The sequence below is a fragment of the Citrobacter tructae genome (assembly GCF_004684345.1).
Taxonomy (GTDB): domain Bacteria; phylum Pseudomonadota; class Gammaproteobacteria; order Enterobacterales; family Enterobacteriaceae; genus Citrobacter; species Citrobacter tructae.
The window spans coordinates 4,369,686-4,426,292 of sequence record NZ_CP038469.1; the positions used below are offsets into that span (position 1 = coordinate 4,369,686).

Here is a 56,607-nt window from a genome sequence, read left to right on the forward strand (position 1 = left end):
ATTAGGGTCACACTGTTAAATAGAGAAATATCTCGTCGATGGCGCAATTCTACTCTGCAAAACGACGCGTGACGACGCGTCAGATCATAACCGTTACCGTCAATGACCTCGATCCTTTTGGTCAGGGCGTTGCTCGGCATAACGGGAAGGCCCTGTTTATACCGGAATTGCTGCCCCAGGAAAGCGCAGAGGTGACGATCACCGAAGATAAAAAACAGTATGCCCGCGCGCAAGTCAAACGTCGTTTAAACGACAGCCCGGAACGTGAAGTGCCACGTTGCCCACATTTTGGCAGGTGTGGCGGCTGCCAGCAGCAGCATGCCAGTATTCCTTTGCAGCAGCGTAGCAAAAGCGCAGCGCTGTCACGCTTAATGAAATGCGAAGTGTCAGAGGTTATCGCCGATACGCCGTGGGGTTATCGCCGTCGCGCGCGTTTAAGCCTGAATTACCGGGCGAAAGAAAAGCAACTGCAGATGGGATTTCGTCAATCCGGTTCCAGCGACATCATCGACGTGAAGCAATGCCCTATTTTGGTGCCCCAGCTTGAGGCGCTGTTGCCTCACATCAGGGCATGTCTGGAAAGTCTGCAAGGACTTCGCCATCTTGGGCACATCGAGCTGGTGCAGGCCGGTAACGGCACATTGATGATTTTGCGCCATACGGCGCCATTAAGTATGGTCGATAGAGAAAAACTGGAACGCTTTTCGCATTCTCAGGGACTGTCTTTGTTTCTGGCTCCGCAAAGCGAGATACTTGAACCTGTTTCAGGAGAATCGCCCTGGTATGACTCAAATGGGCTACGTTTAACCTTCAGCCCACGTGATTTTATCCAGGTTAATGCCGGGGTAAACCAACAAATGGTCGCCCGTGCGCTGGAATGGCTGGATGTTCAGCCTGAAGATCGCGTACTCGATCTGTTCTGCGGCATGGGGAATTTCACGCTGCCGTTGGCAACTCGTGCGGCAAGCGTGGTGGGCGTTGAAGGTGTGCCCGCGTTGGTCGAAAAAGGCCGGGAAAACGCGCTGAATAACGGATTACACAATGTGACATTCTTTCATGAGAATCTTGAGGAGGATGTTACCAGGCAGCCGTGGGCAAAGAACGGATTTGACAAAGTATTGCTCGATCCCGCGCGTGCGGGTGCTGCAGGCGTGATGCAACATATTATAAAATTAAAACCTGGTCGCGTTGTTTATGTATCCTGTAATCCTGCTACGCTGGCTCGTGACAGCGAAGCGTTACTCAAAGCGGGATACACCATTCAGCGATTGGCGATGCTCGATATGTTCCCGCACACCGGACACCTGGAGTCAATGGTCCTGTTTGAGCATATGTAATGAATCTTATACCCACTGGATTTCGGGTTGTACTACAGCTTGAAAGACAATGGGTACGGCTTGTCGACTTCGACAGGCCAGGCCCCTTAAGGAGAGGACGATGGTTGCGGTAAGAAGTGCACATATTAATAAAGCTGGCGAGTTTGATCCCAAAAAATGGATCGCGAGTCTGGGGATCACCAGCCAGCAGTCGTGTGAACGCTTAGCCGAAACCTGGGCGTATTGCCTGCAGCAGACACAGGGGCATCCGGATGCGGAACTGCTGCTGTGGCGCGGTGTGGAAATGGTGGAAATTCTCTCCATGCTGAGTATGGATATCGACACGCTGCGGGCAGCCATGCTTTTCCCTCTGGCAGATGCCAATGTGGTCAGCGAAGAGATCTTGAGCGAGAACGTGGGGACGTCAATCGTCACTCTTATCCACGGCGTGCGCGATATGGCGGCGATACGCCAGCTTAAGGCCACGCACACCGACTCGGTCTCCTCAGAGCAGGTTGATAACGTCCGTCGCATGTTGCTGGCGATGGTCGACGACTTCCGTTGTGTGGTCATTAAACTGGCGGAGCGTATCGCGCACCTGCGCGAAGTTAAGGACGCACCGGAAGATGAACGCGTGCTGGCGGCAAAAGAGTGCACCAATATCTACGCGCCGCTGGCTAACCGTTTAGGCATCGGGCAGTTAAAATGGGAGCTGGAAGATTACTGCTTCCGCTACCTGCACCCGGAAGAATACAAGCGAATCGCCAAGCTGTTGCATGAGCGTCGTATCGATCGCGAACATTACATTGATGAGTTTGTCGGCCACCTGCGTTCAGAGATGAAAATCGAGGGCGTTAAAGCCGAAGTGTACGGTCGCCCGAAACACATCTACAGCATCTGGCGCAAAATGCAGAAAAAGCAGCTGGCCTTTGATGAGTTGTTTGATGTGCGCGCCGTGCGTATCGTGGCCGAGCGGCTGCAGGATTGTTATGCCGCGTTAGGGATAGTACATACTCACTATCGCCATCTGCCGGACGAGTTTGATGATTACGTAGCGAATCCAAAACCCAATGGTTATCAGTCAATCCACACGGTTGTGCTGGGGCCGGGCGGTAAAACCATTGAAATCCAGATCCGCACCAAACAGATGCACGAAGATGCCGAACTGGGCGTCGCGGCGCACTGGAAGTACAAAGAAGGTACCGCGTCCGGTGCTGCGCGTTCCGGTCATGAGGACCGCATAGCCTGGCTGCGTAAGCTGATCGCCTGGCAGGAAGAGATGGCAGACTCCGGTGAAATGCTCGATGAAGTACGTAGCCAGGTTTTTGACGATAGAGTTTACGTCTTTACGCCAAAAGGCGATGTCGTGGATTTACCGGCGGGTTCGACGCCGCTCGATTTTGCTTACCATATTCATAGCGATGTGGGGCATCGTTGTATTGGCGCCAAAATTGGTGGGCGTATCGTGCCGTTTACCTACCAGTTACAGATGGGTGATCAAATTGAAATCATCACCCAGAAGCAGCCAAACCCTAGTCGGGACTGGTTGAACCCTAACCTGGGGTATGTGACGACCAGCCGTGGGCGCTCGAAGATTCACGCCTGGTTCCGCAAGCAGGATCGCGACAAAAATATCCTCGCGGGCAGACAGATCCTTGATGATGAACTGGCGCATTTAGGCATTAGTCTGAAAGAAGCAGAAAAACATCTGCTGCCACGTTACAACTTCAATGAGCTGGAAGAGTTGCTGGCGGCGATTGGTGGGGGAGATATCCGCCTCAACCAGATGGTGAACTTCCTGCAATCACAGTTTAATAAGCCGAGCGCTGCCGAGCAGGATGCTGCCGCGCTGAAGCAACTGCAACAGAAAACGCATGCGCCGCAAAACCGCCGTAAAGATGACGGTCGCGTGGTGGTTGAAGGGGTAGGTAACCTGATGCACCATATCGCTCGCTGCTGCCAGCCGATCCCAGGCGATGAGATCGTTGGGTTTATTACCCAGGGGCGCGGTATTTCCGTGCACCGAGCGGATTGCGAACAGCTGGTAGAACTGCGTTCACATGCGCCGGAGCGTATTGTCGATGCGGTTTGGGGCGAGAGTTATTCGGCTGGGTATTCGCTGGTTGTCCGCGTCCAGGCGAACGATCGCAGCGGTTTATTGCGTGATATCACCACTATTCTTGCCAACGAGAAAGTGAACGTGCTGGGTGTTGCCAGCCGTAGCGATACCAAACAGCAACTTGCCACCATCGATATGACTATCGAAATCTATAACTTACAGGTGCTTGGGCGCGTACTCGGAAAACTGAACCAGGTGCCGGATGTGATAGACGCGCGGCGGTTGCACGGGAATTAATCATTTTGTAGTCCGGGTAAGGTGAAGCTGCCACCCGGCAAGATTTTAGCCCGATGGCATCCCGCTCATCGGGCCTGTTTTTTCAGGACAATTCAATGAATCAAATCGACCGACTGCTCGGTATTATGCAGCGCCTGCGCGACCCGGAAAACGGTTGTCCGTGGGACAAAGAGCAGACATTCGCCACTATTGCCCCCCACACCCTCGAAGAAACCTATGAAGTGCTGGACGCGATTGCACGTGAAGACTTCGACGACCTGCGCGGAGAGTTGGGTGATCTACTGTTTCAGGTGGTGTTTTACGCGCAGATGGCGCAGGAAGAGGGGCGCTTTAATTTTAATGATATCTGCGCTGCTATCAGCGATAAACTCGAGCGCCGTCATCCGCATGTTTTTGCCGATGCTTCCGCCAGCAACAGCACCGAGGTGTTAACCCGCTGGGAGCAAATTAAAATCGAAGAACGTGCGCAGAAAGCACAGCATTCAGCACTGGACGATATTCCTCGCAGTTTACCGGCACTCATGCGCGCCCAAAAAATCCAGAAACGCTGCTCAAATGTCGGATTTGACTGGAAGACGCTAGGACCGGTGGTCGATAAGGTTTACGAAGAGATCGACGAAGTGATGTTCGAAGCGAAGCAGGCCGTTGTCGATCAGGCTAAACTGGAGGAGGAAATGGGCGATCTGCTGTTTGCCACGGTCAATATGGCCCGTCATTTAGGCACAAAAGCAGAGACCGCATTACAAAAAGCGAACGAGAAATTTGAGCGACGTTTTCGTGAAGTTGAACGAATTGTGGCTGCACGCAGTCTGGAAATGACTGGTGTTGATCTGGAAACCATGGAAGAAGTCTGGCAACAGGTAAAACGCCAGGAAATTGATCTCTAAGGGATTTCGTCGGTCAAGGGCGATTTGTGTGATTTTTTAAATAACAAGCGCTTGATTTACGTCAAAAACATTTACCCCAAAGGGACTATTTTCTCACTCCCGATGTTAATGTGAGCCTGGTGAAGAGGAGGAATAATGAAAGTTTGTGGCGCTCGTCATGTTCGGGTATACTACTTTCCCGTCTTGGTAATTCCATCGTTTCACCCTAACTTCTCAGGTCCAGCATGACAACGAACTATATTTTTGTGACCGGCGGGGTCGTATCCTCTCTGGGAAAAGGCATTGCCGCAGCCTCCCTGGCAGCCATTCTTGAAGCCCGTGGCCTCAACGTAACCATGATGAAACTGGATCCGTACATCAACGTCGATCCAGGTACTATGAGCCCAATCCAACACGGGGAAGTGTTCGTTACCGAAGACGGCGCTGAAACCGATCTGGACCTGGGTCACTATGAGCGTTTCATCCGCACCAAAATGAGTCGTCGTAACAACTTCACGACTGGCCGCATCTACTCAGACGTCCTGCGCAAAGAGCGCCGTGGCGACTATCTGGGCGCGACTGTTCAGGTTATCCCGCACATCACTAACGCCATCAAAGAGCGTGTTCTTGCAGGCGGTGAAGGCCACGATGTGGTTCTGGTTGAAATCGGCGGTACGGTTGGTGATATCGAATCCCTGCCGTTCCTTGAAGCGATTCGCCAACTGGCGGTGGATATTGGCCGTGAACACGCGCTGTTCATGCATCTGACGCTGGTGCCTTACCTGGCGGCTGCCGGTGAAGTCAAAACCAAACCGACTCAGCATTCTGTAAAAGAGTTGCTGTCCATCGGTATTCAGCCTGATATCTTGGTTTGCCGTTCCGATCGTGCGATTCCGGCCAATGAACGTGCAAAAATTGCATTGTTCTGTAACGTGCCAGAAAAAGCCGTTATTTCAATGAAAGATGTCGATTCCATTTATAAAATTCCAGGCCTGTTGAAATCTCAGGGGTTGGACGATTATATTTGTAAACGATTCAGCTTGAACTGTCCGGAAGCAAATCTGTCAGAATGGGAACAGGTTATCTACGAAGAAGCCAATCCGGCAGGCGAAGTGACTATCGGTATGGTCGGCAAGTATATTGAACTGCCGGATGCCTATAAGTCAGTTATCGAAGCGCTGAAGCACGGTGGTCTGAAAAATCGTGTTACCGTCAACATCAAGCTGATCGATTCGCAAGATGTTGAAACACGTGGCGTCGAAATTCTGAAAGATTTGGATGCTATCCTGATTCCTGGTGGCTTCGGTTACCGTGGTGTTGAAGGTAAAATCGCGACAGCACGCTTTGCGCGTGAGAACAATATTCCTTATCTGGGCATTTGCCTGGGTATGCAGGTTGCGTTGATTGAGTTTGCTCGTAACGTCGTGGGTATGGACAACGCCAACTCCACGGAATTTGTGCCAGACTGTAAGTACCCGGTGGTGGCCCTGATTACCGAATGGCGTGATGAAGACGGCAACGTTGAAGTCCGTACCGAGAAGAGCGATCTGGGCGGCACAATGCGCCTTGGCGCGCAGCAGTGTCAGTTGGACGATGAGAGTCTGGTGCGTAAGCTGTACGGCACGCCGACAATTGTTGAACGCCATCGCCATCGCTACGAAGTCAACAATATGCTGTTGAAACAAATTGAAGCTGCGGGTCTGCGTGTTGCAGGCCGCTCCGGTGATGATCAGTTGGTCGAGATCATTGAGGTACCGAATCATCCGTGGTTCGTGGCCTGTCAGTTCCACCCGGAATTTACTTCCACGCCACGTGATGGGCACCCGCTGTTTGCCGGCTTCGTGAAAGCCGCCAGTGAACATCAGAAGCGTCAGGCGAAGTAAGAAGTAAAAAGTTAGAACGGCAATGCACCCATCCGGGTGCATTGTTTGTCTGGAGTTTTAGTTTAACTTGTACTGAGGAAAATCTAATGTCCAAAATCGTTAAAATCATCGGTCGTGAAATCATCGACTCCCGTGGTAACCCGACTGTTGAAGCCGAAGTACACCTGGAAGGTGGTTTCGTTGGTATGGCAGCAGCTCCGTCAGGTGCTTCTACTGGTTCCCGCGAAGCACTGGAACTGCGCGATGGCGACAAATCCCGTTTCATGGGTAAAGGCGTACTGAAAGCGGTTGGCGCGGTAAACGGCCCAATTGCTCAGGCTCTGCTGGGTAAAGATGCTAAAGATCAGGCTGGCATCGACAAGATCATGATCGATCTGGACGGTACTGAAAACAAATCCAACTTCGGTGCAAACGCCATCCTGGCTGTGTCCCTGGCGAATGCCAAAGCAGCAGCTGCTGCTAAAGGCCTGCCGCTGTATGCGCACATCGCTGAGCTGAACGGTACTCCGGGCAAATTCTCTATGCCGGTTCCGATGATGAACATCATCAACGGTGGTGAGCACGCTGACAACAACGTCGACATCCAGGAATTTATGATTCAGCCAGTTGGCGCTAAATCCCTGAAAGAAGCCGTACGTATGGGTTCTGAAGTGTTCCATAACCTGGCTAAAGTTCTGAAAGCTAAAGGTATGAACACTGCAGTAGGTGACGAAGGTGGCTACGCGCCGAACCTGGGTTCCAACGCAGAAGCACTGGCTGTTATTGCTGAAGCGGTTAAAGCAGCAGGCTACGAGCTGGGCAAAGACATCACCCTGGCGATGGACTGTGCAGCATCTGAATTCTACAAAGACGGTAAATACGTTCTGGCTGGCGAAGGCAACAAAGCATTCACCTCCGAAGAATTCACTCACTTCCTGGAAGAACTGACCAAACAGTATCCGATCGTGTCTATCGAAGACGGTCTGGACGAATCTGACTGGGACGGTTTCGCATACCAGACTAAAGTACTGGGCGACAAAATCCAGCTGGTTGGTGACGATCTGTTTGTAACCAACACCAAGATCCTGAAAGAAGGTATCGACAAAGGCATCGTTAACTCCATCCTGATCAAATTCAACCAGATCGGTTCTCTGACCGAAACTCTGGCTGCGATCAAAATGGCGAAAGACGCTGGCTACACCGCTGTCATCTCTCACCGTTCAGGCGAAACTGAAGACGCTACCATCGCTGACCTGGCTGTTGGTACCGCTGCAGGCCAGATCAAAACCGGTTCTATGAGCCGTTCTGACCGCGTTGCTAAATACAACCAGCTGATTCGTATCGAAGAAGCTCTGGGTGAACAAGCGCCGTACAACGGTCGTAAAGAGATCAAAGGCCAGGCATAATCCTGTTCTTTAGTTCTTAACGTAAAAACCCGCCTCGGCGGGTTTTTTTATGCCTTTAAAGCAGTAGCGGTAAGGTCGCGCTGGCGGTTTGCTGACTTACATCGCTGTACTTTTCATCCAGCGTAATCAGCGACGTGGTGAGCAGTTCTACCAACAGCATCACACCCACCTTTGCATTTAGCGCTCCAGCGCTCAGCGGGCCTTCGGGTTTGGCTGCAACCAGTTGGATATCACTCAACGAAGCCAGCGGGCTGCGTGGCGTATTACTCAGCGCCAGTACGCGTACGCCTTGCTTACGCGCAAGTTTAACCACATGTAGCAGGTCGCGAGTAGAGCCTGAACTGGAAATCGCTACCACCAGTGAGTCTTTGGAAAGCGTTGTGGCATTCATGGCGGCACGGTGCATGTCGCTGAACAGTTGTACAGGTTTGCCAAGGCGCAAAAGTTTGTAATGTAGATATTCCCCCAGAATCGCACTGGCCGCCACGCCATAAATTTGTACCGATTGCGCCTGGTGCAACGCGAGGGTTGCCGCTTCCAGTAATGTCCTGTCGAGTAATTTTGCTGTGTCTTGTAACGCCTGAATGGATTCATTGACTACATTGTCAATCTCATCACCGCTGTGTTCCACCGGCTGTCCGTGCTGGAGATCAAGTGCCAGCGCCATCTTAAATTCGTTATAACCCTTACACCCCAGCGTGCGGCACAGACGTGTGACGCTAGCCTCGCTGGTGTCGCTTTCACGAGCCAGTTCGGTAATCGTCAGGTAGACAACTCTCGCCGGATCGCTCAGCACGTATTCACCTAGCTTCTGTTGTGTTCGGCTATATCCGTCTAAACCCTGGCGCAATCTCAGCAGCAGGTTTTCATTTTCTGACATGCAAAATCCTTAATACGTTTCTCTGTCGATAGTGTGGCGGAAAGCTGGGGAGAGATGCCAGTCATTTTAAAAAAGTATGATCGGCTTCCAGAGTTTTGATGGTAATTTTCACTTTTATAATTAATTGTGGTAAAAATTTTCATCATTACTCAGGGGAAATGAAAAAATGATGCAAATGTTTAGCGGTGCCTCGTCAGGTGCATGGTTTGAAAAGGCGCAGCGGTTCGGTAAATCGTTCATGCTGCCGATTGCGGTATTACCCGCTGCTGGGCTGCTGTTGGGCATTGGTGGTGCACTATCGAACCCCAACACACTGACGGCCTATCCGTTTTTAGATGTCGGCTGGTTGCAGGCTATCTTCACTATCATGACCAGCGCGGGCTCCATTGTGTTTGCCAACCTGTCGGTGCTCTTTGCTGTTGGAGTGGCGGTGGGCCTGGCGAAAACAGATAAAGGCACGGCAGGTCTTGCCGCGTTGCTGGCGTTTTTGGTGATGAATGCCACTATCAACGCCTTGCTGATCCTGAATGGGACGCTGGCGCATGAAAACCCGGGTGCTGTTGGGCAGGGGATGACGCTTGGTATCCAGACGCTGGAAACGGGGGTATTTGGTGGGGTGGTGATTGGTCTTGTCACCTGCGCGCTGCACAGTCGCTTTAATAAAGTCTCGCTGCCGCAGTTTCTTGGCTTCTTTAGCGGCTCGCGCTTTGTACCGATTATTAGCTCGCTTGCGGCGATTGCAGTAGGCGCCGCTATGACGGTGGTCTGGCCCCATTTCCAGAAACTCATTTTTGGACTGGGTGGCCTTGTTGATGCAACGGGTTACCTGGGGACGCTACTGTACGGTTTTATCCTGCGCATGCTTGGCCCACTGGGCTTACACCATATCTTTTATCTGCCGTTCTGGACGACGGCGCTCGGCGGCAGTGAAATCGTTAACGGCCAACTGGTTGAAGGCACGCAGCGTATTTTCTTTGCTCAGCTTGCCGATCCGAACACCCAGCAGTTCTATGTCGGTACTTCACGCTTTATGTCCGGGCGCTTCATTACCATGATGTTCGGCCTGCTCGGGGCATGTCTGGCGATGTACCACACGGCTAAGTCAGAGAACAAAAAGGCGTTTGCCGGTCTGCTGCTGTCAGCTGCCTTGACCTCTTTCCTGACCGGCATCACTGAGCCGATTGAGTTCTCCTTCCTGTTTGTGGCACCCGTCTTGTATGTCATTCACGCCTTCTTCGATGGTCTGGCGTTTATGATTGCCCATATTTTACATATCACTATTGGGCAAACCTTCTCGGGTGGACTCATCGATTTCATTCTCTTTGGTGTGTTGCAAGGCGAAGCGAAAACCAACTGGATGTACGTGCCTATGGTGGGCGTGCCATGGTTCTTCCTGTACTACTTCACCTTCCGCTATTTGATAAATCGCTTTGGCTGGCTGACGCCGGGCCGTGAGAACGTAACATCGGTAGAGACCGCGATGCCTCAAAGCGAACGAGCCGCGGCTGTGGTCTCTGGACTTGGTGGCAAAGAGAATCTGGAAGAGGTGGATTGCTGTGCCACGCGTTTACGCGTGACGGTGAAGGATGGCAGCAAAGTTAATGAATCGGCGCTGAAAGCAACCGGAGCGCGTGGCGTGATTATTCGTGGCAATGGTGTTCAGGTGATCTATGGCCCGCACGTCACCATTATCAAAAATGAAGTTGAAGAGATCTTATCGTAATGAAAACTGTACTGAATTCGCTGAAAGGTAAGTTAATTGTCTCCTGCCAGGCGCTGGAAAATGAGCCTCTACACAGCCCGTTTATTATGTCACGTATGGCGCTGGCGGCAGCGCAGGGCGGTGCTGCAGGTATCCGTGCGAACAGTGTAGCGGACATACGCGCCATTAAAGAGAGCGTGGCTCTGCCGATCATTGGGATCATCAAACGTGATTACCCGGGTAGCGAAGTGTTTATCACCGCCACCATGCAGGAAGTAGATGAGTTGATGGCCGTTGAGCCGGAGATTATTGCTCTTGATGCCACTTCGCGCCCGCGTCCCGGCGGGCAAACGCTGGAAGGACTGGTCACGCAAATCCGCGCTCGCTACCCATCCGTGCTGTTGATGGCGGATATCTCCAGCGTAGACGAAGCCGTTACCGCCGAACGACTAGGCTTTGACTGCGTGGGAACGACGCTTTATGGTTACACGTCAGAGACAGCCGGGCATGTGCTTGCGGATAACGACTGTGGTTTTTTACGTGAGGTGTTAGCTGCGGTCAGCGTACCGGTGGTGGCGGAGGGGAACGTCGACACCCCTGAACGGGCCGCCCACTGCCTGGCATTGGGCGCATACACCGTGGTGGTGGGAGGCGCTATCACCCGTCCACAACAAATAACGGCACGCTTTGTCACGGCTATCGCATCGTAAAGCAACGATGGGGCATGATACTTTGGCGGGGATCTGCGATAATTATCGTTTATCCCCACATTGAGAAGACTATGCAGTACCCGATTAACGAGATGTTCCAGACCCTGCAAGGTGAGGGTTACTTTACCGGTGTCCCCGCCATTTTTATTCGTTTACAGGGATGCCCGGTTGGCTGTGCCTGGTGCGATACCAAACACACCTGGGATAAGCTTGAGGATCGGGAAGTCTCCCTGTACAGCATCCTGGCTAAGACCAAAGAGAGTGATAAATGGGGGGCGGCGAGCAGCGAAGATCTGCTGGCCGTTATTCAGCGTCAGGGCTATACCGCCCGTCATGTGGTGATCACCGGTGGTGAACCCTGCATTCATGACCTGATGCCACTGACTGAACTGCTGGAAAAAAACGGCTTTAGCTGCCAGATTGAAACCAGCGGCACGCACGAAGTTCGCTGTACGCCGAATACCTGGGTGACCGTATCACCGAAGGTAAATATGCGCGGTGGCTATGACGTGTTGTCACAGGCGCTGGAGCGCGCCAATGAAATCAAGCACCCGGTGGGGCGTGTTCGCGACATCGAAGCGCTGGATGAACTGCTGGCGACGTTGACCGATGATAAACCGCGTATCATCGCTTTACAGCCAATCAGCCAGAAAGAAGATGCTACGCGTCTGTGTATTGATACCTGTATTGCACGCAACTGGCGTCTGTCGATGCAAACGCATAAATATCTGAATATTGCCTGATATTTTGCCGGGTGGACATTCTCCTCCCGGCATGCATGTTATGCGTTTGACCAGCTTTGAATGGATTCGACGCTATCCAGATTCCCATGCAGCACTTCATACGATTTTTTCAAAATTACATCGGTATGTTGAGTTAAATCCCGGAAAATCCCTCTATTCAATGCTTCATAGCGTCTGGCATTACTCTCAATCGGCATAAACACATCTTTCACCCGCACCATTTTTTCAATTGCGGTCTCATAGTTCGGATACAGGCCAAGCCCTACTGCCGTGTTGATTGCCGCGCCCAGGCTTGCGCAACCGTTAATGGCATTACGTTTTGCTGGAAGGTTGAATACGTCAGCGAAGATTTGCATAAACAGATCGCTGTTTGAACCACCGCCGGTGATGATCACCTGTTTAGCAAAGTGGTTCATTTCATTGCACATATTGTCGTAGTTGTTTTTCAACGTCAGCGCAACGCTCTCCAGAATAGAACGGTAAATCCAGGCGTAGTCCATGCTGGAATCAAAGCCTATCATGATCCCTCGTTTAAACGGTTCCCAGGGATTTGTCAGCCAGTCGAGTACGGTCATCAGGCCATTACAACCTGGGGGGACGTTGGCCGCTTTCTTGTTCAGCAAATCCTCCGGCGACAGATCCTGCGCTTTCGCATCCTGGATAAGCGACTCCCCCAACATATCCCGCAGCCAACTGACCGTCCACATGCCTTTGCGAATGCCGTAGCCTTCATAAAGCAGGGTTTCAGGGATAGAGGACATAATCGGCCAGTAAGCGAGTGGATCGTTTGGCAACGCTTTACCATTCATCATCAGGGCGATATAGGTCCCCAATGAGATCACCGCAGTTTCGTCATCCAGTAATCCTGCGCCCAGGGCTTCTACCGGTTTATCGCTGGTGGTACAAACCACTGGCAATCCGGCTGGGAAGTTTGTTGCCTGTGCGGCTTCTTGGGTGAGGTGTCCGAGAACTGTTCCTGGCATCTGGATATCAAACAGCATCTTGCGTGGGATATTGAATTTCTTCATCACCTCGGCATCATCGCTCCACGCCCAAGTTTTGTAATCCACCGGCCACTGACCAAAGTAGTTAGCAATATTGTCTTTAAATTCACCGGTTAAGCGATGTGACAGATAACCCGAAAATGAGGTGACGTAAGCTACGTCAGCGTTGGTGTGTTCGTAGGGACGGGTAACGCGTGCATCCTGCCAGCTAATCAGCGGGGCGGCGGGTGTACCGTCAGCTTTGAGCAATGCGCGACAACAGCGAATAGAACCTAGCCCAATGCCGACAATATCTTTTTTGTCGCCGGCGAACTGGCTCATTAGGTCTTTTCCTGCAAAGCATAATGAGGTCCACAAATCATCATCAGGATGCTCTGCCGTATCGGCATCGGGAGTTCGCATTGGTCGCAGAAGTCCTTTGCCTTCACACACCACATTACCTTCCAGATCGTACATCACGACTTTTGTACTCTGGCTTCCACCATCAATTCCAATGATGTATTTCTTCGACATTGTGATTCTCCTTTAATTATCTATCTTCACTCGCCGGAGGTTTCTGCGGCCTGTGATGTCATCTTTTCCGGTGTAACGTTGGCGGTACGAATTTTGCGAGACAGCAAAAAGGTAAACAAAACAACCATGCATAGTGCCGCCAGTCCCATCAGCCACATGTTGCGGTAAGCTTCCGCAGGCGGAAGTGTGTCCTGCCAGTGACCGACGATTGGGTAGACAAAAACATCGGGCAAAAAACCAATAACCGAGCAGATACCCACGGTGGTTCCCATGATGTAAGACGGCGTTCTGGCTTCGCCTGGGCATGCCCAATACAACCCGCGTGAGGCATAGCAGGTGAACCCTAGTAGCAGAATCAAGCCAATACCCATAACGACAGATTGCGGATTTGAGTTGGTTATCAGCAACGCTACCAGCGTTATGGCTCCAACAATTGAGAGCAACTGAACCACGCGAGTTGGCGATTTTATTTTGCTATAGGTCGTGATGATGCCGCCCAAAGGGCCGCAGATGGCGCGGAAAATCTTGTTAATCACAATGCCCATATAGCTCGCGGCTACCAGAGACATACCGTACATTTCGGTCAGATAGTTAGTGGAGTAGCTCAAGATGGCGTAAATCGTAAAGACGCCAAAAATAACCATGCTGCAATACCAAGTGGTACTGATGCGTAAAACGGCCAGGATATCGCTAAACTGGAATGTCTGCTTTTCTTCTTTTGTTGCAGTGCTGGAGCGATTACTGTCGCTAACAAAAAACCAGCATAAAATTCCCAGCAGGATATAAACTACGCTGTAAATCAGGATCACGGCTTTCAGGCTGTTGCTGTCGTCCGGTGTGAAGCGAGAAAATACCCACATGGTAAATACAGCCAACGACATAACGCCGACACCGCGCAGTCCTTCCATCCAGCCCATGATTTTCCCTTGTTCGCTGTGGTCGCCAAGTAGCGATGCGGCTTTAATTGATACCGACCACAGCATCAGGATCGTGGTAATAGCGAACGCGACCTGAATACAAAGCATGACCCATAATGGGGGATAGGTCATCATCAGTAGACCAAGCAGTCCGGTAATAACCATTGCTGATGTAATCATTATTCGATGGGAAAATTTATCGGCAATAACTCCGCTGGGAGCATAAAGAACAATAGCGGCAATACCGAACGTACTCATTATTAGTCCTATTTCGGTATTGCTAAATCCCATGAATTTTGCCATGGGGATTTGATAGATATAGCGCAAATAGGCGAGATCAAAACTAACGCCACCGCTAAAACTAATAATAGCGAGGGTTATCCAACGGCGATATGATTGGTTTTGCATATCTAATTTCCATTTATATAGACGAAAAAAAGAGAAAAGTAACCCGCCTTTTCAGGAGGATTACTTTTCTCTGGTCTCTAGTAATTACAGTTAGGAATATCATGGAAGAGGTGTTTAGAGTGTGAGAATAATCACGATTTTTGTTTTTCCCTATAATTAATAAATGAACAAGATATCTGTGATATTGATCACGTAAGATAATCTACCGCTGTGCTAAAAATTTACTCCAGTTACCAGAGATAATGAGAAAGGTGACTTCCCTCTTGCGGGGGAAGTTGCCTTTCTTTTTTTTTGCCTAAAGGAATTTGGAGTTAACTATGTCGATCGAATCTCTCAACGCATTCTCAATGAACTTTTTCTCCCTGAAAGGGAAAACGGCAATTGTGACGGGTGGCAACAGTGGTCTGGGGCAGGCTTTCGCTATGGCGTTGGCAAAAGCCGGTGCCAATCTGTTCATACCTAGCTTTGTAAAAGATAATGGTGAAACAAGGGAAATTATTGAAAAACAAGGTGTTGAAGTTGAATTTATGCAGGTGGATATAACAGAGAAAGGCGCGCCGCAGAAAATTATCGCCGCATGCTGTGAGCGCTTTGGCACGGTGGATATTCTGGTGAACAATGCCGGAATTTGTAAGCTGAATAAGGTTCTGGACTTTGGTCGCGCGGACTGGGATCCGATGATTGATGTCAATCTAACGGCGGCGTTTGAACTGAGTTACGAAACTGCAAAAATTATGATTCCGCAGAATAGCGGTAAAATTATTAATATCTGTTCCTTGTTTTCTTATCTTGGTGGACAGTGGTCTCCTGCCTACTCAGCAACCAAACATGCGCTGGCTGGTTTTACTAAAGCATATTGCGATGAACTTGGGCAATATAATATTCAGGTTAACGGTATTGCACCGGGGTATTATGCAACAGATATTACGCTGGCCACGCGCAGCAATCCAGAAACAAACCAGCGGGTACTGGATCATATTCCTGCCAATCGTTGGGGGGATACCCAGGACTTAATGGGGGCAGTGATATTCCTTGCCAGCCAGGCATCTAATTATGTCAATGGTCATTTACTGGTCGTCGATGGTGGTTATTTAGTTCGCTAACACTTGGCGGTGGTTTCTGTTTTTATTAATTATTCTGTATTAATTATCAGAAAGGAATAACTATGTCTTTATCTCGTGAAGAAATTGTTGACCAGTTAAAAGAAATTGTTGGGTCCGAGCGCGTAATTACCGATGAAACCGTATTAAAGAAAAACAGTATTGACCGTTTTCGTAAATATGCTGATATTCACGGCGTTTACACGCTGCCCATCCCGGCGGCGGTGGTTAAACTCGGATCGACAGAACAAGTTTCCCGCGTTCTGACATTCATGAATCAGCATAAAATCAATGGAGTACCGCGTACCGGCGCATCCGCGACGGAGGGCGGCCTGGAAACCGTCGTCAAAGATTCCGTGGTGCTGGATGGTGCCGGGATGAACCAGATCTTGAGTATTGATATTGAGAATATGCAGGCGACGGCACAGTGCGGAGTTCCGCTTGAACTTCTGGAAAATGCGTTGCGTGAAAAGGGCTATACCACCGGGCATTCTCCTCAGTCTAAGCCGTTGGCGCAAATGGGCGGTTTGGTTGCGACTCGTAGTATTGGGCAGTTCTCCACGCTGTATGGTGCAATCGAAGATATGGTTGTTGGCCTGGAGGCGGTGCTGGCAGATGGTACGGTGACTCGTATTAAGAACGTGCCACGTCGAGCTGCCGGGCCAGATATTCGCCATATCATCATTGGTAACGAAGGCGCACTGTGCTATGTCACTGAAGTCACGGTGAAAATCTTCAAATTCACGCCGGAGAATAACCTTTTTTACGGCTACATTCTGGATGACATGAAAATCGGTTTCGACATCCTGCGTGAAGTGATGGTGGAAGGCTACCGTCCCTCTATTGCGCGTCTGTACGACGCGGAGGATGGCACCCAGCATTTCACCCATTTTGCCGATGGTAAATGTGTGTTGATCTTTATGGCTGAAGGCAATCCACGGCTGGCACATGCGACTGGCGAAGGTATTGCGGAGATCGTGGCGCGTTATCCTCAATGTCAGCGTGTGGACAGCAAGCTTATCGAGAACTGGTTTAACCATTTGAACTGGGGCCCGGAAAAAGTGGCTGCAGAACGCGTGCAGATCCTGAAAACCGGCAATATGGGCTTTACGACGGAAGTCTCCGGTTGCTGGAGTTGCATTCATCAAATCTACGAAAACGTGATCAATCGTATCCGTACCGAATTTCCACATGCGGATGACATCACCATGCTGGGCGGTCACTCTTCCCACAGTTATATTAACGGTACCAACATGTACTTTGTGTATGACTACAACGTGGTGGACTGCAAGCCGGAAGAGGAGATTGATAAGTACCATAATCCGCTCAACAAGATCATCTGCGAAGAGACGATCCGTCTTGGCGGCTCCATGGTGCATCACCACGGCATCGGTAAGCACCGCGTTCACTGGAGCAAACTGGAGCACGGTAGCGCATGGCCGCTGCTGGAGGGGCTCAAACGCCAATTTGATCCAAACGGTATCATGAACGCGGGGACGATCTACCCGATTGAGAAATAAAGAATCAAGCGGCTTCTCAGCCGGGAAGTCGCTTCTTTACCGGACAATGAAGGGGTAGACATGAACACTTCACCGGTGCGAATGGACGATTTACCGCTAAATACTTTCCACTGTCGTATTGCTGCGTTGACATTTGGTGCGCACCTAACCGATGGCTATGTTCTTGGCGTGATTGGCTACGCCATTATCCAGTTAACGCCTGCAATGCAGTTAACGCCTTTTATGGCGGGGATGATTGGTGGCTCAGCGCTGCTGGGGCTTTTTCTTGGTAGCCTGGTGTTGGGATGGGTGTCCGATCACATCGGTCGGCAGAAGATTTTTACTTTCAGTTTTCTACTGATCACCGTGGCCTCTTTTTTACAGTTTTTTGTGACAACGCCAGAGCAACTTATTGGTTTACGCATCCTGGTAGGTATCGGGCTGGGAGGCGATTATTCTGTGGGACATACATTGCTGGCCGAGTTCTCGCCGCGCCGCCATCGAGGCGTTTTGCTGGGGGCATTTAGCGTGGTATGGACCATCGGCTATGTGCTGGCAAGCCTGATGGGGCATCATTTTATTCTGGAAAACCCAGATGCCTGGCGCTGGCTGCTGGCCTCGGCAGCGCTTCCCGCACTGCTGATTACGTTGTTACGCTGGGGGACGCCGGAGTCACCGCGCTGGCTGATGCGCCAGGGACGCTTTGCTGAAGCCCATGCCGTTGTGCATCGTTGTTTTGGCCCGCAAGTTTTGCTTGGCGATGAGGTGGCTGTGGCCTCGCGTAAACATATAAGAATGCTTTTCTCAGCCCACTACTGGCGAAGAACCGTGTTTAACAGCGTTTTCTTTGTCTGCCTGGTGATCCCATGGTTTGTGATCTACACCTGGCTGCCGACAATTGCGCAGACCATCGGTCTGGAGGACGCGCTCACTGCCAGCCTGCTGTTGAATGCGCTGTTAATTGTTGGCGCGCTGCTGGGGCTGGTATTGACGCATCTGCTGGCCCATCGCCAGTTTTTGCTTGGAAGTTTTCTGCTGCTTGCTGCAACGCTTTTCGTGATGGCTTTTTTACCGTCCGGCAATCCTCTGATGCTTCTACTTTTTGTCCTGTTCAGCACTACGATTTCTGCCGTCAGCAATCTGGTTGGGATCTTGCCTGCCGAAAGTTTCCCGACGGATATTCGCTCGCTGGGCGTTGGATTTGCGACGGCGATGAGCCGACTTGGTGCAGCAATCAGCACCGGTTTGATGCCTTGGGCACTGGCGCAATGGGGAATGCAGGTCACGTTGCTACTGTTGACGGGCGTATTACTGATTGGATTGGTGGTGACCTGGCTATGGGCACCGGAAACGAAGGCATTGCCGTTGGTGGCAGCCGGGAGCGTGGACAAAAGACAGGGAGGTGTAAATGAACATTCTATTAGCGTTTAAGGCGGAACCGGATCCCGGCATGCTGGCCGAAAAAGACTGGCAGGCTGCGAGAGAGGATACCTGTGGCCCAGATACCGCGCTGCTGCGCTGTTCTCCCGGAGCAGATGAGCAGGCGGCTGCCGCATTGCTACTGGCCCAACGCCGTGGCGGCTGCGATATGACATTGACGGCTTTAAGCATTAGCGACGAGCGAGCGCTTCACTGGCTGCGCTATTTTGTCGCGCTGGGTTTTGATAAGTCGGTATTGCTACAAACGACAGCTGATCTGCGTTTTGCTTCGGACTTCATCGCCCAGCAGATTGCTGACTGGCAACGCAATTACGGTGCTGATTTGATTGTCACTGGCTGTCAGAGCAGTGAAGGACAGAACGGGCAGACGCCGTTTCTGCTGGCAGAAATGTTGGCCTGGCCCTGTTTTACCCAAGTGGAGCGCTTTACGCTTGAGCCGCCTTTTATCGTAGTTGAACAGAAAATGACAACCGGGCTACGCCGCAGCCGGGTAAGGCTTCCGGCGGTGATTGCCGTCAGACAGTGTGGGGAGGTTGCGCTTTCGGTTCCTGGAATGCGCCAGCGTTTGGCGGCGGCAAAGGCTGAGATTGTGTGCCAACCTGTTTCCCTTGAGAACCCGCCCGACAGGCAATGTCAGAAGTTGACACGACCAGAGCAGCGGCGCAGCGCCATAATTATCGACGGGGAAACGGTGCAAGAAAAAGCCCGGATATTGTGGCAAGACTATTTATGCCAGAGGATGCAGCCATGAAGATAGCGATTATCACAGAATCTCGCGAGTGTAATGCTATAGCAGGCTGGCTTGCACAGAATGATCTGAATATGGCTGAGCTGGAGCGCTGGGTTATCGACCCCGTCCCAGATGTCGCGGAACAGGTACTGGATGCGTTGGCGGTGCAGTGGTCGCTGATGCCAGTCGATATACTGATTTTTCCTGCCGGACCACTTGGCGATGAGCTTGCGACACGGTTGGCATGGCGACTGCAAGGTGGCAGTGTATGTCAGGTACAGGGTCTGGATGCACAACACGGTCTGGTGACGAAATCTCACTGGGGGAATGCGTTGACGGCAACGTTGCAAATCGCCGCACGACCGCTGTGCTTGTCGCTGGCGAGACAACCTGATATCAGCGCTGTGGATCATATTCTGCCCACGATGATGGAACACCTGATTGTACCAACGTTCTCCCCGGACTGGCTGGATAGCGTGGAAAGCGTAAGCAGCATCAGTACACATCCTCTGTTGCAGGCTAACCGTGTACTGGTTGTCGGACAGGGGGGGCGTGAAGCTGATGCGGATAAAATTATCGCGCTTGGTCAGGCGCTTGACGTCGAAGTGGGATACAGTCGTGCGCGGGTGATGAATGGTGGTTTTGACGCCGAACGCGTGATTGGTATCTCCGGTCATTTACTTTCGCCAGATCTCTGCATTGTTGCGGGGGCCTCTGGTGCAGCGGCGTTAATGGCTGGGGTTCGCCAGAGTCGGTTTATCGTGGCGATAAACAGTGACGCCAGCGCGCCTGTTTTCTCACAGGCAGATGTGGGTATTGTGGATGACTGGCTGCCGGTGCTTGAGGTGTTGGCAGCCAGCGTAGAAACTTAATTCAGTTTTTTGGCTAACGTCCAGACGTCGGTGTTAGTGGTCGAAAGCGCAATCACTCCCGCTTTCATCGCATTACGGGCATCTTCTTCATCACACACCAAACCGCCAGCAATCAGTGGCTGGCGTATTTTTTCCGTTACCCATCCCAGCACTTTCGGCATACAACCCGGCAGGATCTCAATGCAGTCCGGGTTTGACTGGGCCACCTGTTTATCAATGTTGTGGAAAGAGATGGAGTCGACGATAAACAAGCGATGGATGCAGAAAAAGCCTTCTGCCCGCGCAGCTTTCAGCATTGGCGCTTTGGTACTAATGATGCCATCTGCCTCGGTGACCAGTTTCAGAAACTGAATCACCACCTCTTTATTAGACGCACCTTCCAGCAGATCTACGTGGATAAACGCGTATTTCCCGGCGTTCTTTATTTTTTTTACGATGTTGCTGATGGTGCAGATATTACCGTACAAAACAGAGATGAACTGGCATTCAGAATCGATGGCTAATTGCAGACTAGCGTTGTCTTTCACGGCAGCAATCACCGGGTTCTGGCGAAGCAGGTGTAACAGGGGCATAAATTATCCTTATAAATTAGCCAAATCGATAGGTGATGCCAAATCCTGACGCTGGATAGCGCCACTGTTGCAGCGTTTTTTCATCACATAGCAGTCGGCAGGTACCACATTCCAGACAGCCGTGAAAGTCGATCTGCAATTCGCCTTGCTGCGTGCGGGAAAACAGCCCTGCGGGACAGGCTTTGATCAACAGTTCCTCCGTTTTGCTGTCGACAACGGCAGCAGGAACAATATGTGAAATGTCGTCGGGACGCCAGACATTGCGGGCTACAGACATCGTAAGCTCCTGATAATATCGCCTGCCAGATGACGCAGGCCGTGACGACGAAACTGACGCCAGACGACCTGGCGCAACGGAGCTACCGGGTGACCACCCTGATGCCAGATTTCGCGGGAAATATCATCCATCAGCGCGGGCCACTGATGATACCATCCAGGGCGCTGGAGCAATGCCGGAACATGCTGGTAGCGTTGCAGAACCTCCCACAGCAGGCTGCGCTGAATGTCATGATGGTAAGTCGGAAACAGGTTTTGCGGCTCGCTTTTCTGGCTGGCGTTAATCAATGTCTGGGCCGCCGCCTGAGCGCCAATAAGTGCCATATCCATACCGCGCACGGAGAAACCGGTATTAACACAACTACGTAACGCATCGCCCACCAGTAGCCAACCTTCTCCGGCGTATTGCACGGGCAGACTGTGCAAACCGCCTTCGGGGACCAGATGTGCGCCATATTCCAGCGTTTCGCTGCCTCTGAGCAGCGGGTGTAGCACCGGGTGCGCCTTGAGCCGTTCCAGTAAAATGCCTGCCGGAAGGTCGCTTTGCGCAATAGAAGAGAGCGGGCAAACGATACCTAAAGAGAGCGTTTCCTGGTTAGTATAAAGAAATGCTCCACCGGGCAGTTTGCCGCAAATCTCTCCGCTGAACAGTATTGCGGCACCTTCGTCTTTGGATAAGCGGAAACGCTCTTCAAGCAGCGATTTATCCAGCGCCAGTGTTTCTTTAATTCCCAATGCCATGGCGTTTGCTGAAGGGCGAGGCAGAAAACCATAACGTTCCGCCAGCACGCTGTTCGCCCCCTCAGCCAGCACCACATAGCGGGCGCGTAGCGTCTCGTTATCGGCAATGACGCCGCATATTCTTCCCTCTTCAATATGGAGAGCTTCAACCGTAACACCGCAGATAAACTGTACGCCTTCGGCTTCGGCCTGCGCGACAAACCACGGATCGAAGCGGGCGCGCAGCAGGCTCCATGAGTCTCCATCCGGTCGCAGGCTGGAGTATGTGGTGGCACCATCATGGGTTAATAGCGTGAGATTTTCTTGGGTAATGCGGCGTTCAAGTGGCGCAGTTTGTTGGAAGTGGGGAAGGAGTTCACCGAGTGCGTGACAGTACAGACGCCCGCCGGAAAGATTTTTACTGCCGGGAAGTTCACCGCGCTCAAGCAGCAGAACCGAAAGCCCGGCACGTGCGCAACGTAAAGCACAAGCTGTGCCTGCTATCCCTGCACCGATGATAATAATATCGAAATCGTCAGCCATGTTGTGCTCCAGATATCTAGAGCACATAACCCTAACAGAATGTTAGTTAAGGAATATTGACCGCTGACACAGACGATAAAATCATTCCCCGCGATAGACGCAGCCTGCCGTGCAGGTCTCTTTCACCATGACTGCGCTCAGCAGAGGCACAACAGGTTTTACCTGATCCCAAATCCATTGTGCCAGCACTTCGCTGGTTGGATTTTCCAGACCGGGGATATCGTTCAGGTAGTAGTGATCAAGCCTGTCGTAAGTGGGTTTAAACGCCGCTTTTAACTCAGCAAAATCGATGATCCAACCAGTATGTGGATCGACTTCACCGGTAATTTCAAGACGCACCATAAATGAGTGACCATGCAGACGGCCACACTTATGCCCTTCCGGTACGTGCGGCAGGTGGTGAGCGGCTTCGAAGGTGAAATCTTTAAACAAGGTGGTGGACATTATTTATTCTCAAGAAAGCAAAAAACCGCCGTAGGGTACCGTAAAGTACAATTTTTATCATTAGTTAAAAGGGCGCTAAGCATCAGAACGCCATATTTACGCTGTTAATGTTTAATAACTATTTATATATCATGGGTTTATTAAATCGTTTTTGTCGTTAATGACTATAACTAAAACAGGTTAGTCCATTTGGTTATTTGTTATTTCCATCCCTTCTTTAATTGTTACTATCCTCGCCGTTAACCTTATCTTCAGTTTGGGTTTTATTGCTGAAATCCGCTTTGCTTACTGGAACATGACAACGTATGACGACACAGGCCCCACCTTCCGCTTTGCTCCCGTTAAACCCGGAGCAGCTGGCACGCCTTCAGGCGGCCACGACCGATCTTACTCCCTCGCAGCTTGCGTGGGTTTCAGGCTATTTCTGGGGCGTGCTGAATCAGCAGCCGGGTGCAAATGCAGTGGTTCCTGCACCAGTTGCTGAAATGCCGGGGATTACGCTTATCTCCGCCTCGCAAACGGGTAATGCGCGTCGTGTGGCAGAAGCCCTGCGTGACGATCTCATTGCGGCGAAGCTTAACGTCACCCTGATCAATGCTGGCGACTATAAATTCAAAAATATTGCCAATGAGAAACTGTTGGTCGTGGTGGCCTCAACGCAGGGAGAAGGTGAGCCGGCGGAAGAAGCGGTGGCGTTGCATAAGTTTCTGTCCTCTAAAAAAGCGCCGAAACTCGATAACACCGCCTTCGCCGTCTTTGGCCTCGGTGATACGTCCTACGAATTTTTCTGCCAGTCTGGAAAAGACTTCGACAGCAAACTGGCGGAGCTTGGCGGTGAACGTCTACTCGATCGCGTGGATGCCGATGTCGAATATCAGGCCGCAGCCGCGCAGTGGCGTGCCCGTCTGGTTGAGGTGCTAAAAGCACGAGCGCCTTCGGCACCTTTTGTACAAGCTGTGGCGAGCGGTGCGGTAAATGAAGTACACACCAGCCCATACACCAAAGAAGCACCGTTATCCGCAACGCTTGCGGTGAACCAGAAAATCACCGGCCGTGATTCCGAAAAAGACGTGCGTCATATTGAAATCGATCTCGGCGATTCCGGCCTGCGTTATCAGCCGGGTGACGCGCTAGGCGTTTGGTATCAAAACGATCCTGCTCTGGTCAAAGAAATTGTTGAATTGCTGTGGCTGAAAGGTGATGAACCGGTCACGGTCGACGGGAAATTATTGCCGCTTACCGAAGTGCTGCAGTGGCACTTCGAGCTGACGGTGAACACCGCCAATATCGTTGAGAACTATGCCACCTTAACGCGCAGTGAAACGTTACTGCCGTTGGTGGGGGATAAAGCGCAGTTGCAACACTATGCCACTACGACACCAATCGTCGATATGCTGCGCTTTTCTCCGGCACAACTGGACGCAGAAGCATTAATTGGTCTGCTGCGTCCGCTGACGCCACGCCTGTACTCGATTGCGTCCTCGCAGGCGGAAGTGGAAAGCGAAGTTCACGTGACTGTCGGCGCCGTACGCTTTGATGTTGAAGGCCGCGCGCGTGCCGGTGGTGCGTCGAGCTTCCTTGCCGACCGCGTGGAAGAAGAGGGCGAAGTGCGCGTGTTTATCGAGCACAACGACAACTTCCGTCTGCCAGCCAACCCGGAAACACCGGTGATTATGATTGGCCCGGGCACCGGCATCGCACCGTTCCGCGCTTTTATGCAGCAGCGTGCGGCAGATGAAGCAGCGGGCAAAAACTGGCTGTTCTTTGGCAACCCGCACTTTACTGAAGATTTTCTGTATCAGGTGGAATGGCAGCGCTACGTCAAAGAGGGCGTTCTGAACCGTATCGATCTCGCCTGGTCACGCGACCAAAAAGAAAAAGTCTACGTACAAGATAAACTGCGCCAACAGGGTGCGGAACTGTGGCGCTGGATTAATGACGGTGCGCACATTTATGTCTGCGGTGACGCCAATCGTATGGCGAAAGACGTTGAGCAGGCTTTGTTGGAAGTGATTGCCGAATTCGGCGGTATGGACGTCGAAACGGCGGACGAATTTTTAAGTGAGCTGCGCGTAGAGCGCCGTTATCAGCGAGATGTCTACTAATGAGCGAAAAACATCCTGGCCCACTGGTGGTCGAAGGCAAACTGACGGACGCCGAGCGTATGAAGGTAGAGAGCAACTACCTGCGCGGCACCATTGCCGAAGATTTAAATGATGGCCTCACTGGCGGTTTTAAAGGTGATAACTTTCTGCTGATCCGTTTTCACGGTATGTACCAGCAGGATGACCGTGATATTCGTGCGGAACGTGCTGAGCAGAAGCTGGAGCCGCGTCACGCGATGCTGCTGCGCTGCCGTCTGCCAGGCGGGGTCATCACCACGAAGCAGTGGCAGGCGATCGATAAGTTTGCCCATGACAATACTATTTACGGCAGCATCCGCCTGACCAACCGTCAGACCTTTCAGTTTCACGGCATTCTGAAGAAGAACGTCAAGCCGGTGCATCAGATGCTGAACTCGGTCGGCCTGGACGCGCTGGCGACCGCCAATGACATGAACCGTAACGTGTTGTGTACCTCCAACCCGTATGAGTCCGAATTGCACGCGGAAGCTTACGAGTGGGCGAAGAAGATCTCTGAACATCTTCTACCGCGCACCCGTGCGTATGCAGAGATTTGGCTGGATCAGAAAAAGGTCGCCACGACGGATGAGGAACCGATTCTCGGTCAAACCTATCTGCCGCGTAAATTCAAAACTACGGTGGTTATTCCGCCGCAGAATGACATCGATCTGCATGCCAACGACATGAACTTCGTCGCAGTGGCAGAAAACGGCAAACTGGTGGGCTTCAACCTGCTGGTGGGCGGTGGTTTGTCTATTGAACACGGTAACAAGAAAACCTACGCGCGTACCGCCAGTGAATTTGGCTATCTGCCGCTGGAGCATACGCTGGCCGTCGCGGAAGCGGTGGTGACCACCCAGCGTGACTGGGGTAATCGTACTGACCGCAAAAACGCTAAAACCAAATACACACTGGAGCGCGTCGGCGTAGAGACCTTCAAGGCAGAAGTGGAGCGCCGTGCGGGCATCAAATTTGAACCGATCCGCCCGTATGAGTTTACCGGTCGCGGTGATCGTATCGGCTGGGTGAAAGGGATCGACAATAAATGGCACCTGACGCTGTTTATTGAGAACGGGCGTATTCTGGATTATCCGGGACGTCCGCTGAAAACGGGTCTGCTGGAGATCTCGAAGATCCATAAAGGCGAGTTCCGTATTACCGCCAACCAGAACCTGATCATTGCTGGTGTGCCGGAAAGTGATAAGACGAAGATTGAGAAGATTGCGCAGAAGAGCGGCTTAATGAATGCCGTTACTCCGCAGCGCGAAAACTCGATGGCTTGCGTGTCGTTCCCAACCTGTCCGTTGGCGATGGCGGAAGCCGAACGCTTCCTGCCAACGTTTATCGATAGCATTGACGTGCTGATGGCGAAATATGCGTTGAGCGATGAAAACATTGTGCTGCGCGTTACGGGTTGCCCGAACGGGTGCGGTCGCGCCATGCTGGCAGAAGTCGGTCTGATTGGGAAAGCGCCGGGACGTTACAACCTGCACCTGGGCGGTAACCGTATCGGGACGCGCATTCCACGGATGTTCAAAGAGAATATCACCGAGCCGGAAATTCTGGCCACCCTGGATGAACTGATTGGGCGCTGGGCTAAAGAGCGTGAAGCGGATGAAGGCTTTGGCGACTTTACGGTGCGTGCGGGCATTATTCGCCCGGTGCTCGATCCCGCCCGGGATTTGTGGGAATAAACGAGGTAACTATGTCCGTACTCGATCTAAACACGCTGAACGAAATGCCAAAAGTTGAGCGCGTCATGGCACTGGCACAAACTAATAGCCAGTTGGAAAAGCTGAGCGCGCAAGATCGCGTGGTATGGGCGCTGGAAAATCTTCCCGGTGACTATGTGCTTTCCTCAAGCTTTGGTATTCAGGCGGCGGTCAGTCTGCATCTGGTGAGTCAGATCCGCCCGGATATTCCGGTGATCCTGACCGATACGGGCTATCTGTTCCCGGAAACCTATCAGTTTATTGATGAATTAACGGACAAGCTCAAACTCAATCTGCAGGTCTACCGGGCAAAAGAGAGCGCCGCCTGGCAAGAAGCGCGCTATGGCAAACTGTGGGAGCAGGGCGTTGAAGGCATTGAGAAATACAATGACATCAACAAAGTCGAACCGATGAATCGTGCGCTGCAAGAACTCAATGCGCAAACCTGGTTTGCCGGTCTGCGCCGTGAACAGTCCGGTAGCCGCGCCCATTTGCCGGTGCTGGCTATCCAGCGTGGTGTGTTCAAACTGTTGCCGATCATCGACTGGGACAACCGCACGGTGTACCAGTATCTGCAGCAACACGGGCTGAAGTACCACCCGCTGTGGGAGCAGGGCTATCTGTCGGTGGGTGATACCCATACCACCCGTAAATGGGAACCTGGCATGGCGGAAGAAGAGACACGCTTCTTTGGACTTAAACGCGAGTGCGGGCTGCACGAAGGGTAATGGGGTAACACGCCCGGTAAAATCTGGATTCTACCGGGCATTGTACTTGTGTATTAACCTGCCTTCGCCAGCTCTTTTACCAGCGGCAGCATAATGCGTACCACGTCACGGCTGCGGTGTTCAATGCGGCCAGGCAGTGCCTTGTCGATATGCTGCTGGTTATCCAGCTGTACGTTGTGCCAGCTGTTGCCTGCTGGGAAAGAAGCGGTTTTGGCGCGTTGTTGGTAGCCGTCTTTTTTTCCCAGGTTCCAGTTGGTTGCTTCAACGGAAAGCACGGAAATTCCCGCTTTGTCGAAAACTTCCGCGTCGTTACAACATCCTGTTCCTTTCGGATAGTCCTTGTTCAGACCCGGATTGGTCGTAGCCTTAATACCGCGGCTATGCGCGATAGCCAGCGCCCGGTCGCGCGTGAGTTTGCGAACCGCTTCCGGTGTCTTTTTCCCGCTGTTGAAATAGAGCTTATCGCCGACGATCAGGTTATCGAGATTGATCACCAGCAGCGTATTTTTCTTCTCTGCCGCGCTCATTCGCTTGAGCACATTTTCCGCACCAAGTTTGCCTTCTTCCTCACCGCTGGTGGCGATAAAGCGAATGCCGTATTGCGTCGGGACATTTTTAAGTTTTTCTGCCAGCTCCAGCATTACGCCCAGACCGGCGGCATTATCGTCGATACCCTGCAGTGTTAATCCACCCAGATTGGCATCGGAATCGGCATCGCTCTGTGCGGCGTAAGTGTCGAGGTGCGCCATAATAATAATCTGCTGCGGCGCTTTGCCTTCATGTGCTGCAATTACGGTACTTCCCGTTACGTTATGCCAGTTTTTACGATTATCTTTGGCGGTATAAACATAACGGCTATTAAACGTCCGAATATCACTGCTGTAGCCCATCTGCTGAAATTGCTGACGTAAATAATCAGCAGATAACATTTCTGCCGGAGAGCCCGTCACGCGGCCTGGGAAAAACGTTGCGATATATCGAGCCTGGGAATTTGCGATATCTCCAGGCTTCGAAGATGTTGCCTGTGCGGGAAGGATAAAGCACGCGCCGAGCGCCAGGGCAGCAGGAAGGTGGCGCAATGCGAAATACATAGTGAGTCCTTAAGAGCCTATCCCATTAGGCTATTTTATTTGTCATTTTGTATCCGGGCAGTGCTCACACAAAACCCTGCAGGGTTTTGAACGCCCTTCAGGGCGGCCCGAAGGGTGAGCGAAGCGAATCATCCTCACGTACTGCATGTACGCTCCGGTTGTTCCGCGCTGTTCGTATTCAAACTGACTGCAACAATGTACGCCTAATGGGATAGGCTCTGAATATCAAGCATAAATTTTTACCCGCTAGTATGAAACTGCGATCGGGGTAAAACAATTTCAATTGCTCCTAAATGCCCGAAATTCGGTGGTTTAAGCACTTTTTGATATTTGCTTTTCCAGATCGTTATTCCTTTGAGGAACTACTCATTCCAATTCGTAATTTCATTCGCTCTCATGCCCTCCCTATAGTCGAGTTATCTGAGCATCGTTAGAACAATAACGGCATTACATAGGAACGGTTATGGATCAAAAACGACTTACCCATCTGCGGCAACTGGAAGCGGAAAGCATCCATATTATTCGTGAGGTGGCCGCCGAGTTTTCTAATCCGGTGATGATGTATTCCATCGGTAAAGACTCCAGCGTAATGCTGCATCTGGCGCGCAAAGCGTTTTATCCCGGCACGCTGCCGTTCCCGTTGCTGCATGTGGATACCGGCTGGAAATTCAGCGAGATGTATGAGTTCCGTGACCGTACGGCGAAAGCCTACGGCTGCGAGCTGCTGGTGCATAAAAACCCAGAAGGGGTGGCGATGGGGATTAACCCGTTTGTCCACGGCAGCGCCAAGCATACTGACATCATGAAAACGGAAGGGCTGAAGCAGGCGTTGAACAAGTACGGTTTTGACGCCGCGTTTGGTGGTGCTCGTCGTGATGAAGAGAAATCGCGTGCCAAAGAGCGTATTTACTCTTTCCGCGATCGCTTTCATCGCTGGGACCCGAAAAACCAGCGTCCGGAGCTGTGGCACAACTACAACGGTCAGATTAACAAAGGCGAAAGCATTCGCGTATTCCCGCTGTCCAACTGGACTGAACAGGATATCTGGCAGTACATCTGGCTGGAAAATATCGATATTGTGCCGCTGTACCTGGCAGCGGAGCGCCCGGTGCTTGAACGCGACGGCATGTTGATGATGATCGATGATGACAGGATCGATCTGCAGCCTGGTGAAGTGATCAAAAAACGCATGGTGCGTTTCCGCACGCTCGGCTGCTGGCCGCTTACCGGCGCCGTGGAATCAAACGCGCAGACGCTGCCGGAAATCATCGAAGAGATGCTGGTCTCAACCACCAGTGAACGTCAGGGCCGCGTGATTGATCGCGACCAGGCGGGCTCCATGGAGCTGAAGAAACGTCAGGGGTATTTCTAAGGAGCCGCCATGAACACGACACTTGCACAACAAATTGCTAATGAAGGCGGCGTTGAAGCCTGGATGGTTGCCCAGCAACACAAAAGCCTGCTGCGTTTTTTAACCTGCGGTAGTGTGGATGACGGGAAAAGTACACTGATCGGTCGTTTGCTGCACGACACGCGGCAGATTTACGAAGATCAGCTCTCATCGCTGCATAATGACAGCAAACGTCATGGCACCCAAGGCGAGAAACTGGATCTGGCGCTGCTGGTTGACGGGCTGCAGGCCGAGCGTGAGCAGGGCATCACCATCGACGTGGCCTATCGTTATTTCTCCACCGAGAAGCGCAAATTTATTATTGCCGATACTCCCGGGCATGAGCAGTACACCCGTAACATGGCAACCGGTGCGTCCACTTGCGATCTGGCGATCCTGCTGATCGATGCGCGTAAAGGTGTGCTCGATCAGACCCGTCGCCACAGCTTTATCTCTACGCTGTTGGGGATCAAACATTTGGTGGTGGCGATCAACAAAATGGATCTGGTGAACTTCAGCGAAGAGACATTCACCCGTATTCGCGAAGATTATCTGACCTTTGCTGAACAACTGCCGGGCAATCTGGACATTCGCTTTGTGCCGCTTTCTGCGCTGGAAGGCGACAACGTGGCCTCTCAGAGCGCGAATATGCCTTGGTATAGCGGCCCGACGCTACTGGAAGTACTGGAGACGGTAGAGATCCAGCGTGCTGTTGAGACTCAGCCGATGCGCTTCCCGGTGCAATATGTGAACCGGCCTAACCTGGATTTTCGCGGCTATGCCGGAACCCTGGCCTCTGGTAGCGTGAAGGTAGGACAACGCGTCAAGGTGCTGCCGTCCGGCGTTGAGTCAAGCGTCGCGCGGATCGTCACGTTTGATGGCGACTTACAGGAAGCGCATGCGGGTGAAGCAATTACCCTGGTGCTGAAAGATGAAATCGACATCAGCCGGGGCGACTTGCTGTTGGATGCTTGCGAAGTATTGCCTGCGGTACAACATGCCACCGTTGACGTGGTGTGGATGGCGGAACAACCGCTATCGGAAGGCCAGAGCTATGACATCAAAGTCGCGGGCAAGAAGACGCGGGCACGTGTGGATAGCGTGCAATATCAGGTCGATATTAACAACCTGACCCAGCGTGAAGTTGACGCGTTGCCGCTGAACGGTATTGGCCTGGTTAATTTGACGTTTGATGAACCGCTGGTGCTGGACACGTATCAGCATAACCCGGTGACGGGCGGACTGATTATTATTGACCGTCTTACCAACGTCACCGTTGGCGCGGGGTTGATCCGCGAGCCAATCGAGCAGGAACAGGCAACGACATTCCCGTTTAGCGCGTTTGAACTGGAACTCAATGCGCTGGTGCGTCGGCACTTCCCACACTGGAACGCTCGTGATTTGCTGGGAGGAAAGTGATGGCGCTGCATGACGAAAACGTCGTCTGGCATGCCCATCCCGTTACGCCGCAACAGCGGGAGCAACGCCACGGGCATCGTGGTGTTGTGCTGTGGTTTACCGGGCTCTCGGGTTCCGGTAAATCGACGGTGGCGGGTGCGCTGGAAGAAGCGCTGTACAATTTGGGCGTCAGTACTTATCTGCTGGATGGCGACAACGTGCGTCACGGCCTGTGCAGCGATCTTGGCTTTAGCGACGCCGATCGCAAAGAGAACATTCGCCGGGTTGGTGAAGTGGCTAACCTGATGGTGGATGCCGGGCTGGTGGTGCTGACGGCATTTATTTCCCCGCATCGCGCGGAGCGGCAAATGGTCCGCGAACGCGTTGGCGAGGGACGATTTATCGAGGTGTTTGTCGATACGCCGCTGGCAACATGTGAATCACGCGATCCGAAAGGGCTGTATAAAAAAGCGCGGGCCGGTGAATTGCGTAATTTCACCGGAATTGACGCTGTGTACGAAGCGCCTGAATCGCCAGAGATTCATCTGGATGGCGAACAATTGGTAACAAATTTGATCCCTCAATTATTAGACCTGCTGAGGCAGCAAGATATTATCAGATCCTGAGACACCACCGGACTTGTATGCCCGGTCAGTCAAGGTCACAGGATTAGATATGCGTAACAGCCATAACATTACTATTACAGAGTCAGACACCTTCAAAACCGACGATGAAACCACCTGGTCACTACCGGGTGCCGTGGTCGGTTTTGTTGCGTGGTTGCTGGCTCTGGGAATTCCATGTCTTATGTATGGCCCTAACACGCTGTTTTTCTTCATCTATACCTGGCCGTTTTTCCTGGCGTTGCTGCCCGTTGCGATCGTGGCGGGTATTGCCCTGCACTCGTTAATGAATGGACGCCTGTTCCTGAGCATTATGTTTACCCTGCTGACGGTGGGGCTGATGTTCGGGGCGTTGTTTATGTGGCTGCTGGGCTAGGCTATATCCCTCCTCTTTACATGGCTACTGATGCTGAATTCGGGGTGGTCATAATTCAAACCGTAACCAACAATGAGATTATGTTCTCCTTACACGGGGTATACGTAACAACGGGCAAATGTGGTACATTTGCCCGCGTTGTCGCGGTATTCCCGCCTGCAGACGGAGAGTCGTCTGCGGAAGTTATGGGATGATGATGCCGTTTTTCAGGGGGCAGGATGGGTAAACTAACGCTGCTGTTGCTGGCTTTATTGGTCTGGCTTCAGTATTCGCTGTGGTTCGGTAAGAACGGCATACATGACTATAGCCGCGTCAACGATGATGTGGCTGCGCAGCAAGCTACAAATGCGAAACTTAAAGCGCGTAACGATCAGCTGTTCGCCGAAATTGACGATCTCAATGGCGGTCAGGAAGCGATTGAAGAGCGTGCTCGCAATGAACTCAGCATGACTAAGCCGGGCGAAACATTTTATCGTCTGGTGCCTGACGCGTCTAAACGCGCGCAGACTGCAGGGCAAAACAATCGATAAACCAGCCAAGGATTTAACATGGCAGCCACTTTATTGGACGTTTGCGCCGTGGTACCGGCTGCCGGATTTGGCCGCCGTATGCAATCGGAGTGTCCTAAGCAGTATCTCTCCATCGGCAATAAAACCATTCTTGAACACTCGGTTGCTGCGCTACTGGCGCATCCCCGGGTGACGCATGTCGTCATTGCAATCAGCCCTGGCGACAGCCGCTTTGCTCAACTTCCACTTGCTGTGCACCCGCAAATCACCGTAGTGGATGGTGGTAATGAGCGTGCCGATTCGGTGCTGGCTGGTTTGCAAGCCGCCGGGAATGCCCGCTGGGTGCTGGTGCATGATGCCGCCAGGCCGTGCCTGCATCAGGATGATTTATCCCGATTGCTGGCAATAAGTGAAACCAGCCGTATTGGTGGGATCCTGGCAGCACCGGTGCGCGATACGATGAAACGCGCGGAGCCCGGCAAGACAGACATTGCCCATACGGTCGAACGCACCGATTTATGGCACGCATTGACGCCGCAGTTTTTCCCTCGCGAGCTGTTGCACGACTGCCTGACCCGGGCGCTCAACGAAGGCGCGATCATTACCGATGAGGCCTCGGCGCTGGAATATTGCGGCTTTCACCCGCAGCTTGTCGAAGGACGCGCTGATAATATTAAAGTTACCCGTCCGGAAGATCTGGCACTTGCGGAATTTTATCTGACCCGAATAACCGAGACACAAAATCATTAACGCTGCAAAGAGGCGGCTTTAAGGATGATGTGTATATCAGGAGAATGCATAATGCGAATTGGACACGGTTTTGACGTACACGCCTTTGGTGGCGTAGGGCCAATTATCATTGGTGGCGTGCGCATCCCGTACGAAAAGGGACTGTTGGCGCATTCTGATGGCGATGTCGCGTTACATGCGCTGACTGACGCGCTGCTGGGCGCGGCGGCGCTGGGCGATATCGGTAAACTGTTCCCGGACACTGACCCGGCATTTAAAGGCGCTGACAGCCGCGAATTATTACGTGAGGCCTGGCGGCGTATTCAGGCTAAAGGCTATACGCTTGGTAATGTGGATGTCACTATTATTGCTCAGGCGCCGAAGATGCTGCCGCACATCCCACAAATGCGCGTGTTTATTGCCGAAGATCTCGGCTGTCATATGGATGATGTTAACGTTAAAGCCACCACCACGGAGAAACTCGGTTTTACCGGGCGTGGGGAAGGGATCGCCTGTGAAGCGGTGGCGTTACTCATAAAGGCAGCAAAATGACAGAGTTTGACAATCTGACGTATCTCCACGGCAAACCGCAGGGTCGTGGGTTATTGAAAGCGAATCCTGAAGATTTTGTGGTGGTCGAAGATTTAGGCTTCGAGCCGGACGGCGAAGGTGAGCACGTTCTGGTACGCATCCTGAAGAACGGGTGTAACACTCGTTTTGTGGCGGATGCGCTGGCAAAATTTCTGAAAATTCATGCACGTGAAGTCAGCTTCGCCGGGCAAAAAGATAAGCATGCGGTCACCGAACAGTGGCTGTGCGCGCGCGTACCGGGCAATGTCATGCCTGATTTAAGCAAATTTGAGCTTGAAGGCTGTAAAGTACTGGAGTACGCCCGTCACAAGCGTAAGCTGCGTTTAGGTGCCCTGAAAGGTAACGACTTTACGTTGGTGCTGCGCGAAGTCAGCGCGCGCGAAGACGTTGAAGCGCGTTTGCAGGCCATTAGCGAGCGCGGCGTGCCGAACTATTTTGGCGCTCAACGTTTTGGCATTGGCGGCAGCAACCTGCAAGGCGCGTTGCGCTGGGCACAAAGCGATGCGCCGGTGCGCGATCGCAATAAACGCAGTTTTTGGTTGTCGGCAGCCCGCAGCGCGTTGTTTAATCAGATAGTCAGTGAACGATTGAAAAAAACAGACTTTAATCAAGTTGTTGACGGCGATGCGCTACAATTGTCTGGACGCGGAAGTTGGTTTGTTGCGACACAGGAAGAGCAGGCTGAATTGCAGCGTCGCGTCGATGATAAAGAATTGATGATCACAGCGGCATTACCGGGCAGCGGTGAGTGGGGAACTCAGCGCGATGCGCTGGCGTTTGAACAGGCCTCCATTGCCGAAGAAAGCGTGCTGCAGTCTTTATTATTGCGCGAGAAAGTAGACGCGTCGCGTCGCGCTATGCTGCTGTATCCACAACAATTAAGCTGGAACTGGTGGGATGACGTAACTGTTGAGTTACGCTTCTGGCTACCGGCAGGTAGCTTTGCCACCAGTGTAGTAAGGGAACTTATTAACACAATGGGTGATTATGCGTATATTGCTGAGTAACGATGATGGGGTCCACGCACCTGGTATACAAACGCTGGCGAAAGCGCTGCGTGAGTTTGCTGACGTACAGGTGGTTGCCCCAGATCGTAACCGCAGTGGCGCGTCTAACTCGCTGACCCTGGAATCCTCGCTTCGCACCGTTACCTTTGAAAATGGCGATATCGCCGTGCAAATGGGCACGCCTACTGACTGCGTCTATTTGGGTGTGAACGCTTTAATGCGCCCGCGTCCGGACATCGTGGTTTCCGGGATTAATGCAGGCCCTAATCTGGGCGATGATGTCATCTATTCCGGAACCGTTGCGGCGGCGATGGAAGGTCGTCACTTGGGCTTTCCCGCGCTGGCGGTTTCTCTTGATGGTCATAAACACTACGATACTGCTGCCGCGATAACCTGCCGTATTTTACGGGCGCTCAGCCGCGAACCGCTGCGCACCGGGCGTATTCTGAATATCAACGTACCGGACTTGCCGCTGGATCAGATTAAAGGCATTCGTGTCACTCGCTGCGGTAGTCGTCATCCGGCGGATCAGGTGATCCCGCAGCAGGACCCGCGTGGTAATACGCTGTACTGGATTGGGCCACCGGGTGAAAAATGCGATGCCGGGCCGGATACGGACTTTGCTGCCGTCGATGAAGGCTATGTTTCTGTCACGCCACTGCATGTCGATTTAACCGCATACGGCGCGCATCAGGTGGTTTCTGACTGGTTAAACAGCGTGGGAGTCGACACGCAATGGTAAGCAGACGCGTACACACTCTTCTTGAACAATTACGTGCGCAGGGCATCAGAGATGAGCTTGTCCTGGATGCGCTCGCCGCCGTGCCGCGTGAAAAATTTATTGATGAGGCGTTTGAACATAAGGCCTGGGAAAATATTGCCCTGCCAATTGGCCAGGGGCAGACGATTTCTCAGCCTTATATGGTCGCGCGTATGACCGAGTTGCTTGAATTGACGCCGCAATCACGCGTGCTGGAAATTGGTACTGGCTCTGGCTACCAGACGGCGATTCTGGCGCATCTGGTGCAGCATGTGTGCTCCGTTGAGCGCATTAAAGGCTTGCAATGGCAGGCGCGTCGCCGCCTGAAGCAGCTTGATTTACATAATGTTTCAACCCGTCATGGTGATGGATGGCAAGGCTGGCAGGCGCGAGCCCCGTTTGACGCTATCATTGTTACGGCAGCGCCACCTGAGATCCCAACGGCATTAATGATGCAGTTGGATGAAGGCGGCATTCTCGTCTTACCCGTGGGCGATGAACACCAGTATTTGAAACGGGTGCGTCGCCGGGGAGACGAATTTATTATCGATACCGTGGAAGCCGTACGCTTCGTTCCTTTAGTGAAAGGGGAATTAGCGTAGATACAGGTTCTGAATACCGGAGTTTTCCTGGATATTCTGGAACAGGTAAGCGTATTGTGACGATGCCTTGCACGGTGATTACGTCATGGGTTTTAACCAATTTTTTCCTGGGGGATAAATGAGCGCGGGAAGCCACAAATTTACCGTTCGCCGCATGGCGGCATTGTCACTGGTTTCATTATGGCTGGCAGGCTGTTCTAACACCTCGAATCCGCCAGCGCCGGTCAACTCTGTTGACGGCGGAGCATCAACGAACACTAATTCTGGCATGCTAATCACGCCTCCACCAAAAATGGGCACGACGGCGACACAGCAAACGCCGCAGATCCAACCGGTGCAGCGTCCGGTCACACAGCCAACACAAGTTCAGTCCGTTGCTGAACAGCCTGTGCAAACGGAAAATGGGCGCATTGTGTACAACCGTAAGTATGGGAACATTCCGAAAGGTAGCTACACGGGCGGCAGTACCTATACTGTTAAGAAAGGCGACACCCTTTTCTATATTGCCTGGATCACCGGGAACGATTTCCGTGACCTCGCACAACGCAATAACGTTCCGGCCCCGTATGGCCTGAATGTCGGTCAAACTCTGCAAGTGGGCAACGCGTCGGGTACACCGATTACCGGTGGTAATGCCATCACCCAGGCGGATGCAGCACAGCAAGGAGTTGTGACCAACCCTGCACAAAATTCCACCATTGCTGTTGCTTCGAAACCAACAATTACGTATTCTGAGGATTCAGGTGAACAAAGTGCTAATAAAATGTTGCCGAACAACAAGCCTGCTGGGACAGTTGTCACAGCACCTGTAACGGCTCCAGCAGTTAGCGCAACCGAATCGACTGCAAGCTCCACGTCTACCAGCTCGCCAATCTCCACCTGGCGTTGGCCGACTGACGGCAAAGTGATCGAAAACTTCGCGGCTACCGAAGGTGGCAATAAAGGGATCGACATTGCAGGCAGTAAGGGACAGGCTATTGTCGCGACCGCAGATGGACGCGTCGTGTATGCCGGTAACGCACTGCGTGGTTACGGTAATCTTATTATCATCAAACACAACGATGATTACCTGAGTGCCTACGCCCATAACGATACAATGCTGGTCCGGGAACAACAAGAAATCAAGGCGGGGCAGAAAATAGCTACCATGGGTAGCACCGGAACCAGTTCTACACGCTTGCATTTTGAAATTCGTTACAAGGGGAAATCCGTAAACCCGCTGCGCTATTTACCGCAGCGATAATTCGGCGGAACCAGGCTTTCACGTGCTAGTTCCGTTTAGGGATCACGGGTAGGAGCCACCTTATGAGTCAGAATACGCTGAAAGTTCATGATTTAAATGAAGACGCGGAATTTGATGAGAACGGAGTAGAGGCTTTTGATGAAAAAGCCTTGAGTGAAGAGGAACCCAGTGATAACGACCTGGCTGAAGAGGAGCTGTTATCGCAAGGGGCCACACAGCGTGTGTTGGACGCGACTCAGCTTTACCTTGGTGAGATTGGTTATTCACCACTGTTAACAGCCGAAGAAGAAGTTTATTTCGCGCGTCGCGCACTGCGTGGAGATGTTGCCTCTCGCCGCCGCATGATTGAAAGTAACCTGCGTCTGGTGGTGAAAATAGCCCGTCGTTATGGCAATCGTGGTCTGGCTTTGCTGGATCTGATTGAAGAGGGCAATCTGGGGCTTATCCGTGCCGTCGAGAAGTTTGACCCGGAACGCGGGTTCCGCTTCTCAACATACGCAACCTGGTGGATCCGCCAGACGATCGAACGGGCGATTATGAACCAAACCCGTACGATCCGACTGCCGATCCACATTGTAAAAGAGCTGAACGTCTATTTGCGTACCGCGCGTGAGTTGTCGCATAAACTGGACCACGAACCGAGCGCAGAAGAGATTGCTGAACAACTGGATAAACCGGTTGATGACGTCAGCCGTATGCTCCGACTCAACGAGCGCATTACCTCGGTAGACACCCCGCTGGGTGGCGATTCCGAAAAAGCGTTGCTGGATATTCTGGCCGATGAAAAGGAAAACGGTCCGGAAGACACCACGCAAGACGATGATATGAAACAGAGCATCGTCAAATGGCTGTTCGAACTGAACGCCAAACAGCGTGAAGTGCTGGCACGTCGTTTTGGTCTGCTGGGGTATGAAGCTGCGACACTGGAAGATGTGGGCCGTGAAATTGGTCTCACCCGTGAACGTGTTCGCCAGATTCAGGTTGAAGGTCTGCGTCGTCTGCGTGAAATCCTGCAGACACAGGGGCTGAATATCGAAGCGCTGTTCCGCGAGTAGTCTGTTAGTTTGTGAAAATGCCGATCGTTTTACGCGAACGGCATTTTTTATTGGCCAGTGACCGGTATTAATACTTCCCGCTTTCGTTTAACAACTTATTATTCATTTCGGCTCTTAGATCCTCGCTCTTGAGATCGTCTTTCAGCATACCTATGCCATTATTGGGCGCGAGTTTGAAATGTTTTAAGTCCTTGTCGCCATAATTTTTACGGGAATCAGCTACGCCACCAGGTGTTGAGCTTGTACCTCCGGCTGATGTGCTTGTGCTGCCAGAAACCAATTTGCAAGTGATAATACCATTCTCTGTTTTACAATTACTATTTTGATCAAATTCCAATTCGACTGGTGATTTTTCATCAGCAAATGTAATACCAGAAAAAATAAATATAAAAAACAGATAAGGCAATTTGCAAAAATTATGATATCTGTATCGTTTCATCAGTTATCCTTAAAACTGCTATTGATGGATTGCGTAAAACATTGATCTTTCGGGAGGGTAGTTTGTTTACTACATTGCTGATAAATATGTAATACGTTATTTTTTATTTGGCTGATGTTTGATGGTGCGCCAGAACCATAGCCCGGAATACCGGGGGTTTGATATTTATTGTCGATACTTCCTGGGATAATGATCATAATTGCACCAAATAAAAAAATGATTATTCCACCGGACCCACTTTTTATATTGAATGTTAACCCCATAAAATTACCGTTAATGTCATTCTGATTTTTGGTTTCAATGCCAAGAAATAACATCATGACTCCAACGCTTAATACTGCATATCCTATATACATAGAGGCTATTTTCATGGTTTGCTTGTGTATGAATATCTTATGAGCCTGCTTCTCCATGTAGATAATTGAAATAATTCCATAGTCGTAAGGGTTTTTCATCATGTTCTTGAGTTCGTTAAGTTCTTTAATAGGGAGTTGCTGCTGACTCATTTCTTTAAATTGATTTGAGGTTTGATATAAATTGTAAGCAGAGGCGCCTAGCATAAAAACAGGAAAGACTACTCCGGCAAAAACGAAAACGAGCATTTTTATAAGGGGTAAACCACTGCGTTTGAGTTTCATCTGGAGCCTCCTAATGAAGGAGATATTTATACAAGATATAGAAGCATACACTGAGCTAAGCCGTACTAAAAAAGTATGGTTTATTGAAAATGAAGTATTATGCAGCATCGTTAACGAGTGCTGAATAATACAGAGTGTTCTGGTTACTGAATATTATCTTATCATCTTACGCATAAACTGGGTAAACAGTGCGCGCTCTTCCTCGTTAGGACGTCCTAAAAATTCATCATCTATGTTGTTACCTGGCGGCACAGCGGTAGCCAGCAGCTTTCGCCTTCTGCGGTCAGATAAACAAAACGGCGGCTTTTATCCATCGGATCGTTTTCACGCCTCACCAGACCTCGTTTTTCCATAACCGGTGGTGGATTTGCCCGAAACCAATGCCTGGGCTGAGAAACGGACCGCCATGCTGGCCAACCGTAAATAAGGAGTAGCAGATGATTTGTCCACGTTGTGCCGATGAACAGATTGAAGTAATGGCTAAGTCGCCAGTGAAAGATGTGTGGACGGTATATCAGTGTCAGCACTGCCTGTACACCTGGCGTAATACCGAACCGCTCCGTCGCACCAGCCACGAACATTATCCGCAGGCGTTCCGTATGACGCAGAAAGATATTGATGACGCGCCAATAGTGCCGAGCATTCCACCGCTGTTGGCAGAAGATAAGCGTTAATAAAAAATGCCGGGTGGCGGCTGCGCCTAACCCGGCATACATGCTCTGTATTGCGTAGGCCTGATAAGCGTAGCGGCATCAGGCTTTGACGCATTACACCAGGCTTTTCAACCGATAGATCCACTCTAGCGCCTGGCGTGGCGTTAGTGAATCCGGGTCGAGGTTTTCCAAGGCTTCAACCGCCGGAGAGGTTTCTTCCGGCGCTGACAGCAGCGACATCTGCGTTCCGTCTACCTGAGTCGCAGCCGCATTCGGCGAAAGGCTTTCCAGTTCACGCAGTTTCTGGCGTGCACGCTTAATCACCTCTTTCGGCACGCCTGCCAGCGCCGCCACCGCCAGACCATAACTCTTGCTCGCCGCGCCATCCTGCACGCTATGCATAAAGGCGATGGTATCACCGTGTTCTAACGCGTCCAGATGCACATTGGCGACGCCTTCCATTTTCTCCGGCAACTGGGTCAGCTCGAAATAATGGGTGGCGAACAGGGTTAGAGCCTTGATTTTATTGGCCAGATTTTCCGCACAGGCCCATGCCAGCGACAGGCCGTCATAGGTTGACGTGCCGCGACCAATTTCGTCCATCAGCACCAGGCTGTTTTCGGTGGCGTTGTGCAGAATATTAGCGGTTTCCGTCATCTCGACCATAAAGGTCGAGCGACCAGAGGCCAGGTCATCTGCCGCGCCCACGCGGGTGAAAATACGGTCGATCGGGCCAATCTCAACGCTTTGCGCTGGAACATAGCTGCCGATGTAAGCCAGTAATGCAATCAGCGCGGTCTGGCGCATATAGGTACTTTTACCGCCCATATTCGGGCCGGTGATGATCAACATCCGCCGCTGAGGAGAAAGGCTGAGTGGGTTGGCAATAAACGGCTCGCTCAGCACCTGCTCGACCACCGGATGACGACCTTCAGTAATACGAATGCCGGGCTTATCGGTGAAGGTTGGGCAGGTGTAATTCAGCGTATAAGCACGCTCGGCCAAATTGACCAGCACGTCCAGTTCCGCCAGCGCGGTGGCGCTCTGCTGCAAATCCGCCAGGTGTGGCAACAGGATGTCAAACAGTTCGTCGTACAGCTGTTTTTCCAGCGCCAGCGCCTTGCCCTTCGAGGTCAGGACTTTATCTTCGTACTCTTTGAGCTCAGGAATAATGTAGCGTTCGGCATTTTTCAGCGTCTGGCGGCGCACGTAGTTAATTGGTGCCAGATGGCTTTGCCCACGGCTGATCTGGATGTAGTAACCGTGTACCGCGTTGTAGCCCACTTTTAAGGTATCAAGGCCGGTGCGTTCGCGCTCGCGGATTTCCAGACGGTCGAGATAGTCGGTTGCGCCATCGGCCAGCGCTCGCCATTCGTCCAGCTCGTCGTTATAGCCAGGCGCAATGACACCGCCATCGCGAACCAGCACTGGCGGGGCCTCGACGACAGCGCGTTCCAGCAGCTCACGCAGTTCGGTGAATTCGCCCATTTTCTCGCGCAGCATCTGTACCGGCGCGCTTTCTACACTTTCCAGTTGCGCACGCAACTCAGGTAATTGCTGAAAAGCATGACGCATGCGGGCCAGATCGCGTGGACGCGCGGTACGTAGTGCCAGACGGGCCAGAATACGCTCCAAATCACCGACCTGACGCAGCACCGGCTGTAACTCGTCGGTGACATCCTGCAGTGCGCCGATCGTTTGCTGACGCTCGGTGAGGATTTTAGTATCGCGAACCGGCATATGCAGCCAGCGCTTGAGCATACGGCTGCCCATCGGGGTGACGGTGCAGTCGAGCACTGAAGCCAGCGTGTTCTCGATGCCACCGGCCAGATTCTGGGTGATCTCCAGATTGCGACGTGTGGCGGCATCCATAATGATGCTGTCCTGCTGGCGTTCCATGGTGATGGAGCGAATATGCGGTAGTGAGGTACGCTGGGTATCTTTCACATATTGCAGCAGACAGCCTGCGGCGCATAACCCGCGTGGCGCGTTTTCGACACCAAAGCCAATCAGATCCCGCGTGCCAAACTGTAAGTTAAGCTGCTGGCGGGCGGTATCGATTTCAAACTCCCACAGCGGACGGCGACGGAGCCCGCGACGACCTTCGATCAGCGATGTCTCGGCGAAATCCTCGGCATACAACAGTTCTGCCGGGTTGGTGCGCTGCAATTCAGCCGCCATGGTCTCGCGGTCGGCTGGCTCACTGACACGAAAGCGTCCGGAACTGATGTCCAGCGTGGCATAGCCGTAGCCTTTGCTATCCTGCCAGATGGCGGCCAGCAGGTTGTCCTGGCGTTCCTGCAACAGCGCTTCATCGCTGATAGTACCAGGCGTGACGATGCGAACAACTTTACGCTCAACCGGTCCTTTGCTGGTGGCCGGGTCGCCAACCTGTTCGCAAATGGCAACTGACTCACCTTGGTTGACTAGCTTGGCGAGGTAGTTTTCCACCGCATGATGAGGAATACCCGCCATCGGGATCGGTTCACCTGCGGATGCGCCGCGTTTGGTCAGCGAGATATCAAGCAGTTGCGACGCACGTTTCGCATCGTCATAAAACATTTCGTAAAAGTCGCCCATGCGGTAAAACAGCAGGATCTCTGGGTGCTGTGCTTTCAGCTTGAGATACTGCTGCATCATTGGCGTGTGGTCTGATAGATCCTTGTCAATAGACTCATTCATATTGATTTTACTCATTTTTTAATTCTTTCAAGTGCTCATATGGCCCAGGTAAAACCCCTTTAAACCCACATAAACCCATAAATTTGTAGCTCACTTGTAGCTCAAGGCGCGATAGATTGATTTTACTCCTTCTCTGGGCTACAAATGGTGGTGATACTTTGAAAACAACTCTCAATCAGACTTTTATTATCAACAAGTTAAGTATCAATGTTAAGCCTGCACTCAGTCGCTCTGGAAAAGTCGTTTTCGAAGCTAACCCTGACCAAAAACCTTACATAGTTTTTGACGATCATCGAGATTCACCTGTTGGCTTCGGTTTGAAGGTCAGTTTGACGAAAAAAAACTATGTAATCCAGCGAAGAGTAGCCTCGTCAGATCGTAATGCCAGTGAGGGTAAGAAGCCAAGCTCTGTCTTGAAAGTAAAGGTTGGGAATGTGTCCGATTTTCCAAGTATCGATCAAGCCCGTAAGGTAGCTCGACAGTTGGTACAGAGAATGATTGCAACAAAGAGAAACCCCAACAAAAGGAATGCGGCTGCTGAAGAAATGTGTAAAACCCACTCGGATAAACATCCAGCACCCGACAGGGCAGACGAACAGGCCAGCAACAGATGTTGTCACGGATAAAGGCGTACCTCAGTCGGACAGCTTTGTGAAGTACGCCGCGGCTTTTTTTAATATGTCCCGCTCGTCAGTAACCCACTTCAGTTCTTTCTGGAGTCGGCGGATCTCGGCCTGAGCATCTGACTGTTCTTTGTGGATGGAAGAGTCCGGTCCGTACGTCTTTATCCAGGCGTAAAGACTATGGGGGGAATGTCGAGACGTGTTGCAACGCTGGAAACAGAATGGCCTCGATCAATAACCTGTTTAACTGCTTCAATTTGAAACCCTTCAGGATAACGCTTACTGCTCATGTGCACCTCTCTTTAAGCCATTTTAAATGACTCAGAGGTGTCTGTTAAACCCGTGGTGATTTAATGATAGGTGATATGAAGATTGAAGACAGAGATGAATTATTTGAACTGCGGCAGCGAAATTTTATTCGATACTGGAAGGCGAAAGTATATACTGATGATAACATCATGGGATTAACCAATAACAGTATAAATATTAAGTGAAGTAACCCGCGCGAAAAATAAGTATCATGACGTCATAAGTAAGAAGTGAATCAGCAATGAAAAATAAAGTAACACCATCACGGCAGGGCGAACTGGATTGTTTATGTGGTTTTTATAGTAAAGCCAATATGATGTACTGGCTGTATGGGAATAAAATAAGAAGAAAGACATTATTCAAATCATTGTTGCAACGTTATAGCCAACATTGGCCTCTTTTGAATGTTTAACTACTAACAGAAATATTTCCTTTAACAACCCTTCTCTGAAATATCGAAATTTCTACTAACCCCAGCGCGGCTACGGTCTGCGCAGGATAAATTTTCCTGCATCTGGTGAATCAGATCCGCCCGGATATTCCGGTGATCCTCACCTATACCGATCATCTGTTCCCGAAAACCTGACGAGCTGACGAACAAACTCAGCCTAAATCTGCTGGCCTATAGGGCAAAAGAGGGTGCCGCTTGGCAGGAAGCACGCTACGGTAAACTGTGGGAACAAAGTGTTGAAGGGATTGAGAAGTACAACGACATCAACAAAGTCGAGCCGATGAAGCGGGCGCTGGAAGAACTGAAGCACAGACCTGCTTTGCCGGTCTGAGTCATGTGCTTTTACCGGTACTGGATATTCAGCGCGGGGTGTTCAAGGTTTCTCCGGAGCAGTATCAGCATAGAGGTGAGTCTGCGGGCATAATTTTTATCGCGAGTGTTACCTAGGGTGGTCTTCATCAGGCTTCTTCTGCACAGGGCATTGGTGCCATGTCGGCATTGCCCAATCTGTTCTGAATTCCCTCCAGGTGATCGATTGCCAGGTTCTGTTACTTAGGGTGGTGCCTTGAAAATAATCATAATGGTTATGGATGTTTTTTTACATAATTCTCTTAAGTTTTACCTTGTAACTGCCGCAATACAATATTGCAAAAAGCATGAGGTCCATATGAATCATATGGTGACTTACTTTGTATCGAAGGTGAAATAATGCAAAGTTATTCGAGGTAATTTAATTTCTTATTGGTTTGGGGATTAACAACCTAACCACATAAAATAAAAAATGATTTTTCTATGAGGTGTCGGTTAGGGGTATTTATATGCGTACAATTTTGATGATCAAAGCTGGTTCACAATATGATGCTTTGAGAGTTTTTTGTGATGAGATTGTTGATGGTCTGAGGTGCGAACATTGTTGTGTTACTGTATTCGATGCTCGCAAACAAAACTTAACGTCACTACCTGATGAATTACGAAAAAAATATGATTTAGTTATAAACTTCAATGGTTATTTAAATGACAATAATGAGTTTTCATCTGTTTTTAATAAATCAAATGCAACATTGATTAGCATTTATGTGGATCATCCACTATATCATCTGTCCAGAATAAATAATAAAATAAATAGAAATATATCTTTCTATAGTGCTCAGTCACATGTTCACTGTATGGATATAAATAAAAAAATGCTTGGTTTTTTCCTTCCGATGGGCGGGGTTGTAGACAAAACGAATGATGTAGGGGCAGAATCGTTAAATGATTTTAGACGCAGATCTGATTCTATTCTATATGCGTGTTCTAACTATGGTGTTGTTGAAAATACCAACCCCAGATTTTATGATAATGATTTCATTAATAAAATGTTTCTTGATATATTAAATAAGGTTGAGTTAGGCGATGTATTTGATGATGTCATTGATGAAATAGCTATCGCATATAAATTAAATGATGTATCTAAATGTAAGGTTTATCATCATGCTTTTAGTAAGATATATGCCTACCATAGGGCAAGGGTTAGAGGTAATGTATTAAAAACATTGCTTGAATCTAATTTGATGATTGATGTTTATAGTAATGGCGATTGGTCTGAAATAGAAGGTAAATATAAGAATCTTAGATATCATAAACCTATTTCAATGAGGGAGTATTTGTCAAAAATGAAAGAGCATAAATTCAATATTAATGATTTCGCAGTTGCCCCAGATGGTCCTCATGACCGTGTGTTTAACACTTTATTGCATGGTGGTGTACTGATTACATATAATTCATTATACCTTGATAATACGATTCCTAATAATTCCATTGTTCGTTTTGACTTTAAATCGATAGATTCGCTACCCAAAAAAATAGACTTCTTAATTAAAAAGCCAGAGTTAGCGTACAATATTGCTAGAAATGGCTATAGTATTGCATTACAGCATACTTTTCATAATAGGGTGAAAATGATTCTCAGTACTGTTGACTCATTTGTTGACTGGTAAATTACATATAATGATTTTATTGATGCTGGATGTGTTAAAAGGCTAAATATTCGATAAATATTTCTATAACTTATAAATGAAAGCTTGCATAGAGAACATAGTAAATGAATATAAAACTTATCCATTTACAAATTTATGGCGATGACCGAGGCTTACTTATTGCTATGGAATATGAGAAAACCATTCCATTTCCGAGCAAACGTGTTTAATTACATGTTTAATACTAAAGCAGAAGTTAGACGAGGGTTTCATACGCATCTTCTTCAGGCATTCATCCCGCAGGCTGCCGTTAAATGATTCAATAAACGGGTTATCTGTTGGCTTTCCGGGGCGGGGTCAGTCCATCCACGGCTCGGAAGTGTCTAGATTATCCGTGGCGATTCACGGCTTTGTTTTGCTCCCTGCTCTGACAATCCAGTGGTTTGTATCCTCCCTGAATCGTCATCACATCGGCTAAAAGTCGCGATAAACGTCCATTGCCTTACCTGAATGGATGGATGAGTATCAGCTCTACATGCGTTACAGTAATAGCCTCTATGAGTTGTTCCTCGCTCATATGATACAGGGCGTATATTGGGCGAGGTACTTAACGCCGAATTCGTGTAGTAGTTTTGGCAACTGTGCAGAGGGGGCAAACATAAAGCCGCCTTTGCTGATGTTTACCGCTCTTTCTTGCCCTGCCCACTCATAGATGTTCCCCAGCCAGCGGCGATGCCAGTTTTCCAGCAGAGCAATGGTAAGCAATCCTTGTGGAAACTGCTCTTCAGAAACAAACTGGTAGAGTTGCTCTAGCCTCATTAATCTCATCAGAATCAGTAATCCCCAGCTTGTTTGCCAAAACTTGCTCGCCAGAGTTTTTCTCATACGGTCCTTAACTACCGGAGATATGGTATCTGCTTATGGGAACATCCTGCGTTGATGGGGGACGAGAGCGTCAGAAAACTAGAAAATTATAACGCTGGACGAACAGGGTAACAATGCTCGCATAATCAGATGGTTACGAAAATGTAGGTTATCTATTTTATATGAAAATAATCTTTAAAAATCAGCGTTAACAGACCAAAGCATCATAGGCGTGTGGTCTGATAGATCCTTGTCAATAGACTCTTTCATATTGTTTTTGCTCGTTTTTTAAGCCTTTTGGATACGTGCATGGCTCTACGTGAAGCCACTTTAAATCCATATAAATCAATGAAGATGACTCCCAATCAGTCGACTGTAATTAATACGTTATCTATCGACGTCAAACCAAGTCTCGATCAGCAAGGGGAGGGGGCGGCTCACCCAATCCAGCATGAAAACGCTATCTTATCACTGATAATCATCAGGATTCATCCGTTGGTTTTCAAGGACATTATTTATAATATCTGTAAATCTTTTTGTTTATTATTTTTAATGCCGCTCACTTTTTTGGTGGCGTATTTACGCTTCATTACATAAATAATGATTAATTTAAATATAAGTGTGTGGGCTTTATTTTAATGGAACGCTATGACATGGTCACATTTTTAAATATTCCTGAGCGATGTACGCATTTGTGGTGATTTAAATCACTTTATTTATTCTTTATTTATTCAAAATAGCCAAGTGATTCTCCACGTTAACAAGGAAATGGATATGAGTTTACCTACCCAGGATAATAAGGTTGGGCCGGGGGCTTATTTTGCTCTGGCATTCGCCGCAGTATTTTTCTCTGGATTACTCGGCGGAAAAGAATGGTACGGCGTATTTGATTTCACCACACTGAACGGCGCTTTTGGCAAAGTCGTCAGTAAAGCGAGCCTTGAGGGCGATACGCTGACGACGGCGACCAGCGCGTTTCGTGGCACTGGCGGCCACGGTGCAATGGACGGCTTCCTCTTCGCTCTGGGGTTAATTCCTGCCGTCATGTTTGCATTGGGCATGATCAACGTGCTGGAACACTACGGGGCTTTGCGCGCAGCTCGACGTCTGCTAACGCCGTTGCTGCGTCCGCTGATGGGGATCCCTGGAAATACCGGTCTGGCGCTGATTGGCAGCCTGCAGAGTACGGACGTTGGCGCATCGCTAACGCGTAACCTGGCTGATGAGGGTGAAATCACGGAAAACGAAAAAGATATTTTTGCCATGTTCCAGTTTTCCGCTGGCGCGATGATCACCAACTTCTTCTCCTCTGGTGCAATCCTGTTCACCCTGATGGCAGTAGATGGCACACCGGCTGTGCCCGCGTCCATTGGTGCGTGCATTGCCGTGATGTTCATTATGAAAGTTGTTGGCGCCAACATGATGCGCTTGGTCCTCACATTCACCAATAAAAAAGCCGAATCAACTGTACCGGGAGAAGCATCATGAGTGCGCCAACCTCTAATCCTGTTATCACCGATGTGTTTGTAGAAGGGGCCCGTAAAGGCTGGAACATTGCGACGACCAGCACGCTGCCGAACGTAGTGATGGCCTTTATCATCATCAAAGCACTGGAGATTACCGGTGCGCTGAAAGGGCTTGGAATGGTGTTTGCACCGCTGATGGGGCTGTTTGGTCTGCCCGGCGAGGCTGCAGCGGTATTGATTGGCGGCTGGATGTCGATGGGCGGAGGGATCGGCGTTGCGATTGGCCTGTTTGATAAAGGGATCCTGACCGGTGAGCATCTGGCTATTCTGGCCCCGGCAATTTATCTGATGGGCTCTCAGGTGCAGTATTTGGGGCGTATTCTTGGCGTTATTGGCACCAGCGCTAAACGTATTCCCCTGATGATTGTTATCTCCGTTCTGAACGCTTTTTTAGCGATGCTGCTGATGCGCATTATTCTCTGATAAGGAATGACCATGGATTTGGAAAAGTATATTGATGAACTGCAAACACTGGTCAACGTCGACTGCGGCACGCAAACGGTAGCAGGCGTAGCTCAGGTCGCTGCGGTGATGCGCGAGCTTTGGCCGCAGGAAGGCTGGAATACGGAGCAGATTGATTTAGGCAGTGCGGTTGGTCCGGCGCTACTGGCGACCAATAAGCCTTACGCAACGCAATACGATGTCCTGCTGATTGGTCACCTGGACACTGTTTTTCCTGCGGGAACTGTAGCTGAACGCCCGATGAGTCGTGATGAAAGCCGTCTATATGGGCCCGGTGTTTCCGACATGAAAAGCGGTTTGTTGAACATTGTCTGGGCTATGCGCACATTGCCTGCGGAGCATCTGGAACGTTTATCAATCGCTGTGGCAATGAACCCGGATGAAGAGACTGGCAGCGTTCACTCCAGTGAGTGGATTGGTGAACTGGCGAAGCGCGCGCGCTGCGTGCTGGTCTGCGAAGCCGCCCGGGCAGACGGTTCGTTGGTAAAAGCGCGGAAAGGGGTTGGTGGGTATCAACTGACGTTTGACGGTGTAGCGGCACATGCCGGAAATGAGCCGGAAAAAGGACGTTCTGTGATCACCGCTTTTGCCAACAGTGTATTAGCGATTAACGCGTTGACCGACACGGCGCGTGGGACCACGTTTAACGTGGGCGTCGTACAAGGTGGAAGTGCGGCGAACGTGGTGGCGGCGAAACTACACGCGGAACTGGATGTACGCTTCTGGGAAAATGAAGAGTATGACCGTGTTCATCAGGCGCTGCAGTCGCTCTGCCAGCAAGGTTTTCTTGATGGCGTGACCACCACGCTCACCCGGGTAAGCCATAAGCCCGCAATGGCGGCGAGCGAAGAGACTCAACGACTGATGGCACTGGTTGAACGGGCCGGTCAGGAAGAGGGGATCGCCGTGACATGGCTGGCCGTTGGTGGTGGCAGCGACGCCAACCTCACGGCTGCGCTAGGTATTCCGACACTGGACGGATTGGGGCCGATCGGCGCAGGTTTTCACGGCGTTGATGAGTGGCTGGATATTGCCTCAATTGAGCCGCGGATCCGTTTATTAAAACGTATTATTATGATGCTGTAATCTGCCGATAATATAGCCTCCAGTCGGAGGCTATATTTGTATCAAATAATATTAGCCGGCATATTGTTAAATATTATTTATATATCATGTGACTGAAGTTGGTTCTCTAAACGGCGATCGCGCAGGGTGGAATAAATAAAAGCAATAACAAACAGTAGGGAGAATAAGACGACGATGGTGGGAGCCGGTGCGCTGTCGATGAAAAATGACAAGTATACGCCCATAAATGACGTCACTATCGAGATGACGACGGCCAGTAACAGAGCGCGGGAAAATTGGCGTGTGATTAAAATAGCAATGGCGCCCGGCGCAATTAACAGCGAGATCGACAGAATAATGCCCACCGACTTCAGCGTGGCGACGATGGTGAGCGCAATCATACACAGCAGACCATAATGCAGCAGCGAGGTATTCAGTCCACTGGCTTTAGCCTGGTGCGGATCGAAGGCGTGCAGCAGCAGATCTTTCCATTTTAAGCCGATGATAAGCGCGATCCCCAGCGCAATGGTCGCCGTTTGCGCGATATCACCCAGCGATACGCCCAGCATGTCGCCGAACAGAATATGATCCAGATGAATTTCAGACTGGATTGAGACGTACAGCACCAGCCCGGCACCAAACATCCCGGAGAAGACAATCCCCATTAGCGTGTCGCGTTTGATGCGGCTGTTATCGTCGAGATAGCCGGTCGCCACCGCACAGAACAGCCCGGCGATAAACGCGCCTATCGCAAGCGGAATACCCGCGATGTAAGCCAACACGATCCCTGGAAACACCGCGTGGCTCATAGCATCACCCATCAGCGCCCAGCCTTTCAGCACTAAAAATACCGACAGCAGCGCGCAGGGCACGGCGACGATCACGGAGATGGTCAGCGCGTTTACCATAAAGCTGAACTGGAAGGGTTCCAGTAGGAGGGTTAAGAACATGCTGACTCCTTATTCACCTGGCGGGCGCGGCGACGGTTGGCTAACAGGCCGTGTTTTGGCGCGAAGACAAACGCCAGCAGAAACATTAGCGTTTGCAGGACGACAATAATTCCGCCGGTTGCGCCGTCCAGCCAGTAGCTCAGCCAGGCGCCAAAAAAGCTGGTCAGGCTACCGATGGCGACGGCGATAGTGAGCAAACGGGGAAAGCGATCCGTCAACAGCCAGGCAGTTGCCCCGGGCGTTACCACCAGGCAAATCACCAGAAATGCGCCGACGGTTTGCAGCGCTGCAACCGTGGAAACCGAGAGCAGCGTAAAAAATAACAGCTTCAGGCGTCCCGGATTCAGCCCGATAGATCGCGCGTGGTTTTCGTCGAAAAAAACCACCATCAAGTCTTTCCATTTCAACAGCAAAATAGTCAGTGAAATAATGCCGATAATGGCCAGTTGCACAATATCTTCCGGTGCGATCGCCAGCACGTTACCGAGAATAATGGTCTGAATGTTTACCGACATCGGATTGAGCGACACCATAAACAGTCCGATACCAAAGAAAGAGGAAAAAATCAGCCCAATGATCGCATCTTCCTTCAGGCGTGAACGCTGATTAAGAAACAGCATACTACCCGCTGCCAGCCCGCCGGAAAGAAAGGCGCCAAGTGCGAAGGGAAGCCCTAGCATATAAGCTCCGGCAACGCCCGGTACGATCGAGTGCGATAGCGCATCGCCAATTAGCGACCAACCTTTGAGCATTAAATAGCAGGAGAGGAACGCACACAGGCCGCCGACCATCGCCGACACCCACATGGCGTTGAGCATGTACTGGTAACCAAACGGTTCTGTCAGCCAGTTCATGGTTATTCCCCCTCGTTGAGCGTGTGTCGTGAAATAAACGGCCGTTCATCATCGGTAATCACATGCTGCTCGCCGCCACTCAGCTTCACATGACGCAGGACGCCACTGAACGCCAGTTCAAGATTTTCGGTGGTAAAGGTTGTGTCGGTCGGGCCGCTCGCCAGCACTGTGCCTTTAATCATTACCGTGTAATCACAAAACTCGGTCACCGAGCCCAGATTATGGGTAGAGACCAGCATCGTTCGCCCCTCATCGCGGAGTTCGCGCAGCAGGTCGATGATGCGGGCCTCGGTTTTCACGTCCACGCCGGTGAAGGGTTCATCCAGCAAAATAACCTGTCCGTCCTGAGCGATGGCGCGTGCCAGGAAAACGCGCTTTTTCTGCCCGCCAGAGAGTTCACCGATCTGGCGATGGCGATAGTCCAGCATATCGACCCGCGCCAGCGCCGCATTCACGCATTCGTGATCGCGCGCCTTTGGCCGACGCAGCCAGCCCATATGGCCGAAGCGTCCCATCATCACCACATCTTCCACCAGCACCGGAAACGACCAGTCCACCTCTTCCGACTGGGGAACGTAGGAAATCAGATTCTGTTTTAGCGCGTTGCTGACCGGCTTCGACAGGATTGATATTTCGCCCTGCGCCAGGCGGACAAATCCCATCAGTGCTTTAAACAGCGTTGATTTCCCGGAGCCGTTGACGCCGACCAGCGCGGCAATTGAGCCGCCCGGAACCTGAAAGGTCGCATCGCGCAGCGCGGTGTGGCCGTTGCGATACGTCACCGTAACTTGATTTACGGTAATCGCAGATTGACTCATTTTTGGCTCCTTAACCCGTCGTTAATGCCGCTGACGATGGTTTCCGTCGTCACACGTAGCAAATCCAGGTAGGTCGGTACCGGACCGTCGGCGGCGCTCAGTGAATCGACATACAACACGCCGCCATAATGCGCACCAGACTCACGTGCCACCTGACGTGCAGGCTTATCGGACACGGTGCTTTCGCTAAATACTGCCGGGATTTGATGCGCTCTTATCGCATCGATTACTTTGCGTACCTGTTTTGGCGTGCCTTGCTGATCGGCGTTGATCGGCCACAGATACAGCTCTTTCAGGTCGTTATCGCGTGCCAGATAGGAGAATGCGCCTTCACTGGTGACCAGCCAGCGTTTATCAGCCGGGATTTTTGCCAGCGCCGCATGAAGGGGATCGAGCGTCTGACGAATTTTCGTTTTATAGCTCTCGGCATTTTTCTGATAGGTGGCAGCGTTGTCCGGATCGTACTTCACGAGCGCATCGCGGATGTTATCGACGTAGATAAGCGCATTCTCGGCCGACATCCAGGCATGTGGGTTGGGTTTGCCGTTGTAGGGACCTTCGCTGATACCCATCGGCTTCACGCCGTTTGAGACCATTACCTCCGGCACGCCCGATAAATGCTGATAAAAGCGGGCAAACCACAGCTCCAGATTGAGGCCGTTGGAGAGGATCAACTGCGCGCCCTGCGCACGTTTAATATCCCCTGGAGTGGGTTGATATTCGTGAATTTCTGCGCCGGGTTTGGTAATTGAGCTGACCTCTGCCGCGTCGCCCGCCACGTTGCTCGCCATATCGGCAATCACCGTAAAGGTGGTTACTACCTTAAATTTTTCTTTCGCCAAGGCAGGAGACAGCGTCAGCGCCGTGATTACGCTGGCAAGGAGAAACGATTTCAGACGGGGCAGATGCGGCATAGTATCCCTCACAAGAAAGTGGTTAATTTATCGTCGAATATAGCCTTTGCTATGTTTTATAGCACAAGGCATGACAAATGAAAATAATTCTTATTTGCGTAGGGTGCTAAGGGATGTATCACCTTCAGGTAATAGTCCTGCGAATTTTTAAAGTGTATTATTTATGCAACTTAATTATGGAGGCATCATGTCCGGCAAACGTATTGCGCGTGAGAAAATGACAATCCAGAAAATGATCTCGCTTTATGAGAGCCAGTGTCCGCAGGCAACGGATGAGCCGGGGCATTACGATGCGCTGTTTGCCTATGCGCAAAAGCGTCTGGATAAGTGCGTATTTGGTGAGGAAAAACCGGCCTGCAAGCAGTGTCCGGTACACTGTTATCAACCTGCAAAACGCGAAGAGATGAAGCAGATTATGCGCTGGGCAGGGCCGAGAATGCTTTGGCGTCATCCGATCCTGACCGTGCGTCACCTTCTGGATGACAAACGTCCGGTCCCGGAACTGCCCGAGAAATATCAGCGTAAGAAGTAGATTTTTATGTCGGATGGCGGCAGTGATATAGACCCGATAGGCAAAGCGCTATCGGGCAATAAATTACGCTTTAGTGGCAATCAGAATAGCGGAGGCCTTGATCAGCGCAATGACGCGGCTTCCCTGGCTCAGTTTCATCTCTTGCTGACTTTCATTGGTGACTACGGCAACAATGTCAAAACCGGCGTCAGTTTTGATGTGTACCGTGGCGTTAACTGCGCCTTCGGTAACCTGAGAAACGCTACCGGCAAACTGGTTGCGGGCGGAGAACTTTAAACCACAGTCTTCTGTCGCCAGCGTTACCCACGGTGCTTTGATCAGGGCAATGGCTTCTTTTCCTTTCGCTAAACCCAGTGCCTGCTGGCTGCTATGAGTCACAATCGCGACCAGTTTCGCGCCGCCAGCCAGCGTCAGTTCAACTTCATCATTCACTGCGCCTGTTGCAACCGCACTCACGGTGCCGGTTAATTGATTACGTGCTGATACCGCCATGCTGCCTCCTTTCGTTGAGATATCACCCAGTATAGCCACAATGGTTAAACCAGCGCATCCTTATCGATACCCAGTCGCTTCATGCGCGAGAGCAGCGTTGTGCGTTTCAGTCCCAGCCGCTGCGCTGCGCCTTTCGGACCGGCGACCACGCCGTTCGTCTCTTTCAACACACGCATAATCAGCTGGTATTCATCTTCGCCTTCCTGCGCCACTTCGGTCGCGACTTGTGGTGGGCACGATGCCTGCGTGGTGATGTCCGGCAAAGACAGTTGCAACACGTTGCCCCGGGTGAGCAGAACCGCGCGTTCCACTACGTTTTCCAGTTCGCGCACGTTACCCGGCCACTCCATGCTGCTCAGCGTGCGCAGCGCTTCAGCAGGAATGCTGTCGATATTACGCCCCATCCGGCGGGCAATTTTAAAGGTGAAGGCTTTCACCAGCAGCGGGATATCTTCCGGGCGCTCGCGCAGCGGCGGAAGATGGATCGGGAAGACGTTCAGACGATAGTAGAGATCGTTACGGAATTCGCGATCGACCACCATCTTTTTCAGATCGCGGTTAGTGGCAGCGATCAATCGCACATCGGTTTGGATCAGCTTATTGCTGCCCAGACGTTCAAACTCTTGCTCCTGCAGAACGCGCAGTAGCTTAGGCTGTAGCTCCAGCGGCATGTCGCCAACTTCGTCGAGGAACAGCGAGCTTTTATCGGCAAGTTCGAAACGACCAATGCGCTGGGTGCTGGCACCGGTAAACGCGCCGCGTTCATGGCCAAACAGGTCACTCTCCAGCAGCCCGGCAGGCATGGCCGCACAGTTCATCTTCACCATCCGGCGAGCATTGCGTCCGCTCAGATTGTGGATCGCCCTGGCAATCAGCTCTTTACCCGTTCCGGTTTCACCGAGAATCAGCACAGTGCTGTCGCTTTGCGCCACCATCTCGACCTGTTTGAGCACGCTGTACATGGCTTCGCTGCGGCCAATGATTTCACCAAACTCGCTGTCCACGTTATTAAGTTGCTCGGTCAGCGCCAGGTTCTCGTCGACCAGCCGTTCTTTCAGGCGGTGGATCTCCTGGTAGGCGAGGGCGTTATCGACAGCAATTGCCACGCGCTCGGCAATCTGGCGCAGCAGCTTGAGATTGGCGGTGGTGAACACTTTCTCTTCGCACTGGGCCAGCTTAAGGACGCCAAGCATGGTATTGCCGGACATCAGCGGCAGCAGGCACAGAGTTTGTAACTGGTTACCCCAGGTCTCGAACAGCATGCGTTCGTAAGGTGCCAGGGCATCACGTTCGCTCAGGTTAATCAGCAGCATCTCTTTGCTTTTAAACACCCGTTCGGAGAGTGTGCCCGCTTCGTCTACTTCGCTCTGCTCGTGTGCCGGATGATGTTCATCCAGATAGTGTGTGGAGTAGATGCTCAGTTTATTTTTACGATCGCTGCGTAACACGATGCTGATGGCATCAATGTCGAAGTAGTGATGGATCTCTTTGGCGACTTCGCTAACCAGTTCGTCAATGTCCAGGCGGGAGAGCACCGCATTGGTGATGGCGACCAGGATGC

Annotated in this window: 52 protein-coding genes and 7 pseudogenes (1 of these 59 cut by a window edge); 38 read left to right on the forward strand and 21 right to left on the reverse strand. The window is 51.1% G+C overall.

Annotated elements, in window-relative coordinates; genetic code table 11:
* Positions 1–38: 38 nt before the first annotated feature.
* The 5 genes from rlmD (at position 39) to eno (ending at position 7,806) form a co-directional block, all read left to right on the forward strand.
* Complete coding sequence (gene rlmD / locus E4Z61_RS21575) at positions 39–1,337, forward strand: 23S rRNA (uracil(1939)-C(5))-methyltransferase RlmD (protein WP_135324496.1); 1,299 nt, start codon at positions 39–41, stop codon at positions 1,335–1,337.
* A 100-nt stretch (positions 1,338–1,437) separates the two neighbouring features.
* Positions 1,438–3,672, forward strand: a complete 2,235-nt coding sequence (gene relA, locus E4Z61_RS21580; RefSeq protein ID WP_135324497.1) for a GTP diphosphokinase — start codon at positions 1,438–1,440, stop codon at positions 3,670–3,672.
* Between the two features lie 95 nt (positions 3,673–3,767).
* On the forward strand, positions 3,768–4,559 hold the full coding sequence (gene mazG / locus E4Z61_RS21585) for a nucleoside triphosphate pyrophosphohydrolase (protein ID WP_135324498.1): 792 nt from the start codon (positions 3,768–3,770) through the stop codon (positions 4,557–4,559).
* Between the two features lie 224 nt (positions 4,560–4,783).
* Entirely contained in the window at positions 4,784–6,421 is a 1,638-nt protein-coding gene (pyrG, locus tag E4Z61_RS21590; protein WP_135324499.1) for a glutamine hydrolyzing CTP synthase, read from the forward strand.
* Between the two features lie 86 nt (positions 6,422–6,507).
* Positions 6,508–7,806 (forward strand): phosphopyruvate hydratase, encoded by a 1,299-nt coding sequence (gene eno, locus E4Z61_RS21595; RefSeq protein ID WP_115257599.1) that lies wholly within the window; start codon positions 6,508–6,510, stop codon positions 7,804–7,806.
* 55 nt (positions 7,807–7,861) lie between these two features.
* Here the strand turns inward: eno and E4Z61_RS21600 are convergent, their stop codons facing one another.
* The gene (locus tag E4Z61_RS21600; protein ID WP_135324500.1) at positions 7,862–8,686 is read right to left on the reverse strand and encodes a MurR/RpiR family transcriptional regulator; all 825 of its coding nucleotides are present in this window, start codon (positions 8,684–8,686) and stop codon (positions 7,862–7,864) included.
* A gap of 166 nt (positions 8,687–8,852) precedes the next feature.
* On the opposite strand from E4Z61_RS21600, the gene E4Z61_RS21605 reads away from it, so the two are divergent.
* The 3 genes from E4Z61_RS21605 (at position 8,853) to queE (ending at position 11,841) form a co-directional block, all read left to right on the forward strand.
* Positions 8,853–10,409, forward strand: a complete 1,557-nt coding sequence (locus E4Z61_RS21605) for a PTS transporter subunit EIIC (protein ID WP_135324501.1) — start codon at positions 8,853–8,855, stop codon at positions 10,407–10,409.
* On the forward strand, positions 10,409–11,098 hold the full coding sequence (locus tag E4Z61_RS21610; RefSeq protein ID WP_135324502.1) for an N-acetylmannosamine-6-phosphate 2-epimerase: 690 nt from the start codon (positions 10,409–10,411) through the stop codon (positions 11,096–11,098). The genes E4Z61_RS21605 and E4Z61_RS21610 overlap by 1 nt, the downstream gene beginning before the upstream one ends.
* A gap of 71 nt (positions 11,099–11,169) precedes the next feature.
* Positions 11,170–11,841 carry a 7-carboxy-7-deazaguanine synthase QueE gene (gene queE, locus E4Z61_RS21615; protein WP_135324503.1) on the forward strand — a complete coding sequence of 224 codons (672 nt, stop codon included), beginning with the start codon at positions 11,170–11,172 and terminating at the stop codon, positions 11,839–11,841.
* Positions 11,842–11,879: 38 nt separating this feature from the next.
* Here queE and E4Z61_RS21620 read toward each other — a convergent pair whose 3' ends face one another.
* Both E4Z61_RS21620 and E4Z61_RS21625 read right to left on the reverse strand, forming a co-directional pair.
* Positions 11,880–13,358, reverse strand: coding sequence for an FGGY-family carbohydrate kinase (locus E4Z61_RS21620; protein WP_135324504.1), 1,479 nt, complete (start codon positions 13,356–13,358; stop codon positions 11,880–11,882).
* 26 nt (positions 13,359–13,384) lie between these two features.
* Positions 13,385–14,683 (reverse strand): MFS transporter, encoded by a 1,299-nt coding sequence (locus E4Z61_RS21625; protein ID WP_135324505.1) that lies wholly within the window; start codon positions 14,681–14,683, stop codon positions 13,385–13,387.
* Between the two features lie 317 nt (positions 14,684–15,000).
* On the opposite strand from E4Z61_RS21625, the gene E4Z61_RS21630 reads away from it, so the two are divergent.
* The 5 genes from E4Z61_RS21630 to E4Z61_RS21650 all read left to right on the forward strand — a co-directional run bounded on the left by E4Z61_RS21630 (position 15,001) and on the right by E4Z61_RS21650 (position 20,324).
* The gene (locus E4Z61_RS21630; protein ID WP_135324506.1) at positions 15,001–15,786 is read left to right on the forward strand and encodes an SDR family oxidoreductase; all 786 of its coding nucleotides are present in this window, start codon (positions 15,001–15,003) and stop codon (positions 15,784–15,786) included.
* 62 nt (positions 15,787–15,848) lie between these two features.
* Positions 15,849–17,303 carry an FAD-binding oxidoreductase gene (locus E4Z61_RS21635; RefSeq protein ID WP_135324507.1) on the forward strand — a complete coding sequence of 485 codons (1,455 nt, stop codon included), beginning with the start codon at positions 15,849–15,851 and terminating at the stop codon, positions 17,301–17,303.
* Between the two features lie 3 nt (positions 17,304–17,306).
* Positions 17,307–18,713: an MFS transporter gene (locus tag E4Z61_RS21640; protein ID WP_135324508.1), complete on the forward strand. Its 1,407-nt coding sequence runs from the start codon at positions 17,307–17,309 to the stop codon at positions 18,711–18,713.
* Complete coding sequence (locus E4Z61_RS21645) at positions 18,691–19,473, forward strand: adenine nucleotide alpha hydrolase family protein (RefSeq protein WP_135324509.1); 783 nt, start codon at positions 18,691–18,693, stop codon at positions 19,471–19,473. The genes E4Z61_RS21640 and E4Z61_RS21645 overlap by 23 nt, the downstream gene beginning before the upstream one ends.
* Positions 19,470–20,324: an electron transfer flavoprotein subunit alpha/FixB family protein gene (locus E4Z61_RS21650; protein WP_135324510.1), complete on the forward strand. Its 855-nt coding sequence runs from the start codon at positions 19,470–19,472 to the stop codon at positions 20,322–20,324. Before E4Z61_RS21645 ends, E4Z61_RS21650 begins: the two co-directional genes overlap by 4 nt.
* Here the strand turns inward: E4Z61_RS21650 and E4Z61_RS21655 are convergent.
* The 4 genes from E4Z61_RS21655 to queD all read right to left on the reverse strand — a co-directional run bounded on the left by E4Z61_RS21655 (position 20,321) and on the right by queD (position 22,879).
* The gene (locus tag E4Z61_RS21655) at positions 20,321–20,896 is read right to left on the reverse strand and encodes a glycerol-3-phosphate responsive antiterminator (protein ID WP_135324511.1); all 576 of its coding nucleotides are present in this window, start codon (positions 20,894–20,896) and stop codon (positions 20,321–20,323) included. The genes E4Z61_RS21650 and E4Z61_RS21655 overlap by 4 nt on opposite strands.
* A 16-nt stretch (positions 20,897–20,912) precedes the next feature.
* Positions 20,913–21,173, reverse strand: coding sequence for a ferredoxin family protein (locus tag E4Z61_RS21660; protein ID WP_135324512.1), 261 nt, complete (start codon positions 21,171–21,173; stop codon positions 20,913–20,915).
* The gene (locus E4Z61_RS21665) at positions 21,164–22,435 is read right to left on the reverse strand and encodes an FAD-dependent oxidoreductase (protein WP_135324513.1); all 1,272 of its coding nucleotides are present in this window, start codon (positions 22,433–22,435) and stop codon (positions 21,164–21,166) included. The genes E4Z61_RS21660 and E4Z61_RS21665 overlap by 10 nt, the downstream gene beginning before the upstream one ends.
* Positions 22,436–22,516: 81 nt before the next feature.
* Positions 22,517–22,879, reverse strand: a complete 363-nt coding sequence (gene queD, locus E4Z61_RS21670; protein ID WP_135324514.1) for a 6-carboxytetrahydropterin synthase QueD — start codon at positions 22,877–22,879, stop codon at positions 22,517–22,519.
* A gap of 305 nt (positions 22,880–23,184) precedes the next feature.
* Between queD and cysJ the strand changes: the two genes are divergently transcribed.
* The 3 genes from cysJ to cysH are packed head-to-tail and all read left to right on the forward strand — an operon-like array spanning position 23,185 to position 27,442.
* Positions 23,185–24,984, forward strand: coding sequence for an NADPH-dependent assimilatory sulfite reductase flavoprotein subunit (gene cysJ, locus E4Z61_RS21675; RefSeq protein ID WP_135324515.1), 1,800 nt, complete (start codon positions 23,185–23,187; stop codon positions 24,982–24,984).
* Positions 24,984–26,696, forward strand: a complete 1,713-nt coding sequence (gene cysI, locus E4Z61_RS21680; protein ID WP_135324516.1) for an assimilatory sulfite reductase (NADPH) hemoprotein subunit — start codon at positions 24,984–24,986, stop codon at positions 26,694–26,696. The genes cysJ and cysI overlap by 1 nt, the downstream gene beginning before the upstream one ends.
* Positions 26,697–26,707: 11 nt before the next feature.
* The gene (gene cysH / locus E4Z61_RS21685; protein WP_135324517.1) at positions 26,708–27,442 is read left to right on the forward strand and encodes a phosphoadenosine phosphosulfate reductase; all 735 of its coding nucleotides are present in this window, start codon (positions 26,708–26,710) and stop codon (positions 27,440–27,442) included.
* 53 nt (positions 27,443–27,495) lie between these two features.
* On the opposite strand, the gene E4Z61_RS21690 is transcribed toward cysH, so the two are convergent.
* On the reverse strand, positions 27,496–28,533 hold the full coding sequence (locus E4Z61_RS21690; RefSeq protein ID WP_135324518.1) for an aminopeptidase: 1,038 nt from the start codon (positions 28,531–28,533) through the stop codon (positions 27,496–27,498).
* A 463-nt stretch (positions 28,534–28,996) separates the two neighbouring features.
* Between E4Z61_RS21690 and cysD the strand changes: the two genes are divergently transcribed.
* The 12 genes from cysD (at position 28,997) to rpoS (ending at position 38,816) form a co-directional block, all read left to right on the forward strand.
* Complete coding sequence (gene cysD, locus E4Z61_RS21695; RefSeq protein WP_003034152.1) at positions 28,997–29,905, forward strand: sulfate adenylyltransferase subunit CysD; 909 nt, start codon at positions 28,997–28,999, stop codon at positions 29,903–29,905.
* 9 nt (positions 29,906–29,914) lie between these two features.
* Entirely contained in the window at positions 29,915–31,342 is a 1,428-nt protein-coding gene (gene cysN, locus E4Z61_RS21700; protein WP_135324519.1) for a sulfate adenylyltransferase subunit CysN, read from the forward strand.
* Entirely contained in the window at positions 31,342–31,947 is a 606-nt protein-coding gene (gene cysC / locus E4Z61_RS21705; RefSeq protein WP_135324520.1) for an adenylyl-sulfate kinase, read from the forward strand. The genes cysN and cysC overlap by 1 nt, the downstream gene beginning before the upstream one ends.
* Before the next feature lie 49 nt (positions 31,948–31,996).
* Complete coding sequence (locus E4Z61_RS21710; protein WP_135324521.1) at positions 31,997–32,320, forward strand: DUF3561 family protein; 324 nt, start codon at positions 31,997–31,999, stop codon at positions 32,318–32,320.
* 218 nt (positions 32,321–32,538) lie between these two features.
* Entirely contained in the window at positions 32,539–32,850 is a 312-nt protein-coding gene (gene ftsB / locus E4Z61_RS21715) for a cell division protein FtsB (RefSeq protein WP_003034163.1), read from the forward strand.
* Positions 32,851–32,868: 18 nt separating this feature from the next.
* The gene (ispD, locus tag E4Z61_RS21720; protein WP_135324522.1) at positions 32,869–33,579 is read left to right on the forward strand and encodes a 2-C-methyl-D-erythritol 4-phosphate cytidylyltransferase; all 711 of its coding nucleotides are present in this window, start codon (positions 32,869–32,871) and stop codon (positions 33,577–33,579) included.
* Positions 33,580–33,630: 51 nt separating this feature from the next.
* Positions 33,631–34,110: a 2-C-methyl-D-erythritol 2,4-cyclodiphosphate synthase gene (gene ispF, locus E4Z61_RS21725; RefSeq protein ID WP_096755920.1), complete on the forward strand. Its 480-nt coding sequence runs from the start codon at positions 33,631–33,633 to the stop codon at positions 34,108–34,110.
* A complete protein-coding gene (gene truD / locus E4Z61_RS21730; protein ID WP_135324523.1) occupies positions 34,107–35,156 on the forward strand; it encodes a tRNA pseudouridine(13) synthase TruD in 1,050 nt (349 codons plus the stop codon). Before ispF ends, truD begins: the two co-directional genes overlap by 4 nt.
* Positions 35,137–35,898 carry a 5'/3'-nucleotidase SurE gene (surE, locus tag E4Z61_RS21735; protein WP_135324524.1) on the forward strand — a complete coding sequence of 254 codons (762 nt, stop codon included), beginning with the start codon at positions 35,137–35,139 and terminating at the stop codon, positions 35,896–35,898. The genes truD and surE overlap by 20 nt, the downstream gene beginning before the upstream one ends.
* On the forward strand, positions 35,892–36,518 hold the full coding sequence (pcm, locus tag E4Z61_RS21740) for a protein-L-isoaspartate O-methyltransferase (RefSeq protein ID WP_135324525.1): 627 nt from the start codon (positions 35,892–35,894) through the stop codon (positions 36,516–36,518). Before surE ends, pcm begins: the two co-directional genes overlap by 7 nt.
* Positions 36,519–36,681: 163 nt before the next feature.
* Positions 36,682–37,761, forward strand: a complete 1,080-nt coding sequence (gene nlpD, locus E4Z61_RS21745) for a murein hydrolase activator NlpD (RefSeq protein WP_240703839.1) — start codon at positions 36,682–36,684, stop codon at positions 37,759–37,761.
* Positions 37,762–37,823: 62 nt separating this feature from the next.
* Positions 37,824–38,816, forward strand: a complete 993-nt coding sequence (gene rpoS, locus E4Z61_RS21750) for an RNA polymerase sigma factor RpoS (protein WP_000081498.1) — start codon at positions 37,824–37,826, stop codon at positions 38,814–38,816.
* A gap of 67 nt (positions 38,817–38,883) precedes the next feature.
* Here rpoS and E4Z61_RS21755 read toward each other — a convergent pair whose 3' ends face one another.
* From E4Z61_RS21755 to E4Z61_RS24195, 3 genes and pseudogenes are all read right to left on the reverse strand, one after another.
* A complete protein-coding gene (locus E4Z61_RS21755; RefSeq protein ID WP_135324527.1) occupies positions 38,884–39,255 on the reverse strand; it encodes a hypothetical protein in 372 nt (123 codons plus the stop codon).
* Complete coding sequence (locus E4Z61_RS21760; RefSeq protein ID WP_135324528.1) at positions 39,255–39,893, reverse strand: hypothetical protein; 639 nt, start codon at positions 39,891–39,893, stop codon at positions 39,255–39,257. The genes E4Z61_RS21755 and E4Z61_RS21760 overlap by 1 nt, the downstream gene beginning before the upstream one ends.
* Before the next feature lie 153 nt (positions 39,894–40,046).
* Positions 40,047–40,246 (reverse strand): annotated as a pseudogene (locus E4Z61_RS24195) (MarR family winged helix-turn-helix transcriptional regulator); the annotation flags it as partial.
* Between the two features lie 2 nt (positions 40,247–40,248).
* On the opposite strand from E4Z61_RS24195, the pseudogene E4Z61_RS24440 reads away from it, so the two are divergent.
* Both E4Z61_RS24440 and E4Z61_RS21770 read left to right on the forward strand, forming a co-directional pair.
* Positions 40,249–40,320, forward strand: a pseudogene (locus E4Z61_RS24440) (UbiD family decarboxylase domain-containing protein); the annotation flags it as partial.
* A 10-nt stretch (positions 40,321–40,330) separates the two neighbouring features.
* Complete coding sequence (locus tag E4Z61_RS21770; RefSeq protein ID WP_135324529.1) at positions 40,331–40,567, forward strand: non-oxidative hydroxyarylic acid decarboxylases subunit D; 237 nt, start codon at positions 40,331–40,333, stop codon at positions 40,565–40,567.
* 93 nt (positions 40,568–40,660) lie between these two features.
* On the opposite strand, the gene mutS is transcribed toward E4Z61_RS21770, so the two are convergent.
* Positions 40,661–43,228, reverse strand: coding sequence for a DNA mismatch repair protein MutS (gene mutS / locus E4Z61_RS21775; RefSeq protein ID WP_135324979.1), 2,568 nt, complete (start codon positions 43,226–43,228; stop codon positions 40,661–40,663).
* A 158-nt stretch (positions 43,229–43,386) separates the two neighbouring features.
* Here mutS and E4Z61_RS21780 point away from each other — a divergent pair.
* A pseudogene (locus tag E4Z61_RS21780) lies at positions 43,387–43,776 on the forward strand (integrase); the annotation flags it as partial.
* On the opposite strand, the pseudogene E4Z61_RS21785 reads toward E4Z61_RS21780, so the two are convergent.
* Positions 43,772–44,141: pseudogene (locus E4Z61_RS21785) on the reverse strand (transposase); the annotation flags it as partial. The pseudogenes E4Z61_RS21780 and E4Z61_RS21785 sit on opposite strands and share 5 nt — an antisense overlap.
* A gap of 521 nt (positions 44,142–44,662) precedes the next feature.
* On the opposite strand from E4Z61_RS21785, the pseudogene E4Z61_RS21790 reads away from it, so the two are divergent.
* The 3 genes and pseudogenes from E4Z61_RS21790 to E4Z61_RS24470 all read left to right on the forward strand — a co-directional run.
* Positions 44,663–44,998 (forward strand): annotated as a pseudogene (locus E4Z61_RS21790) (phosphoadenosine phosphosulfate reductase domain-containing protein); the annotation flags it as partial.
* Between the two features lie 431 nt (positions 44,999–45,429).
* On the forward strand, positions 45,430–46,590 hold the full coding sequence (locus E4Z61_RS21795) for a glycosyltransferase family protein (RefSeq protein ID WP_135324530.1): 1,161 nt from the start codon (positions 45,430–45,432) through the stop codon (positions 46,588–46,590).
* Between the two features lie 104 nt (positions 46,591–46,694).
* Positions 46,695–46,799 carry a WxcM-like domain-containing protein gene (locus tag E4Z61_RS24470; protein ID WP_476695774.1) on the forward strand — a complete coding sequence of 35 codons (105 nt, stop codon included), beginning with the start codon at positions 46,695–46,697 and terminating at the stop codon, positions 46,797–46,799.
* A gap of 55 nt (positions 46,800–46,854) precedes the next feature.
* On the opposite strand, the pseudogene E4Z61_RS24200 reads toward E4Z61_RS24470, so the two are convergent.
* Positions 46,855–46,923 (reverse strand): annotated as a pseudogene (locus E4Z61_RS24200) (integrase core domain-containing protein); the annotation flags it as partial.
* A 55-nt stretch (positions 46,924–46,978) separates the two neighbouring features.
* A pseudogene (locus tag E4Z61_RS21805) lies at positions 46,979–47,491 on the reverse strand (Fic/DOC family protein); the annotation flags it as partial.
* A 710-nt stretch (positions 47,492–48,201) separates the two neighbouring features.
* Here E4Z61_RS21805 and E4Z61_RS21810 point away from each other — a divergent pair.
* The 3 genes from E4Z61_RS21810 to E4Z61_RS21820 are packed head-to-tail and all read left to right on the forward strand — an operon-like array spanning position 48,202 to position 50,507.
* Entirely contained in the window at positions 48,202–48,921 is a 720-nt protein-coding gene (locus tag E4Z61_RS21810) for a nucleoside recognition domain-containing protein (RefSeq protein WP_135324531.1), read from the forward strand.
* Entirely contained in the window at positions 48,918–49,382 is a 465-nt protein-coding gene (locus E4Z61_RS21815) for a YjiG family protein (RefSeq protein WP_135324532.1), read from the forward strand. Before E4Z61_RS21810 ends, E4Z61_RS21815 begins: the two co-directional genes overlap by 4 nt.
* A 12-nt stretch (positions 49,383–49,394) precedes the next feature.
* The gene (locus E4Z61_RS21820; protein ID WP_135324533.1) at positions 49,395–50,507 is read left to right on the forward strand and encodes a M20 family metallopeptidase; all 1,113 of its coding nucleotides are present in this window, start codon (positions 49,395–49,397) and stop codon (positions 50,505–50,507) included.
* A 77-nt stretch (positions 50,508–50,584) separates the two neighbouring features.
* Here E4Z61_RS21820 and sitD read toward each other — a convergent pair whose 3' ends face one another.
* Genes sitD through sitA form a run of 4 tightly spaced genes read right to left on the reverse strand, consistent with a single transcriptional unit; the run spans position 50,585 to position 54,022 of the window.
* Positions 50,585–51,436, reverse strand: coding sequence for an iron/manganese ABC transporter permease subunit SitD (gene sitD / locus E4Z61_RS21825; protein WP_135324534.1), 852 nt, complete (start codon positions 51,434–51,436; stop codon positions 50,585–50,587).
* Positions 51,427–52,290 carry an iron/manganese ABC transporter permease subunit SitC gene (sitC, locus tag E4Z61_RS21830; protein ID WP_135324535.1) on the reverse strand — a complete coding sequence of 288 codons (864 nt, stop codon included), beginning with the start codon at positions 52,288–52,290 and terminating at the stop codon, positions 51,427–51,429. The genes sitD and sitC overlap by 10 nt, the downstream gene beginning before the upstream one ends.
* Positions 52,291–52,292: 2 nt before the next feature.
* The gene (sitB, locus tag E4Z61_RS21835) at positions 52,293–53,108 is read right to left on the reverse strand and encodes an iron/manganese ABC transporter ATP-binding protein SitB (protein ID WP_135324536.1); all 816 of its coding nucleotides are present in this window, start codon (positions 53,106–53,108) and stop codon (positions 52,293–52,295) included.
* On the reverse strand, positions 53,105–54,022 hold the full coding sequence (gene sitA, locus E4Z61_RS21840; RefSeq protein WP_135324537.1) for an iron/manganese ABC transporter substrate-binding protein SitA: 918 nt from the start codon (positions 54,020–54,022) through the stop codon (positions 53,105–53,107). Before sitA ends, sitB begins: the two co-directional genes overlap by 4 nt.
* 187 nt (positions 54,023–54,209) lie before the next feature.
* On the opposite strand from sitA, the gene E4Z61_RS21845 reads away from it, so the two are divergent.
* Positions 54,210–54,554 (forward strand): nitrous oxide-stimulated promoter family protein, encoded by a 345-nt coding sequence (locus E4Z61_RS21845; protein WP_135324538.1) that lies wholly within the window; start codon positions 54,210–54,212, stop codon positions 54,552–54,554.
* 63 nt (positions 54,555–54,617) lie between these two features.
* Here E4Z61_RS21845 and E4Z61_RS21850 read toward each other — a convergent pair whose 3' ends face one another.
* Together E4Z61_RS21850 and flhA are read right to left on the reverse strand one after the other, a co-directional pair.
* Positions 54,618–55,046: a TOBE domain-containing protein gene (locus tag E4Z61_RS21850; protein ID WP_003037421.1), complete on the reverse strand. Its 429-nt coding sequence runs from the start codon at positions 55,044–55,046 to the stop codon at positions 54,618–54,620.
* A 44-nt stretch (positions 55,047–55,090) separates the two neighbouring features.
* A protein-coding gene (gene flhA, locus E4Z61_RS21855) for a formate hydrogenlyase transcriptional activator FlhA (protein WP_135324539.1) crosses the window boundary here: on the reverse strand, positions 55,091–56,607 show its 3' portion. 562 nt of this gene lie beyond the right edge of the window; the window shows 1,517 of its 2,079 coding nt (coding positions 563–2,079); its start codon lies beyond the right edge, outside the window; it ends in the stop codon at positions 55,091–55,093.

Bases quoted from the DNA above. Each gene is read 5' to 3' on its own strand.
- rlmD (WP_135324496.1), top strand. From the start codon at position 39: ATGGCGCAATTCTACTCTGCAAAACGACGCGTGACGACGCGTCAGATC.
- relA (WP_135324497.1), top strand. From the start codon at position 1,438: ATGGTTGCGGTAAGAAGTGCACATATTAATAAAGCTGGCGAGTTTGAT.
- mazG (WP_135324498.1), top strand. From the start codon at position 3,768: ATGAATCAAATCGACCGACTGCTCGGTATTATGCAGCGCCTGCGCGAC.
- pyrG (WP_135324499.1), top strand. From the start codon at position 4,784: ATGACAACGAACTATATTTTTGTGACCGGCGGGGTCGTATCCTCTCTG.
- eno (WP_115257599.1), top strand. From the start codon at position 6,508: ATGTCCAAAATCGTTAAAATCATCGGTCGTGAAATCATCGACTCCCGT.
- E4Z61_RS21600 (WP_135324500.1), bottom strand. From the start codon at position 8,686: ATGTCAGAAAATGAAAACCTGCTGCTGAGATTGCGCCAGGGTTTAGAC.
- E4Z61_RS21605 (WP_135324501.1), top strand. From the start codon at position 8,853: ATGATGCAAATGTTTAGCGGTGCCTCGTCAGGTGCATGGTTTGAAAAG.
- E4Z61_RS21610 (WP_135324502.1), top strand. From the start codon at position 10,409: ATGAAAACTGTACTGAATTCGCTGAAAGGTAAGTTAATTGTCTCCTGC.
- queE (WP_135324503.1), top strand. From the start codon at position 11,170: ATGCAGTACCCGATTAACGAGATGTTCCAGACCCTGCAAGGTGAGGGT.
- E4Z61_RS21620 (WP_135324504.1), bottom strand. From the start codon at position 13,358: ATGTCGAAGAAATACATCATTGGAATTGATGGTGGAAGCCAGAGTACA.
- E4Z61_RS21625 (WP_135324505.1), bottom strand. From the start codon at position 14,683: ATGCAAAACCAATCATATCGCCGTTGGATAACCCTCGCTATTATTAGT.
- E4Z61_RS21630 (WP_135324506.1), top strand. From the start codon at position 15,001: ATGTCGATCGAATCTCTCAACGCATTCTCAATGAACTTTTTCTCCCTG.
- E4Z61_RS21635 (WP_135324507.1), top strand. From the start codon at position 15,849: ATGTCTTTATCTCGTGAAGAAATTGTTGACCAGTTAAAAGAAATTGTT.
- E4Z61_RS21645 (WP_135324509.1), top strand. From the start codon at position 18,691: ATGAACATTCTATTAGCGTTTAAGGCGGAACCGGATCCCGGCATGCTG.
- E4Z61_RS21650 (WP_135324510.1), top strand. From the start codon at position 19,470: ATGAAGATAGCGATTATCACAGAATCTCGCGAGTGTAATGCTATAGCA.
- E4Z61_RS21655 (WP_135324511.1), bottom strand. From the start codon at position 20,896: ATGCCCCTGTTACACCTGCTTCGCCAGAACCCGGTGATTGCTGCCGTG.
- E4Z61_RS21660 (WP_135324512.1), bottom strand. From the start codon at position 21,173: ATGTCTGTAGCCCGCAATGTCTGGCGTCCCGACGACATTTCACATATT.
- E4Z61_RS21665 (WP_135324513.1), bottom strand. From the start codon at position 22,435: ATGGCTGACGATTTCGATATTATTATCATCGGTGCAGGGATAGCAGGC.
- queD (WP_135324514.1), bottom strand. From the start codon at position 22,879: ATGTCCACCACCTTGTTTAAAGATTTCACCTTCGAAGCCGCTCACCAC.
- cysJ (WP_135324515.1), top strand. From the start codon at position 23,185: ATGACGACACAGGCCCCACCTTCCGCTTTGCTCCCGTTAAACCCGGAG.
- cysI (WP_135324516.1), top strand. From the start codon at position 24,984: ATGAGCGAAAAACATCCTGGCCCACTGGTGGTCGAAGGCAAACTGACG.
- cysH (WP_135324517.1), top strand. From the start codon at position 26,708: ATGTCCGTACTCGATCTAAACACGCTGAACGAAATGCCAAAAGTTGAG.
- E4Z61_RS21690 (WP_135324518.1), bottom strand. From the start codon at position 28,533: ATGTATTTCGCATTGCGCCACCTTCCTGCTGCCCTGGCGCTCGGCGCG.
- cysD (WP_003034152.1), top strand. From the start codon at position 28,997: ATGGATCAAAAACGACTTACCCATCTGCGGCAACTGGAAGCGGAAAGC.
- cysN (WP_135324519.1), top strand. From the start codon at position 29,915: ATGAACACGACACTTGCACAACAAATTGCTAATGAAGGCGGCGTTGAA.
- cysC (WP_135324520.1), top strand. From the start codon at position 31,342: ATGGCGCTGCATGACGAAAACGTCGTCTGGCATGCCCATCCCGTTACG.
- E4Z61_RS21710 (WP_135324521.1), top strand. From the start codon at position 31,997: ATGCGTAACAGCCATAACATTACTATTACAGAGTCAGACACCTTCAAA.
- ftsB (WP_003034163.1), top strand. From the start codon at position 32,539: ATGGGTAAACTAACGCTGCTGTTGCTGGCTTTATTGGTCTGGCTTCAG.
- ispD (WP_135324522.1), top strand. From the start codon at position 32,869: ATGGCAGCCACTTTATTGGACGTTTGCGCCGTGGTACCGGCTGCCGGA.
- ispF (WP_096755920.1), top strand. From the start codon at position 33,631: ATGCGAATTGGACACGGTTTTGACGTACACGCCTTTGGTGGCGTAGGG.
- truD (WP_135324523.1), top strand. From the start codon at position 34,107: ATGACAGAGTTTGACAATCTGACGTATCTCCACGGCAAACCGCAGGGT.
- surE (WP_135324524.1), top strand. From the start codon at position 35,137: ATGCGTATATTGCTGAGTAACGATGATGGGGTCCACGCACCTGGTATA.
- pcm (WP_135324525.1), top strand. From the start codon at position 35,892: ATGGTAAGCAGACGCGTACACACTCTTCTTGAACAATTACGTGCGCAG.
- rpoS (WP_000081498.1), top strand. From the start codon at position 37,824: ATGAGTCAGAATACGCTGAAAGTTCATGATTTAAATGAAGACGCGGAA.
- E4Z61_RS21755 (WP_135324527.1), bottom strand. From the start codon at position 39,255: ATGAAACGATACAGATATCATAATTTTTGCAAATTGCCTTATCTGTTT.
- E4Z61_RS21760 (WP_135324528.1), bottom strand. From the start codon at position 39,893: ATGAAACTCAAACGCAGTGGTTTACCCCTTATAAAAATGCTCGTTTTC.
- E4Z61_RS21770 (WP_135324529.1), top strand. From the start codon at position 40,331: ATGATTTGTCCACGTTGTGCCGATGAACAGATTGAAGTAATGGCTAAG.
- mutS (WP_135324979.1), bottom strand. From the start codon at position 43,228: ATGAATGAGTCTATTGACAAGGATCTATCAGACCACACGCCAATGATG.
- E4Z61_RS21795 (WP_135324530.1), top strand. From the start codon at position 45,430: ATGCGTACAATTTTGATGATCAAAGCTGGTTCACAATATGATGCTTTG.
- E4Z61_RS24470 (WP_476695774.1), top strand. From the start codon at position 46,695: ATGAATATAAAACTTATCCATTTACAAATTTATGGCGATGACCGAGGC.
- E4Z61_RS21810 (WP_135324531.1), top strand. From the start codon at position 48,202: ATGGATATGAGTTTACCTACCCAGGATAATAAGGTTGGGCCGGGGGCT.
- E4Z61_RS21815 (WP_135324532.1), top strand. From the start codon at position 48,918: ATGAGTGCGCCAACCTCTAATCCTGTTATCACCGATGTGTTTGTAGAA.
- E4Z61_RS21820 (WP_135324533.1), top strand. From the start codon at position 49,395: ATGGATTTGGAAAAGTATATTGATGAACTGCAAACACTGGTCAACGTC.
- sitD (WP_135324534.1), bottom strand. From the start codon at position 51,436: ATGTTCTTAACCCTCCTACTGGAACCCTTCCAGTTCAGCTTTATGGTA.
- sitC (WP_135324535.1), bottom strand. From the start codon at position 52,290: ATGAACTGGCTGACAGAACCGTTTGGTTACCAGTACATGCTCAACGCC.
- sitB (WP_135324536.1), bottom strand. From the start codon at position 53,108: ATGAGTCAATCTGCGATTACCGTAAATCAAGTTACGGTGACGTATCGC.
- sitA (WP_135324537.1), bottom strand. From the start codon at position 54,022: ATGCCGCATCTGCCCCGTCTGAAATCGTTTCTCCTTGCCAGCGTAATC.
- E4Z61_RS21845 (WP_135324538.1), top strand. From the start codon at position 54,210: ATGTCCGGCAAACGTATTGCGCGTGAGAAAATGACAATCCAGAAAATG.
- E4Z61_RS21850 (WP_003037421.1), bottom strand. From the start codon at position 55,046: ATGGCGGTATCAGCACGTAATCAATTAACCGGCACCGTGAGTGCGGTT.